Annotated in this window: 58 protein-coding genes, 2 tRNA genes and 1 pseudogene (1 of these 61 only partly in view); 38 read left to right on the top strand and 23 right to left on the bottom strand. The window is 49.4% G+C overall.

Going from position 1 to position 57,671, the window contains the following annotated elements:
* On the top strand, window positions 1–484 hold the 3' portion of the coding sequence (locus tag C3F13_15535) for an ATP-dependent helicase (protein PWB50916.1). 2,099 nt of this gene lie to the left of the window's left edge; only the last 484 of its 2,583 coding nucleotides appear in the window; the start codon falls outside the window, past its left edge; its stop codon occupies window positions 482–484.
* On the opposite strand, the gene C3F13_15530 is transcribed toward C3F13_15535, so the two are convergent.
* The 3 genes from C3F13_15530 to C3F13_15520 are packed head-to-tail and all read right to left on the bottom strand — an operon-like array spanning window position 481 to window position 4,225.
* A complete protein-coding gene (locus C3F13_15530) occupies window positions 481–2,340 on the bottom strand; it encodes a ferredoxin (GenBank protein PWB50915.1) in 1,860 nt (619 codons plus the stop codon). The genes C3F13_15535 and C3F13_15530 overlap by 4 nt on opposite strands.
* A complete protein-coding gene (locus C3F13_15525; GenBank protein ID PWB50914.1) occupies window positions 2,303–3,010 on the bottom strand; it encodes a hypothetical protein in 708 nt (235 codons plus the stop codon). The genes C3F13_15530 and C3F13_15525 overlap by 38 nt, the downstream gene beginning before the upstream one ends.
* Before the next feature lie 54 nt (window positions 3,011–3,064).
* Window positions 3,065–4,225: an aminotransferase gene (locus C3F13_15520; protein ID PWB50913.1), complete on the bottom strand. Its 1,161-nt coding sequence runs from the start codon at window positions 4,223–4,225 to the stop codon at window positions 3,065–3,067.
* Window positions 4,226–4,366: 141 nt separating this feature from the next.
* Between C3F13_15520 and C3F13_15515 the strand changes: the two genes are divergently transcribed.
* Complete coding sequence (locus C3F13_15515) at window positions 4,367–5,290, top strand: TIGR01777 family protein (protein ID PWB50912.1); 924 nt, start codon at window positions 4,367–4,369, stop codon at window positions 5,288–5,290.
* Window positions 5,291–5,347: 57 nt separating this feature from the next.
* A complete protein-coding gene (locus C3F13_15510) occupies window positions 5,348–5,965 on the top strand; it encodes a hypothetical protein (protein PWB50911.1) in 618 nt (205 codons plus the stop codon).
* Window positions 5,966–5,980: 15 nt separating this feature from the next.
* Here the strand turns inward: C3F13_15510 and C3F13_15505 are convergent, their stop codons facing one another.
* Together C3F13_15505 and C3F13_15500 are read right to left on the bottom strand one after the other, a co-directional pair.
* A complete protein-coding gene (locus C3F13_15505) occupies window positions 5,981–7,723 on the bottom strand; it encodes a universal stress protein UspA (protein PWB50910.1) in 1,743 nt (580 codons plus the stop codon).
* Window positions 7,716–7,973 carry a hypothetical protein gene (locus tag C3F13_15500; protein PWB50909.1) on the bottom strand — a complete coding sequence of 86 codons (258 nt, stop codon included), beginning with the start codon at window positions 7,971–7,973 and terminating at the stop codon, window positions 7,716–7,718. The genes C3F13_15505 and C3F13_15500 overlap by 8 nt, the downstream gene beginning before the upstream one ends.
* Before the next feature lie 276 nt (window positions 7,974–8,249).
* Between C3F13_15500 and C3F13_15495 the strand changes: the two genes are divergently transcribed.
* Window positions 8,250–8,768 (top strand): hypothetical protein, encoded by a 519-nt coding sequence (locus tag C3F13_15495; protein ID PWB50908.1) that lies wholly within the window; start codon window positions 8,250–8,252, stop codon window positions 8,766–8,768.
* 12 nt (window positions 8,769–8,780) lie between these two features.
* Window positions 8,781–9,416: a hypothetical protein gene (locus C3F13_15490; GenBank protein ID PWB50907.1), complete on the top strand. Its 636-nt coding sequence runs from the start codon at window positions 8,781–8,783 to the stop codon at window positions 9,414–9,416.
* An 85-nt stretch (window positions 9,417–9,501) separates the two neighbouring features.
* Here the strand turns inward: C3F13_15490 and C3F13_15485 are convergent, their stop codons facing one another.
* Complete coding sequence (locus tag C3F13_15485) at window positions 9,502–10,002, bottom strand: hypothetical protein (GenBank protein ID PWB50906.1); 501 nt, start codon at window positions 10,000–10,002, stop codon at window positions 9,502–9,504.
* Between the two features lie 2 nt (window positions 10,003–10,004).
* Entirely contained in the window at window positions 10,005–11,426 is a 1,422-nt protein-coding gene (locus C3F13_15480; protein ID PWB50905.1) for an aldolase, read from the bottom strand.
* A gap of 72 nt (window positions 11,427–11,498) precedes the next feature.
* On the opposite strand from C3F13_15480, the gene C3F13_15475 reads away from it, so the two are divergent.
* The 4 genes from C3F13_15475 to C3F13_15460 all read left to right on the top strand — a co-directional run bounded on the left by C3F13_15475 (window position 11,499) and on the right by C3F13_15460 (window position 14,877).
* Entirely contained in the window at window positions 11,499–12,974 is a 1,476-nt protein-coding gene (locus C3F13_15475; protein PWB50904.1) for a phosphomannomutase, read from the top strand.
* Entirely contained in the window at window positions 12,947–13,795 is an 849-nt protein-coding gene (locus tag C3F13_15470; GenBank protein ID PWB50903.1) for a hydrolase TatD, read from the top strand. The genes C3F13_15475 and C3F13_15470 overlap by 28 nt, the downstream gene beginning before the upstream one ends.
* Window positions 13,777–14,757, top strand: a complete 981-nt coding sequence (locus C3F13_15465; GenBank protein ID PWB50902.1) for a hypothetical protein — start codon at window positions 13,777–13,779, stop codon at window positions 14,755–14,757. Before C3F13_15470 ends, C3F13_15465 begins: the two co-directional genes overlap by 19 nt.
* A gap of 47 nt (window positions 14,758–14,804) precedes the next feature.
* Window positions 14,805–14,877 (top strand) — tRNA-Met (locus C3F13_15460).
* Between the two features lie 440 nt (window positions 14,878–15,317).
* Here the strand turns inward: C3F13_15460 and C3F13_15455 are convergent.
* Both C3F13_15455 and C3F13_15450 read right to left on the bottom strand, forming a co-directional pair.
* Window positions 15,318–15,668 (bottom strand): hypothetical protein, encoded by a 351-nt coding sequence (locus C3F13_15455; protein PWB50901.1) that lies wholly within the window; start codon window positions 15,666–15,668, stop codon window positions 15,318–15,320.
* Entirely contained in the window at window positions 15,668–16,294 is a 627-nt protein-coding gene (locus C3F13_15450; GenBank protein ID PWB50900.1) for a hypothetical protein, read from the bottom strand. Before C3F13_15450 ends, C3F13_15455 begins: the two co-directional genes overlap by 1 nt.
* Before the next feature lie 169 nt (window positions 16,295–16,463).
* On the opposite strand from C3F13_15450, the gene sufC reads away from it, so the two are divergent.
* The 7 genes from sufC to C3F13_15415 are packed head-to-tail and all read left to right on the top strand — an operon-like array spanning window position 16,464 to window position 22,337.
* A complete protein-coding gene (gene sufC, locus C3F13_15445) occupies window positions 16,464–17,237 on the top strand; it encodes a Fe-S cluster assembly ATPase SufC (protein ID PWB50899.1) in 774 nt (257 codons plus the stop codon).
* A 23-nt stretch (window positions 17,238–17,260) separates the two neighbouring features.
* Window positions 17,261–18,667: a Fe-S cluster assembly protein SufB gene (gene sufB, locus C3F13_15440; GenBank protein ID PWB50988.1), complete on the top strand. Its 1,407-nt coding sequence runs from the start codon at window positions 17,261–17,263 to the stop codon at window positions 18,665–18,667.
* A complete protein-coding gene (gene sufD / locus C3F13_15435) occupies window positions 18,664–20,022 on the top strand; it encodes a Fe-S cluster assembly protein SufD (GenBank protein ID PWB50898.1) in 1,359 nt (452 codons plus the stop codon). The genes sufB and sufD overlap by 4 nt, the downstream gene beginning before the upstream one ends.
* Before the next feature lie 20 nt (window positions 20,023–20,042).
* Window positions 20,043–20,327, top strand: coding sequence for a hypothetical protein (locus tag C3F13_15430; GenBank protein PWB50897.1), 285 nt, complete (start codon window positions 20,043–20,045; stop codon window positions 20,325–20,327).
* A gap of 8 nt (window positions 20,328–20,335) precedes the next feature.
* Window positions 20,336–21,583 carry a cysteine desulfurase gene (locus tag C3F13_15425; GenBank protein ID PWB50896.1) on the top strand — a complete coding sequence of 416 codons (1,248 nt, stop codon included), beginning with the start codon at window positions 20,336–20,338 and terminating at the stop codon, window positions 21,581–21,583.
* 2 nt (window positions 21,584–21,585) lie between these two features.
* Entirely contained in the window at window positions 21,586–21,984 is a 399-nt protein-coding gene (locus C3F13_15420) for an SUF system NifU family Fe-S cluster assembly protein (GenBank protein PWB50895.1), read from the top strand.
* Between the two features lie 2 nt (window positions 21,985–21,986).
* Complete coding sequence (locus tag C3F13_15415; GenBank protein PWB50894.1) at window positions 21,987–22,337, top strand: biphenyl 2,3-dioxygenase; 351 nt, start codon at window positions 21,987–21,989, stop codon at window positions 22,335–22,337.
* A gap of 4 nt (window positions 22,338–22,341) precedes the next feature.
* On the opposite strand, the gene C3F13_15410 is transcribed toward C3F13_15415, so the two are convergent.
* Window positions 22,342–23,100, bottom strand: a complete 759-nt coding sequence (locus C3F13_15410) for a hypothetical protein (protein PWB50893.1) — start codon at window positions 23,098–23,100, stop codon at window positions 22,342–22,344.
* A 71-nt stretch (window positions 23,101–23,171) separates the two neighbouring features.
* On the opposite strand from C3F13_15410, the gene C3F13_15405 reads away from it, so the two are divergent.
* Entirely contained in the window at window positions 23,172–23,846 is a 675-nt protein-coding gene (locus C3F13_15405) for an rRNA methyltransferase (GenBank protein ID PWB50892.1), read from the top strand.
* Here C3F13_15405 and C3F13_15400 read toward each other — a convergent pair.
* The 7 genes and pseudogenes from C3F13_15400 to C3F13_15370 form a co-directional block, all read right to left on the bottom strand.
* Entirely contained in the window at window positions 23,795–24,943 is a 1,149-nt protein-coding gene (locus C3F13_15400; protein ID PWB50891.1) for a hypothetical protein, read from the bottom strand. The genes C3F13_15405 and C3F13_15400 overlap by 52 nt on opposite strands.
* On the bottom strand, window positions 24,927–26,312 hold the full coding sequence (locus C3F13_15395) for a radical SAM protein (GenBank protein ID PWB50890.1): 1,386 nt from the start codon (window positions 26,310–26,312) through the stop codon (window positions 24,927–24,929). Before C3F13_15395 ends, C3F13_15400 begins: the two co-directional genes overlap by 17 nt.
* A 20-nt stretch (window positions 26,313–26,332) precedes the next feature.
* Window positions 26,333–26,413 (bottom strand): annotated as a pseudogene (locus tag C3F13_15390) (streptolysin S family bacteriocin).
* A gap of 1,645 nt (window positions 26,414–28,058) precedes the next feature.
* Window positions 28,059–28,463 (bottom strand): hypothetical protein, encoded by a 405-nt coding sequence (locus tag C3F13_15385; GenBank protein ID PWB50889.1) that lies wholly within the window; start codon window positions 28,461–28,463, stop codon window positions 28,059–28,061.
* A gap of 63 nt (window positions 28,464–28,526) precedes the next feature.
* Window positions 28,527–29,681 (bottom strand): alcohol dehydrogenase, encoded by a 1,155-nt coding sequence (locus C3F13_15380; protein PWB50888.1) that lies wholly within the window; start codon window positions 29,679–29,681, stop codon window positions 28,527–28,529.
* Window positions 29,682–29,987, bottom strand: a complete 306-nt coding sequence (locus tag C3F13_15375; GenBank protein PWB50887.1) for an antibiotic biosynthesis monooxygenase — start codon at window positions 29,985–29,987, stop codon at window positions 29,682–29,684.
* 67 nt (window positions 29,988–30,054) lie between these two features.
* Window positions 30,055–30,843 carry a hypothetical protein gene (locus C3F13_15370; protein ID PWB50886.1) on the bottom strand — a complete coding sequence of 263 codons (789 nt, stop codon included), beginning with the start codon at window positions 30,841–30,843 and terminating at the stop codon, window positions 30,055–30,057.
* A gap of 58 nt (window positions 30,844–30,901) precedes the next feature.
* Between C3F13_15370 and C3F13_15365 the strand changes: the two genes are divergently transcribed.
* The gene (locus C3F13_15365; GenBank protein ID PWB50885.1) at window positions 30,902–31,159 is read left to right on the top strand and encodes an NrdH-redoxin; all 258 of its coding nucleotides are present in this window, start codon (window positions 30,902–30,904) and stop codon (window positions 31,157–31,159) included.
* Window positions 31,160–31,206: 47 nt separating this feature from the next.
* Here the strand turns inward: C3F13_15365 and pstB (C3F13_15360) are convergent, their stop codons facing one another.
* Window positions 31,207–31,974: a phosphate ABC transporter ATP-binding protein gene (gene pstB / locus C3F13_15360; protein ID PWB50884.1), complete on the bottom strand. Its 768-nt coding sequence runs from the start codon at window positions 31,972–31,974 to the stop codon at window positions 31,207–31,209.
* 77 nt (window positions 31,975–32,051) lie between these two features.
* Between pstB (C3F13_15360) and C3F13_15355 the strand changes: the two genes are divergently transcribed.
* From C3F13_15355 to ppk1, 5 genes are all read left to right on the top strand, one after another.
* Window positions 32,052–32,930, top strand: coding sequence for a phosphate-binding protein (locus tag C3F13_15355; protein ID PWB50883.1), 879 nt, complete (start codon window positions 32,052–32,054; stop codon window positions 32,928–32,930).
* Window positions 32,931–32,953: 23 nt separating this feature from the next.
* Window positions 32,954–33,850, top strand: a complete 897-nt coding sequence (gene pstC, locus C3F13_15350; protein PWB50882.1) for a phosphate ABC transporter permease subunit PstC — start codon at window positions 32,954–32,956, stop codon at window positions 33,848–33,850.
* Between the two features lie 81 nt (window positions 33,851–33,931).
* Entirely contained in the window at window positions 33,932–34,753 is an 822-nt protein-coding gene (gene pstA / locus C3F13_15345) for a phosphate ABC transporter, permease protein PstA (GenBank protein ID PWB50987.1), read from the top strand.
* A gap of 9 nt (window positions 34,754–34,762) precedes the next feature.
* Complete coding sequence (gene pstB, locus C3F13_15340; protein PWB50881.1) at window positions 34,763–35,518, top strand: phosphate ABC transporter ATP-binding protein; 756 nt, start codon at window positions 34,763–34,765, stop codon at window positions 35,516–35,518.
* A 24-nt stretch (window positions 35,519–35,542) separates the two neighbouring features.
* Window positions 35,543–37,663, top strand: coding sequence for a polyphosphate kinase 1 (ppk1, locus tag C3F13_15335; GenBank protein ID PWB50880.1), 2,121 nt, complete (start codon window positions 35,543–35,545; stop codon window positions 37,661–37,663).
* Here the strand turns inward: ppk1 and C3F13_15330 are convergent.
* Window positions 37,647–38,498 carry a hypothetical protein gene (locus C3F13_15330; protein ID PWB50879.1) on the bottom strand — a complete coding sequence of 284 codons (852 nt, stop codon included), beginning with the start codon at window positions 38,496–38,498 and terminating at the stop codon, window positions 37,647–37,649. The two genes, ppk1 and C3F13_15330, sit on opposite strands and share 17 nt — an antisense overlap.
* Before the next feature lie 206 nt (window positions 38,499–38,704).
* On the opposite strand from C3F13_15330, the gene C3F13_15325 reads away from it, so the two are divergent.
* Genes C3F13_15325 through C3F13_15300 form a run of 6 tightly spaced genes read left to right on the top strand, consistent with a single transcriptional unit; the run spans window position 38,705 to window position 45,284 of the window.
* On the top strand, window positions 38,705–39,775 hold the full coding sequence (locus C3F13_15325; protein ID PWB50878.1) for a peptidase M28: 1,071 nt from the start codon (window positions 38,705–38,707) through the stop codon (window positions 39,773–39,775).
* Window positions 39,776–39,795: 20 nt separating this feature from the next.
* Window positions 39,796–41,457, top strand: coding sequence for a F0F1 ATP synthase subunit alpha (locus C3F13_15320; GenBank protein PWB50877.1), 1,662 nt, complete (start codon window positions 39,796–39,798; stop codon window positions 41,455–41,457).
* A gap of 19 nt (window positions 41,458–41,476) precedes the next feature.
* Window positions 41,477–42,367, top strand: coding sequence for an ATP synthase F1 subunit gamma (gene atpG, locus C3F13_15315; protein PWB50876.1), 891 nt, complete (start codon window positions 41,477–41,479; stop codon window positions 42,365–42,367).
* A 27-nt stretch (window positions 42,368–42,394) separates the two neighbouring features.
* Complete coding sequence (gene atpD / locus C3F13_15310; protein PWB50875.1) at window positions 42,395–43,798, top strand: F0F1 ATP synthase subunit beta; 1,404 nt, start codon at window positions 42,395–42,397, stop codon at window positions 43,796–43,798.
* Between the two features lie 23 nt (window positions 43,799–43,821).
* Entirely contained in the window at window positions 43,822–44,274 is a 453-nt protein-coding gene (atpC, locus tag C3F13_15305) for a F0F1 ATP synthase subunit epsilon (protein PWB50874.1), read from the top strand.
* 2 nt (window positions 44,275–44,276) lie between these two features.
* Window positions 44,277–45,284: a rod shape-determining protein gene (locus C3F13_15300; GenBank protein ID PWB50873.1), complete on the top strand. Its 1,008-nt coding sequence runs from the start codon at window positions 44,277–44,279 to the stop codon at window positions 45,282–45,284.
* Between the two features lie 61 nt (window positions 45,285–45,345).
* On the opposite strand, the gene C3F13_15295 is transcribed toward C3F13_15300, so the two are convergent.
* Window positions 45,346–45,966, bottom strand: a complete 621-nt coding sequence (locus C3F13_15295; GenBank protein PWB50872.1) for a redox-sensing transcriptional repressor Rex — start codon at window positions 45,964–45,966, stop codon at window positions 45,346–45,348.
* 180 nt (window positions 45,967–46,146) lie between these two features.
* Between C3F13_15295 and C3F13_15290 the strand changes: the two genes are divergently transcribed.
* Entirely contained in the window at window positions 46,147–47,406 is a 1,260-nt protein-coding gene (locus C3F13_15290; GenBank protein PWB50871.1) for a GTPase ObgE, read from the top strand.
* A 3-nt stretch (window positions 47,407–47,409) separates the two neighbouring features.
* Entirely contained in the window at window positions 47,410–48,027 is a 618-nt protein-coding gene (nadD, locus tag C3F13_15285; protein ID PWB50870.1) for a nicotinate (nicotinamide) nucleotide adenylyltransferase, read from the top strand.
* Here the strand turns inward: nadD and C3F13_15280 are convergent.
* Together C3F13_15280 and C3F13_15275 are read right to left on the bottom strand one after the other, a co-directional pair.
* Window positions 48,006–48,800, bottom strand: coding sequence for an alpha/beta hydrolase (locus tag C3F13_15280; protein ID PWB50869.1), 795 nt, complete (start codon window positions 48,798–48,800; stop codon window positions 48,006–48,008). The genes nadD and C3F13_15280 overlap by 22 nt on opposite strands.
* A 76-nt stretch (window positions 48,801–48,876) precedes the next feature.
* A tRNA-Pro gene (locus C3F13_15275) sits at window positions 48,877–48,951 on the bottom strand.
* Between the two features lie 150 nt (window positions 48,952–49,101).
* Between C3F13_15275 and C3F13_15270 the strand changes: the two genes are divergently transcribed.
* The 7 genes from C3F13_15270 to C3F13_15240 all read left to right on the top strand — a co-directional run bounded on the left by C3F13_15270 (window position 49,102) and on the right by C3F13_15240 (window position 57,189).
* Window positions 49,102–49,665 (top strand): TetR family transcriptional regulator, encoded by a 564-nt coding sequence (locus C3F13_15270; protein ID PWB50868.1) that lies wholly within the window; start codon window positions 49,102–49,104, stop codon window positions 49,663–49,665.
* Window positions 49,666–50,688: an MBL fold metallo-hydrolase gene (locus C3F13_15265; GenBank protein ID PWB50867.1), complete on the top strand. Its 1,023-nt coding sequence runs from the start codon at window positions 49,666–49,668 to the stop codon at window positions 50,686–50,688.
* 27 nt (window positions 50,689–50,715) lie between these two features.
* Entirely contained in the window at window positions 50,716–51,810 is a 1,095-nt protein-coding gene (locus tag C3F13_15260) for an acyl-CoA dehydrogenase (protein ID PWB50866.1), read from the top strand.
* A gap of 42 nt (window positions 51,811–51,852) precedes the next feature.
* Window positions 51,853–53,100 (top strand): acyl-CoA dehydrogenase, encoded by a 1,248-nt coding sequence (locus tag C3F13_15255; protein PWB50865.1) that lies wholly within the window; start codon window positions 51,853–51,855, stop codon window positions 53,098–53,100.
* An 87-nt stretch (window positions 53,101–53,187) separates the two neighbouring features.
* A complete protein-coding gene (locus C3F13_15250; GenBank protein ID PWB50864.1) occupies window positions 53,188–55,599 on the top strand; it encodes a 3-hydroxyacyl-CoA dehydrogenase in 2,412 nt (803 codons plus the stop codon).
* A 16-nt stretch (window positions 55,600–55,615) separates the two neighbouring features.
* Window positions 55,616–56,815 (top strand): acetyl-CoA C-acyltransferase, encoded by a 1,200-nt coding sequence (locus tag C3F13_15245; GenBank protein ID PWB50986.1) that lies wholly within the window; start codon window positions 55,616–55,618, stop codon window positions 56,813–56,815.
* Window positions 56,816–56,859: 44 nt separating this feature from the next.
* Window positions 56,860–57,189: an SCP-2 family sterol carrier protein gene (locus C3F13_15240; GenBank protein ID PWB50863.1), complete on the top strand. Its 330-nt coding sequence runs from the start codon at window positions 56,860–56,862 to the stop codon at window positions 57,187–57,189.
* A 168-nt stretch (window positions 57,190–57,357) separates the two neighbouring features.
* Here the strand turns inward: C3F13_15240 and C3F13_15235 are convergent, their stop codons facing one another.
* Window positions 57,358–57,546, bottom strand: a complete 189-nt coding sequence (locus tag C3F13_15235; protein ID PWB50862.1) for a twin-arginine translocase TatA/TatE family subunit — start codon at window positions 57,544–57,546, stop codon at window positions 57,358–57,360.
* Window positions 57,547–57,671: the final 125 nt, after the last annotated feature.

Genomic DNA, 57,671 nt, shown 5'->3' with positions numbered 1-57,671 from the left:
TTTACCAGAAGGTGACAAGGCGCATCATATCCATCACAAGGTTCCATTCCGCATGTTCGACACTGCTGAACAAGCCAACCAACTGGCTAACCTGATCACGGTTTGTAATTCCTGCCACCGGAAAATTGAGACTGCCGTGCGAGTGCGTAGTGGCCTGGCTGGCCTGGCCTTCACCCTGGGTAACCTGGCACCTCTCTTCCTGATGTGCGACATTGGCGACCTGGGGATCCACTCTGACCCGCAATCATCACTCGCGGAAGGTAAGCCTGCTGTCATCCTCTATGACAAGATCCCAGGTGGGATTGGCTTATCCGAAAGATTGTACGAAATCCATGCTGAGCTGATGCTGCGGGGATGCGAGTTGGTGGAAGCCTGTGCCTGTGAAGATGGCTGCCCATCCTGCGTAGGGCCTGGGGGTGAGGTGGGGTACGGCGGCAAGCGGGAAGCGCTGGCTTTGTTAAAAGTACTGGCCGACCGAGGTTAGAAGAACAACGATCTTGAGAAAATGTTCGTGAAACCAGGGTAATTGGATAGCTCAACGTACTTCACCCGCCTGGCAACCTCCTGGGCGGTTTTGCGCTGAGAAGTTGAAAGCAGCATTTGGCGCGCTCCTTCACCCGCAGCATTCCCTACTTGGTTAAAACGCTCAAGCGGCAGGGAGGGGAACATCCCAATCTGGATCGCGCTGGGTACGTTGATATAGGTACCGAAGGCACCTGCAATGATGAATTCCTCCAGTGCCTCCGCGGGGATACCTGCCACTTCCAGCAAGACCTCAACGCCCGCCCGGATAGCACCCTTTGCCAGTTGAATCTCATTGACATCCTTACGGGAGATGGTCAGGTCTTGGCCGGTGCCGGTCTGTGATTTATCAACCAGCAGGAATTCAGGTGTGTTCCCTGTTTGGCGAACCAGTGGGTGGCTGCGTGTAAACGACCCACGCTGGTCCATGGCACCAATTTGAAGCATGCAGGCCAGGGCATCCAGGATGCCTGAGCCGCAGATGCCCACTGCTGGAAGACCATCGATGGTCTGAGTTCGTACATCACCCTGGATCACCTGGACGCGTTCGACCGCACCAGGTGCAGCACGCATCCCTGATCCGATATGCGCTCCTTCAAATGCTGGACCGGATGCACACGAACAAGCCAGGATCTGGTTGTTATGAACAAGTGAAATCTCTGTGTTCGTGCCAATATCCAGGGCGATGGCAGTCTTTGTGGATGACCAGACCCCCGTCGCCAGTAACATTGACACATGATCTGCACCAACATACCCGGCAATATTGGGAGGCAGGTAGATCTTTGCCCCTGGGGCGATAGCTAGACCGATCCTGACAGCCTCGATTTCGAGGGCCTCACTAACGGCAGGCACGTATGGGGCAATACCGAGCTGGTGTACGGGCAGCCCAGCAAACAGGTGGTGCATAGCGGTATTGCCGACCACCACAGCTTCAATGATCTGAGTGGGGAAAATTGGAGCTTTGAAAGTGCCTGCTTTTAAGCATAGGTCCTGAATGAGCTGGTTAAGGGTCTCTACCAGCCTGTGCTGCAGCAGGCTACGGCCATTGGGATTGTTATGGGAATAACTGATGCGGCTGATGACATCTTCACCGAAGGCCGTCTGCGGGTTCATGGCACCTGCCTTGGCAATCACAGCGCCAGTGGTGAGGTCACACAGATAGGCAGCTAATTTTGTGGTACCGACGTCAACAGCAAGACCGAGTAGAGGTAGTGATGGAGGTAGGATGGCAATAATCTGGTCGTTGCGCATAACCACATTCGTGTGCCATTGCTGGTTGCGAAGCAGAGGTGATAGCTCGTCCAGGACAGGCGCAGCAAAGTGAAAAGGTGGAATTTCACCTGCGCTACAAAGTACATCGGTTAATCTCGTTGCATCCGACCTTAAATCAGAAATTGATGGTTCGGGGATGGACACTGTTATTGACCGTACCACTGGTTCAATTAATACAGACTGGCCTTGACCTTCAATCTGTAATCTTTGAGGTGCAGTGAGCGATTCTGGCGGTATTTCAATGGTCAGGTCATTTTCAGCATACGCTTGGCAAGCCAGGCGAAACCCGGAGGACAGCTCCTCGTCGGTAAAGATCGCTTCCTCTTCAAACGTTAGCGCACTCAGTAAGCCACTAACCAGGCGTACTTTGCAGCTATTACAGATACCAACGCCTCCGCAAATCGAGGCGATATCGATCCCTGCACCCTGAGCAGCTGCCAATAGCGTGGTCTCAGGATCAACCTGTACACGTTTTCCGATAGGCTGAAAATTAACCGTGAATAGCGTTTTAGCTGGCATAATGATTTTGATATCTACATACGCCATTCAGGCTGCAATAATCACAGGAAGATCCGATCGGCGACACATCCCGGCCTATTCCGAGCACCATGGATAGCGATTTATTGGGTGACATCATGCATGAATCGGTCAGATCGACCTGGATAAGCTGACTGTCGAGAAGCGAGAATATCTCCGGTTGGCCTTGATCAACCGGCCAGCCAACCATGCCCGGGTTTAATGGGATTGTGGTGTTCAATCCGTCTTTATGTGCAGATGCCTCAAAATGATTCGCAGCCTGGATAGCCAGTTTCTCGACTGCCGCTGACCCCACTCCATCCAGGGCGACTGCAATGACTGGATCGACCTTGAACAAGCTTGAAACCATATCGTCCAGCTGGTTACCGATGGTTGCGACCATGACGACAACTTCCTCAGCGCGAGCGAGATGGCGAACTACCAGCTCACCAGAGAGATAAGCCTTGCCTGGTGTGTGATTTTCCACAAGCAACTCCAACCGCTCGTGCACCAGGTGTTTAACCTGAAATTTTTCAAATAATATGCGTGGCTCGAGTAAGATATTACTTCGTTCAATGGCATGCTCTGTGGCTGTCACCAAGGCTGGCCGGCGCGCCCGTATCACCTGAGGGTCAGCGCCCTGGGCTTGGAGGACATCATCGATAGTCAGAGGGATTTCCCATTGGTCTAGGATGGGCATAAGGATATCAAATCACCTTCATCTTCCATGTATTTATGGTTAACCCGATAAATATTATGCCAACATAACCGGCAGCAAAGCGGCTAAAGCGTTTATCAGGGCGTCCATATCGGATGTCGAATTATACCCCTGAACAGAAAGGCGAAGGAAATGGGCGTTGTTCCAATCTATCGTCGGAATCTCGATGTGGTGCTCATGGAGCAACCCCTGCTTGAGCTCGTTCAGATCGCGCACTTTTGGGATGGGTATGGTACCCATCTGATAAAAAAGATCAGATGCGAGAGGATAAAGAGGCGGGTAGCCCGTCAGGCTGGATATCCGTTGCATGGTATCTTTCAGCAGCTCATGGCAGCACAGCTGGACCTGCTCCCACTGATGTTCGTGCATAAAGGCAATTGCAACCGGGACGGAAAGGGCGGCAGCTGGATCGCGCGTTCCCGTCCATTGGAAGAGATCGATGAAAGCAGATTCTCGAGGTAAGGACGATTTGGATTGGTAACCCCAACTCACGACTAGTGGTTCGAGCATATTCTGAACATCGGGTCGGGCATACAGAAAACCGGCACCCTTGGGAGCCAGCATCCATTTATGGCAGTTGCCGGTATAGAAATCTGCCTGAAGTGAAGACAGGTTGAGCTGTACCTGGCCGGGAGCATGGGCACCATCGATTAACGTGAGGATGCCTGCCTCACGGGCACGTCGGCAAATTTCTCCAACCGGAAAGCTCAGGGCAGTCGGTGAGCAAATATGGCTGGTGTAGATAACTTTAGTCCGGTCTGTCACTCCTTGCCAAAACTGGTCGATAATTTCATCAGGATTGGTGATGGGGGTTCGGATGGGCTGCTGCTTGTAGATTGCCCCAGTTTTCTGGCAAACAAAATCCCAGGCGAAATTACATGCCCCATATTCCTGGTCGGAGGTGAGCACTTCATCACCCGGAGATAAGTTTAGCGACCGCGAGACAATGTTTACTCCGTGTGTGGCGTTGGGTATGAAAACAAGATCGCTTACCGGTGCTCCCACGTACTTACCCAATACCTGGCGGGCGTGATGCAGCCTGTCATCCAGCTCTACACCCAGGAATTGTACAGGTTGTTCTTCAAGTTTTTTCTGCCAGGCTTGATAAGCTTCGAACACCAAGCGCGGGCAGGCACCAAATGATCCATGGTTGAGGAAAATTACCGCCGGGTCCAACAGGAATTGTTCTTTAAGCATCGTATAATATCAAATACCGGTTCATTACAGGAGTTTATTTTATCATCATGGGACAAAAATCCAATGAAGTTATCATTCCCTGATAATATATCATAATACGATATATTATCAGGCGGTGATCATACTGGAGGAGATAATATCATGCGCATCATGATGGCAGGTGGAAGTGGATTGATTGGAAGGGAGCTAGCCTCTCTGCTTGTCGCCTCAGGTGACGAAGTGCTGATCTTGAGCCGTAACCCAACGAAAGTACCCGCGATGGTTGGGATTGGTGCCATCCCTTGGGATGGTAAAACTGTGCAGGAGTGGGCCCGAGAAGTTGACAATTGTGAGGTGATTATCAACTTAACTGGCGAGAACCTGTCTGGGAAGGGGTTCCCTCCAACAAGATGGACGGAAAAACGCAAGCAGCTATTGGTACAAAGTCGGGTTGAATCGGGCAAGGTGCTCACCAAGGCCATTGAATTAGCCAGGCGAAAACCCAGTGTGTTTGTGCAAGCTTCAGGGATAGATTATTATGCCTCTGAATCGCCAAAAGTCATCACAGAGGAGGATCCAGCAGGCAATGATTTCTTGGCTAGATTGAGTGTTGAGTGGGAAGCCTCCTCGAAGCCGGTGGAGGCGATGGGCGTACGCAGGATTGTGACCCGCAATGGCATTGTCCTCTCGAAACGAGGTGGAGCACTACCGCTGCTTATGCTGCCATACAAATTATGGGTGGGAGGCCGGATGGGTAGCGGAAAGCAGGTGTATTCATGGATACACATCAAGGATGAGATCGAAGCAATTCGGTATTTAATTATGCATAATGATGCTCAAGGTGTCTATAACCTGACCTCTCCTTCCCCCTTGAGCAACGATGAGTTCGGTAGGACGTTAGGTAAAGTATTGAAGCGGCCACATTATTTCCCTGTGCCGGCTACAGCCATGAAGCTTGCCTTGGGAGAAGTCGCATCCATGGTATTGGAAGGTGACAGGGTGGTTCCGAAGAGGTTGTTGGAGCTTGGTTACCAATTTAAATTCCCATTCCTTGCCGATGCACTGGCAGATTTATTGGGAAATTAGACAGGTCGAGTAATAAACAGGTGTGTTAGCCTATGTTGGTGAGTATCTGATAACACGATGAAAATCCTGGTGGTCAGTGATGTGGTGATCGATTGGCTATATAGCCCACAAATCCGCGTTGTCTTTGCAGATGTTGATCTGATCATCAGTTGTGGCGATCTTCCTGCATACTACCTTGAATACCTGGTCAGCACATTGGATAAACCACTACTTCACGTGCGCGGAAATCATTCCTTCCCTGAAGAAGTAGAAGCTCAAGGGGACCATCATACCATTGGCGCACAGGACATCCATTGTAAAGTACTCCTGTATAGAGGTTGCTCATTTGCAGGTGTGGAGGGCAGCTTATGTTATAACAATGGTGCCTACCAATACTCGCAATCGGAAATGTGGTTAAATTGTTTTCGGATTATCCCGTCTCTATTGATGAACAGAGCCAAATATGGGAAATACTTGAATGTATTTGTTTCCCATACACCCCCGCGTGGAATACACGATGGACAAGATTTAACCCATCAAGGGATTCACGCTTTTCGCTGGCTGGTTAATACCTTCCAGCCCGATTACCATCTTCATGGCCATATCCATGTTTATCGCCCGGACGCAGTTACCGAAACAAATCTTGGGAAAACCCGGGTGATCAACGCATTCGGGTATCGCGTGATTGAGCTTTGACTGCGATAGGTAGCTTTAACGGCAGATGATGACCGGTAGATGCGTCTGCCGTAAAAGTTGATCGACGTCTCCACCTTGCAACACTTCAAGAACAGGGTTCCGGCTATAACCCCCTATGATTAAAAAATCAGCCTTCAAGTCGGTGGATTGTTGCAAAATGACCTCGGATGGATTTTGACCATCAGCCAGGAAATAGCTGGCGGTAATATTATGGACCTCCAGATATTTTTCAGCATCGCCCAGGATCTCGCTGGCGTCACTTTTCGGCCCGATGGTAATTACGGACAGTGGGATCTCCCACTTGGCAGCCAGATAGGCAGCGATGAATAATGCTTCTTGGGCTTTGAGGCTACCATCATAGGCTAACAGGGCATGGTTCAATGGAGTTACAAGCTGTGGAGTAAACATAATCGGCCGAGGGCATCTTTGCACTAGGTTGCGGATACCTGAGCTCAGCCTGCCGAGCAACGAAGCTTCCGGAGGAAAGCTTAGGTTGATGATTACCAGGTCACTCCAGCGTGCACGCTCGCAGATATTCGAGGTGATATCGCCGGTTTTTGCTTGAAAATCAGACTGGATGCCAGCTGCCTGGCAGCGGTTAAAAAATTCGCTTTCTACCACTTCGGCAGGAATGGTTTCCTGCTCATCGTCACTGTTCAGGATATAAAAACCATGCAGCCGGGAAGGCTCGCGCCTGGCGATGGTTATGGCTTGCTCGAGCGCCCACCAGCCATCTTCGCGACCATTAATTGGTACAAGGATTTCTCCAAACAATCGCTCCGATTTATTGGCGTTTTGGACTGCTTGCCGCCATTCTCCGATTGCTGGCCCAGATTCAAGGGAGGAGGGAACCAATGTTTTGACGATTTTATTACCCAGCCGAGCGATGACCCGGTATGGCCGTTGGCTAAACTGGTCGGACAAATCATCCAAGGCGGAGATGACCTCCACCTGGGTGTTCAGATCTTCTTCTAAAAGAGCACGATGTTCGGCAATCCAAAGGTATAGGTCCAGCTCGGTGCGTTCAGGAAAGTCGGTGAGCAAGCCACGTTCCTGGATGAGGGTGATGATTGGGAGGTAGACCCCATCGTACCAGTCAGCAGCTGCTTCTGCAATGGGGATTTCACGCTGCTGTTCAATCCCCATGAAATAACGGTGAACCACAATATGCTCTTCAACTACAGGGTACTGGCCTGGGAACGAAACTGATAAATCAGCAGTTGGGCGTGACTTGTCCAGGTTAGTATGCTCGAGAAAGTCTGCATATTCCGATTTTAAAATCAAGTCTGTTGGCAGGGAATCTGGTGTGAAAGAGACACGCGTGCTGACCTGGGTGACATATGCCTGGATGTGAGAAGCGCCGAGCTGTTTCGCTACCGATACGCGATGGTTACCATCGATCACAAAATACGCCTGGTCAATTTGATAGACCTCAATGGGTGGTAGACCTTTAAATCCATAATTTGCCAGATCGATATTTGCCCAACGCTCTTCATCGATATTTTTGCCCGGTAAAAAATCGCGGTAAAAATCCTGATAGCGATTTACGCTGCCAATAATCGAATCAAGCGGGATTTCTTTAAGCTCTTTTTTGGCACTGATCTGGGCTTTGAGTTTCTGCCTTACCTCTCCGAAAGACATCAGTTCAATAGAATCACCTGTGAAACGGGCAATAATTTCCCGCAAGGCAGCTTTTTGGCGAGCCGAGTGGAAATCCTGGATAGCATGGTAGATACCGATAGACGGTGTTTCAGGCATACGTTTTCATTTCAAAAGAATTATTGATAAGCGTTGTGTCCATGACATCTGCTTGTTCGATTGCGTATTCATTTTCTTCAATCTGTTTGTTATGAATGGCGTGTTGACCGTCAAGGGTGAGGTTGCTCCTGCCAATCGTAATGCCTCTGTGCATGAGGTAGGTACCTGAGGCGAACGCTAGATATTCTGAAACAACCATTCCTTCAGCTGGTTTGTTCATGCTGTGTAAATCTTCAACGGAATACGTCATTGCCCACAATTTTCAGATTCTATTACAAAATTTGTCGATTTATCCGACAATATTATCGCTCTTCGGCTTCTTGGCGTGATTCCACATATAATTTTGGCAGCGTGATTACCATAATTCTTATAAATTGATGTTTGGGGCGTTCGGGCATTTCCTCACTTCCGGCGTGTTTATTGAATAATACGACTTCTTAACAAGTTTTACGTATTACTATTAAGGTTAGATTAAATTTAGATGTATACTTTAACAGCTCAGAATAGCGCATCGATAGGAGGAAATATGTCTAAGGAGAGAAGATCGGATCTGGTATTCGGGATCATCCTGTTGCTCATCGGAGCATGGTTCCTGGCTGCTCAGTTCAACCTGGTGCCAGGCTTGAATGAGATCATGGATCTCCAATACCAGTGGCCATTAATTGTCATTGGGGTGGGTTTACTCTTATTCCTGCTGGGATTGCTGACTCGCGCACCTGGATTAAGCGTTCCAGCTTGTATCGTAGGGGGGATTGGTGGTCTCTTATTTTGGACAAACTCGTCTGGCCAGTGGGGTGCCTGGTCATATCTATGGACACTCATCCCTGGTTTTGTCGGTGTTGGGATCATCATTGCTACTTTGCTGGGCGGAAATGATAAAAGTGGTTACAAGGATGGATTGCGGTTGCTCTTGATCAGTGGCATCTTATTCGTGGTGTTTTTCATGCTGCTTTCCGGACAGGGATATTTCATCAAATATTGGCCTGTGCTTGTGATCCTGGCTGGAATTTGGATCATTGTCCAGACAGTTATACGGAAGAAATAAGCAGGAGGAACCATGAAAAAAATTCTTACATCGCCGATATTTTGGGGTGTGTTACTGATCCTGGGAGGGGTGCTATTCCTGTTGGATACATTTAACATTATTAGTATTGATGATCTATTATGGTTGATCATCACCGCTGTAGCAGGTGTGTTGTTCGTCGCCGTATATTTATTCAATCATGACCATTGGTGGGCACTCATCCCAGGCATCATCTTGCTTGCCTTAGCCACATTGATCGGCCTGACAACCTATCTACCCGGATTTTCAGATTCAAATCTGGAGCCTTTGGTCATATTTGGTGGGATCGCACTCAGCTTCCTGCTGGTATACCTGGCAGACCGTATGAATTGGTGGGCGATCATCCCGATGGGCATAATGGCGACACTTGGCAGTGTTGCCGTGCTGAGCAACCAGACCAGGATACCAACCAGCGGGATCTTTTTCCTGGGGCTTGGGCTCACATTCGTTTTGGTAGCAATCTTACCCAACAAGGTGGGCAGTATGAAGTGGGCCTGGATACCAGGTGGCATTCTGGGAGTCTTTGGGCTGGTACTCCTGGTCGCCCAGGAAGATTTACTCAATTACATCTGGCCCCTGGCTCTTATCATCTGTGGATTGCAATTGATCATTCGTTCATTTAGGCGTTAGCTGAGAATTTACGAATAAATCAAGGAGCAGCGCTTAGCCATATGGAATGGTGTACGCTGCTCCCTGTCGTTAATGTAGCCTTTCCTTATCCGATTGAGACTTGCATTTGCCCGTCACGGTTATAGCTGGTATGGGCTAAAAAAGGTGGATCTCCGTGCCGCATGCTAAGCACCTTGGGAAGCAGCTGTTGAAGATCAGCGACCAGGGGTAGACCAGCTAGAGCGGATTGTTTTACCCATTCCAAGGTGCCTTCTGCTGAAGAAATAATCTCACCACCAGGAAATTCGCCTTTAAACAGGAAAATACAAACACCTGGGTTGGTTTGGGTGTCAACGGTGGTGATGCCGCATAACCACAAATTATTGGAGACCAGGCCGGTCTCTTCAAAAAGCTCACGCCTGGCTGCTAAAACGATATCCTCACCTTGTTCAACATGGCCACCAATACCATTGTATAGCCCGGCCCACAGGCGTTTTCCTTTAGTGCCTTTCAGCAACAAGACTTCATCCCCGCGGGTGATAAAAACCAGGGTACGTGGGACGAGCATATAGTGGTTGAGGTTAACACCCTGGTCACTGGCAGGCATGATCAATCAGCCAGATCGGATACTTCCTCTTCCACTGCTGTTTCACCTAGATAGAACTTCAAATCGGGTATGACTTTGACCGGATGTATAAAGATATCGGTATATTTGCGCGTGCCTTGCATCCCGAGATACACGAACAGCTTGCGGAACTGCTCCTCCAGCGCTCGGGAGATGGCATTTTTTACTTCCGCAGGCAGATTCCACGTCTTTGATTTGAAAGGCCCAATGGCATTTTTCCGAGTCTTGTAGTAGAACTGCTCGTCGGTCATATCCGGTTTACGTTCAGAGGCCGAGTTCTTGTCTAAGTAGGCATACATTTCTGAGCGGAGAGTTTCGGGTATATGCTCAAAGATGATATTCTGAAAATTGGTTGCCAGGTGAACCTCAACAGCTTCAGACTCGACGAATTTGCCAAAGGCATTATCAGGCAGGGTTGATGCACCATGCTGGACTGTACCGCCCATGCCATAAACCGAGCGAGCTAAACGGCTGAGCTTAAGCAGGATGCCAAAATCAAGGTTGACTTTAGCGATTGTGCCATCCGGCAGGACCACGCCACCGTGAGATGTACCGGTCTGGATGCTGATCTTGCTTAATCCCTGTGCCTTAGGACCAAGCTTGGTCAGCTCGCTGTGATAGCCGTCCATATAGGCGCGCAGCTCTTCTTCAGTGGAATTGTGACCACCTACTTCACCAATCTCACCGCCAATGGATATCTGCACGCCTTCGGGTTGAAGTGAGCGAATATTGGCTGAGTACATGGCAGACAGGTGGTTATTCAAAGTTTGCTGCTCGGGAATGGTGGATTTGGTGATATCGACCAGGGTTGAGGTATCGATATCGATGTTATAAAAGCCAGCCGCAATGGCTTCTTTTGTCAAATCTTTAACTGCCTGGGTTTCTGTTTCTGGTGAAGATGTATAACGTTTGGCAGATACCTGAAAATGGTCACCCTGGATGAATACTGGACCGGTGTAGCCTTCTGCTATTGCGGCTGCCAGTATGTTCGAAGCATACTCGGCGGGTCGCTGATCCGTGTATCCCATCTCTGAACGAGCGATTTCAAAAATGAACGCACCTGCATTCATCTCGTTGGCAATCCTGAATACAGCACGCGCCGAATCGAAGGCCAGCATGCGCAGGTTCATCGCAGGTACTGTGAATGTAGTAGGGATTTCGCCCCGCCCGCGTGCCAGGTATAAATCATTGATAGAGCTGGGGATAACACCAAAAGCTAGAGCTGCCTGGCGGATCAGGTATTGGGCAGCTCCTTTGGAAGACGGATCTCCCAAAGCCGAAATTTCAACGAGCTTGTAAATGTTGTCCTGCAGCCGTTGTCTGTCGACAATCTCAGCCCCATGTTCGGTTAACTTCAGGCTGCCATGGAGCAATGCAAGTTGATCTTGAAAAAGTGATGTGGTCATTGATATCCTCCTAATCTTAAAAATTCACAAGTGAGGATTATATCATTTCTGGCATGCCTATTCCGCTCTCGTATGTCCCTTGATATAATAAACTCCGGTTTAAACTCAAGAAGTGGAGGATTAGAGGTGGAAAAAATCCATTTTGGGACTGATGGCTGGCGAGGGAGAATCGCTGAAGACTACACATTTGCGAATATTCGTCGTTGCACACAAGGATTCGCTGACTACCTGATCAATAAAGGTGCCAGAGATGAGTGGGTTATCGTCGGATATGACCAGCGCTTTCATTCAGAAAATTTCGCTGCAGCAGTCGCTGAAGTACTGGCTGCAAACAATTTGAGGGTATATTTAACCGATAAGGCTACACCAACGCCGACCATCGCATTTTCAGTGGTCAACAAAAAAGCTGTTGGTGCAGTCAATATAACTGCCTCACACAACCCCCCGACCGATAATGGCTTCAAGGTGCGTGATGAACACGGTGGTGCAATCGATCCGGCAGGATTGCTGGAAATCGAAGCACGCATCCCGGATACTGCTGATAAAGCCCGGCGCATCTCGCTTGAAGAAGGGATTTCGCAGCATACCATACAGGTATTTGATCCTAACACGGCATACATTGAGCAGCTGAACAAGCTGATCGATTTTCAAAAAATCAAGGATTCCGGCTTACAAGTGCTGGTTGAGCCAATGTGGGGGAACGGTATCGGGTGGTTCCCACGTCTGCTATCAGGCGGCAGGACAAGGGTGGAGGAAATCCATAACCAACGTAACCCGATTTTCCCAGAAATGAAACGCCCGGAGCCAATCCCACCTAATGTGGACGTGGGATTGCGCGAAACCGTGCAGCGCAAAGCAGATGTGTTGATCATCACTGACGGGGATGCTGATCGCCTGGGCGTGGGTGATGAAGACGGTAGATTCATAGACCAGCTGCGCGTGTACGCCTTGCTAGGGTATTATTTCCTTGAGGTAAGGAAGGAACGCGGCCCGATCGTAAAAACCCTGTCCACCACCAATATGCTGACCAAGCTGGGCAAGCTCTATGACGTCCCGGTATACGAGACCGGGGTTGGCTTTAAGTATGTGGCACCCAAGATGCTGGAAACGAATGCCATGCTGGGTGGTGAAGAATCCGGCGGATATGCATTCAGGAATCACGTCCCCGAGCGGGATGGCATTTTGGCAGGCCTTTACATCCTCGATATGATGGTGCGGTTGGGCAAGAAACCTTCTGAATTGATCGGTGAGCTGTTCAAGAAGGTTGGCCCGCATTATTATGATCGCATCGACACCCCGTTTTCGGGAGATCGCGCCTCTCGTGAACAGAGCATCCTGGACAGCAAGCCGGAAACAATCGGCGGTATGAGGGTGGTCAACCTGGATACGACCGATGGGTTCAAATTTAACCTGGAAGACGGCGGCTGGTTGCTGATCCGATTTTCTGGCACCGAGCCGATTATGCGCGTTTATTGTGAGACCACTCATCAGGAAAGCGTAAAAGAGATCCTGGCGGATGGATTGCGGGTGGCAGGCTTGAAATCGTGACCGGTGAGCCCACCCAGAGTCTTGTCGATAGTCACTGCCACCTGAATCTTGATGAGTTTGGTCAGGACCGCGACCGCGTTATTCAACGTGCACTCGAGGCAGGGATTTCGTGGTTTGTCATCCCTGGGATTGATCTTGACACCAGCAAATCGGCTGTTGAATTAGCACGACAATATCCCCAGGTATTTGCAGCTGTAGGTGTGCATCCAAACAGTGGTCTGAGCTGGAATGATGGAACCCTTGCAGAGCTCAGGGAGTTCGCACGGGAGAAGAAAGTCGTTGCGTTGGGTGAGATTGGCCTGGATTATTATCGGGATCATTGCCCGAAGGAAATCCAAAAACAGATATTTACTGCACAGCTCAAGCTGGCTGCTGAATTGGGTTTGCCAGTGATCGTGCACATGCGTGATTCGGAGAATGATATCCTGGCTATACTGGTGTCATGGCAGGAAGAGCTCAAAGCTCGAAAGTCCTTGGTCGCCAGTCATCCCGGAGTTGTCCATTCATTCTCGGGTGATGTGTCGGTGGCGAATACATTATTAACACATCAATATAAGCTGGGGATTGCTGGCTCGGTGACTTACCCGAATTCAGAAAACCTGTACGAAGTAATCGAATCCCTTCCGTTGGAGTCTTTTCTGATAGAAACCGATGCTCCGTATCAGACGCCACTTCCATTTCGAGGTAAGCGAAATGAACCAACCAATGTTAGAATAGTGGCAGAGAAAATCGCTGAAATTAAAGAAATTAAGGTAGAGCAAGTGGCGCAGGCTACTACGGGCGAAGCCAACAAGATGTTCAGATTGAGAGGATTTCATTGATAGACGCCAAATATACCACTCCCATCGAAGACCGGATCGGACTGGTCGAAGATAAGATACGTTCTCAAGCTGACGGTCATCATACTCCAGTAGGAGCTGCGTTGCACCATCTGTTGAGCTCGGGTGGAAAGCGTATCCGCGTAATTGTGACCTTACTTACCGGCAAAATGCTGGGAGCTGACGCTGATAAACTGGTCACCCTGGCAGCTTCGATCGAGAGCCTGCATACTGCCACCTTGGTACATGATGACTTGATCGATGGTGCGTTGATCCGTAGAGGCATCCCCACATTAAATGCGCAATGGTCGCCTGCGGCAACGGTACTCACGGGTGATTTTATCTTCGCCAAGGCTGCCAAGCTGGCTTCGGAGACTGGCTCGGTGAATGTGATGCACGTCTTCGCTGAGACACTGGCAACGATCGTGAACGGCGAGATCAACCAGCTATTCAGCAGCAAGTGGATCGTTAATCGTGAAAACTACTACCACCGCATTTATGCCAAGACTGCATCGTTGTTCGAAGCGTCTACGACCACTGCTGCGCTGCTGAGTAACTCAGAGCCGTCAGTGTTATCCACGGTGAAGCAATTTGGCTATGATATCGGCATGGCGTTCCAGATCATTGATGATATTCTGGATTTCACCAGCGAGCAGGCAACCATGGGTAAACCCGTGGCAAGTGACCTTCGCCAGGGATTGATCACATTACCTGTACTCTATTACCTCGAAGATAATCCCAGCGATGCTGACATGCGCAACATCCTGGAATCCAACTTCTGCGATGAGAACTGCCTGAACCGGCTGATTGCTTCGATACGTGAAAGTGGAGCAATCCAACAATCACATGACGAGGCACGCCAGTACGTGCAAAAAGGACTGGATGGATTGATGAAGCTTCCCGAAAGCCGTGAGCGTAAGGCGCTTGAGGAACTGGCAGTATATATCGTTGACCGGGAAATATAGTTGACAAAAGACTGAGGTCATAGTAATATTCTGCCGCTCTCATGCATGGCGAGGTAGCTCAGTTGGCAGAGCAGGGGCATCATAATCCTCAGGTCGTGGGTTCAAGTCCCACCCTCGCCACAGATATGAAATATAGATTTTTTTCAACTGCTGACTTATTGATGATTAGTCAGCTTTTTTGTTATTTACTTGATTACGTTGAAAAATTTGTGATCGAGAATATTATATTTTCAAGACAGATTTGTCAATCGCCAAATCTAAAAATCCATGTTCCACAGATAACGCAAGGTGTCGCCATCAGAATAAGAGCAATGAAGACTAAGATGATTTCCCGGGTGAGAAATCTCAAACAGCCTTTGTTGGTATCTTCTGCGGATTCGATCATGAGGCAAACCTTTTAAAGAAACTCCCTTTAATGCTCGTCAATTGGCAGGTATTAATGGATAAGGACGATATTTTTATTTATAACACTAAGCGCTGTGTTTAATAATTAAAAAGCTGGCTTATTCATAAGCCAGCTGAAGATTTTTAGTATCAAATATTTCTGTGTGAAATTATTATTAAAATCCCCAGTCAAAGCGGGCATTTTCGTCCATCATAGACGGGTCCCACGGCTCATAGCTAAGTGTGACGGAGGTAGGCAGCTTGAGGCCGATCTCGGCTTGCTGGCGGGCGGTTTCCAGCAGCGCTGGGGCATAGGGGCAAAATGGGGTGGTCATGATCATCATGATCTTGGCTTCGCCTTCAATCACGGCTACATTACGGACCAATCCGAGCTCAAGCACATTCAAGCCGATTTCAGGATCCATCACTTTTTTTAGCTCTTCGGTGAGGGGTTCTACAAGCTCAGGGTTGGTGCTTTCTATGTCCCACACAGGTCGGTTCTGATATTCTTCTGTCATATTGATCATCAATTCCCTGAAGCGTTGGCAACCAGGTAGGTGCAGCTGCTGTCACCGTTCAGAATGCATTTAACCTTCTCGGCGGGGACGGAGAGGACTTTAGAGATCAGGATCTGATCTACCGTGCATATTTCCGGGTGATTCTGGCCAATATAGTAGTAGGGACAGCTGGTCTCGTTAATTTGGAATCCGTCCTCCAGCTGTTCCCATTCAATATTAAAACCTTCACGGCCGAGTAAGGATTTAACCAGATTGAGGCGTTCCTGCATGCTCAGGTCTTTCAACTCGGTACCTTCTGAAAGGTCGCGGGCAAGGTCTTCCGCCATCTGTGAGAATAGCTTATTGATCATGGCTTCAGGCATGGTCTCTTTGAGATGCTCAAGCAGGCGGATCGTCAGACGGACGTAACGGGTGGGAAACTGCTCGATGCCGGTTTCGGTGAGGTAAAATACCTGGCGTGGCCTGCCCACACCATGACGCTCATCATCGCTGGTAATCAAACCTTCAGCTTCCAAGCTGGCGATGTGGTGGCGCACAGAAATGGGTGAGATCCCAACCTTATCAGAGATCTCATTGATCGTACAACGCGGTTGCGCTAATAATGTTCGAAGGACTTGGTCTCGTGTACCTGACATATGTTTATGGCAGTATACCAACAACCGAGTTTATTGTCAATATTTATTATAATTATCATAAATATTGACAATAATAAGCCAACATGCTATAATGCGCAAATCGAGTCGGAATCCTTGATCGATCTATCGTCAAGGATTGTTCGTTTATATCCTTCCCAAGGAGTAATTCATGTCTGAGATCAACATTCGGGACTTGCATGTTAATGTCGCGGGGCGCGAAATCCTAAAAGGTGTCAACCTGACCGTCAATCAAGGTGAAGTACATGCCCTGATGGGTCCCAATGGAACAGGAAAATCGACATTAGCTTATACACTGATGGGGCATCCCGGTTATTTGGTGACTCAAGGCGAAGTGCTTTTTAAGGATACCAATATCCTTGAGCTGAAACCTGATGAGAGATCGAGGTTGGGCATTTTCCTGGCTTTCCAGTACCCGGTATCGATTGCCGGTGTATCGGTGGCAAATTTCCTGCGCACGGCAATTAACGCTCGCAGGAAGGCCTTAAACCCGGAAGATAAGGGCATCTCGGTGCCGGAATTTCGCAAGATGCTCAAGGATCGCATGGATTTGCTCAAGATGGATTACTCCTTTGCAAGTCGCTATCTAAATGAAGGCTTTTCTGGGGGTGAGAAAAAGCGGGCAGAGATCCTGCAGATGGCTGTGTTAAAGCCAGAGATCGCCATCCTGGATGAAACTGATTCGGGCCTGGATATCGATGCCTTACGGATCGTATCGGAAGGGGTTAACACCCTGCGCGGTCCCGAGATGGGTGTACTGGTGATTACCCATTACCAACGCATTCTAAACTACATTAAACCGGAATTCGTACATATCATGCTGGATGGGCGCATCGTCGAGTCAGGCGGCTCAGACCTGGCGTTGAACCTTGAGGAGCACGGCTACGAGTGGGTGCGCGAGAAATACGAGACGGTGCCAGCCTGAGCCAGGTGATTTTAGAGGTTGATATGAGCTCGAACTCAAATACTTTGGATAATATTGGTGATTACAAGTACGGTTTCAGTGATCCGGAAACCTACGTTTTTAAATCACGCAAGGGCTTATCGAAAAGGGTAGTTGAGCAGATATCCGATATGAAGGGCGAGCCCCAATGGATGTTGGATTTCCGCTTGAAAGCCCTGGAGCACTTTGAAAAACGACCCATCCCAACATGGGGCGGTGACCTTTCAGGCCTTAATCTACATGAGATATTCTATTATGTCAAGCCAACTCAGCAGGAAAGCAAGAACTGGGATGAGGTGCCAAACACCATCAAGGATACTTTTAACAAGCTCGGCATCCCTGAAGCAGAGCAAAAATTCCTGGCTGGTGTAGGTGCCCAATACGAAAGCGAGATGGTTTACCACAACATCCAGGAGCACCTCGAAAAACAGGGTGTAATTTTCCTGAGCATTGAAGACGGGTTACGGAAGCACCCTGATATCTTTAAGCAGTATTTCGGTAAAGTCATTCCGATCGAAGATAATAAATTCGCCGCATTGAACAGCGCGGTGTGGTCTGGTGGCTCGTTTGTTTACGTGCCCAAAGGCGTCAAAGTTGACCTGCCCCTGCAAGCTTACTTCCGCTTAAATGTTGCTAATATCGGGCAGTTCGAGCGCTCATTGATCATCGCCGATGAAGGCGCGCAGGTGCATTACGTTGAAGGCTGCACAGCGCCTACATATACGACAGATTCGCTGCACAGTGGTGTGATCGAGATCATCGTCAACAAAGGTGCCCGGGTTCGCTACACCACCATCCAGAACTGGTCTACCAACGTGTATAACCTGGTAACCCAGCGGGCTCTGGTGCATGAAGGCGGGACGATGGAGTGGGTGGATTCGAACCTGGGTTCGAAGCTAACAATGAAATACCCATCCTGCTACCTGCTTGAACCTGGTGCGAAGGGTGAAATCCTGTCTATGGCATTTGCCGGACCTGGGCAGACGCAAGACGCAGGTGGCAAAGCGATCCATTTTGCCCCGCACACCTCAAGCAAGATCACCTCAAAATCGATCAGCAAGGGTGGTGGACGAACCTCTTTCAGGGGTTTATTGAAGGTCTATAAGGGAGCCGTCGATAGTAAATCCAACACGGTGTGCGATGCATTGCTGCTCGACCCGTTGTCGCGATCAGATACTTACCCATCGATTGAGATCGATGAACAGGATGTGACCATCGGACATGAAGCAACCGTATCGAAGGTAGGTGAAGAGCAGCTGTTCTACCTGATGAGCCGGGGTTTATCGGAGGAAGAATCGACAACCATGGTAGTTTCAGGCTTCATTGAGCCATTGGTGAAAGAATTGCCGATGGAATACGCCATAGAGATGAACCGACTAATCCAACTTCAGATGGCAGGATCGGTGGGATGATGAGCACACACCGGATAATCACGCGTAATAAACCCACCGTAAGCGCTGAGCCCGGTGATTTTCAATTTACACGCGACTCGATTAAAACGCTTTCCAGCAATTGGGCAGGCCCGGACTTTGTTAGGGATTACCGGGAGAAAGCCTGGGCGCTCTACCAATCCCTGCACATGCCGACGATTAAGGACGAACCATGGCGCAGGACAGATATACGCGGCCTGGATGTTGCTAAATTTACCGTACCCAATGGAAGCCAACACCCGACACTGCCTCCCGCACCGAGCTGGTTGCTTAAACCTCTGGTCACCAAGAAGCATGGTGGGCAGGTGATCATCGAACCGAAGCATACGAAGGTTAAAGTTGATGAGGCATTGACCCGCCAGGGCGTGATTTTCACCGACCTGCATACAGCTGAGCGAGAATATCCTGAATTATTGGCGAATATTATTGGCCAGGTGGTCAAGCCTGAAGAAGGCAGGTTTGCAGCACTTACGGCTGCCATGGAGCAGTATGGCGTGTTTGCCTACATCCCCGCGGGGGTACAGGTTGAGGTGCCCCTTCACTCAGTGATTTGGGGACCGGGGGAAGGATTAGCATATTTTTCACATATCATGGTGTGGTTGGAGCCTGGCTCTTCGTTGACGTATGTGCATGAAGCTGCCTCTCCCAATGGAATCCCTGGTCAAACGATGCATTCGGGCATTGTGGAGATACATATAAGCGATAATGCCAGTCTGCGGTTCGTGGAGCTACAATCCTGGGGAGACAATGTATGGAATTTCAGCCATGAGCGTGCCCAAGTGGGAAGGGAGGCTACCCTGGAATGGATTTTCGGAGCCTTAGGGAGCAACCTGACCAAGAATTTTTCTGAGATCGACTTGATTGGTGATGGTGCGACAGGGAAAATGTCGGGTTTTTACTTTACTGATGGAAAGCAACACCTGGACCATGATACCCAACAGAACCACCTTGCTCCGCACACCACTAGCGACTTGTTATTCAAAGGCGCATTGAAAGACAGCAGCCGATCGGTATGGCAGGGAATGATTTATGTGGCACCGGGTGCACAAAAGACGGATGGTTACCAGGCGAATCGGAACCTGGTGCTGAGCTCCAAGGCTCGCGCTGATTCCATCCCAGGGTTGGAGATCCTGGCGGATGATGTGCGCTGTACACACGGGGCAACCGTCGGGAAGATAGATCAGGATTCGTTATTTTACTTATTAAGCCGGGGGATCCCGTATGCAGAAGCGGAGCATCTGATCGTGGAGGGCTTTTTCGATCCGATCATGCAACGTATCCCTTTTGAAGGCGTTCGTAAGCGATTTCAAGATGCTATTGTTGTAAAGATGAAGTAAGCAGGATCTAAGGAGGAAAGTTGGCTGAGATGTATTTCACACACGCACCTGACCTTGAGGAACAGTACCATGTTGGAGACAGGGTTGAAGTATATTGCGATCACGATAAGTCAAATGAGCGAATCCGCGATTGGCTGGAGGGTACTGTGGTGCAAGTTGATCCAAAAATGATCGCCGTTCAATTCAAGGATAGCGTCTATCTTACGGATGGCTGGATGGTACCGGATCATGTCCTATGGTGCCCGAAGAATTCTACCCAAATCCGCCCATCGCGCCGGCGAACAAAACCACGGACAATTGCCTAACCACGCCTATGATTAGCCCATCGACAAAAACTGCACTTAATATTACTGCCATTCGATCGGATTTTCCAATCTTAAGCCGCGAGGTTCAGCCTGGAGTGCCACTGGTATACCTTGATTCCACCGCAACCACCCAAAAACCAAACCAGGTTATCAGGGCGATGGATGATTACTACCAGCTGAATAATGCCAATGTTCACCGGGGGGTCCACACCCTGGCAGAAGAAGCTACTGCAGCGTATGAAGGTGCAAGGCAACGTGTGGCCGATTTTATCCATGCAGGGTCCAACAAGGAGGTCATCTTTACCCGCAACACGACTGAATCGATTAATCTGGTCGCTTATAGTTGGGGAAGGACCTTCTTAAAAGAAGACGACCTGGTGATCCTGACTGAAATGGAGCATCACTCCAACCTGGTTCCCTGGCACATCCTGGCAGCTGAGAAAGGCATCCGCCTGGAATTTATCACCATCACGCCCGATGGCTTGCTAGAGCTAGATGTATATCGAAAGTTGCTGGAACAAAAGCCAAGGCTGGTGGCTTTTACCCACATGTCCAACGTACTGGGGACGATCAATCCGGCGAAGGAAATTGTGGAGCTAGCTCACCGAGCGGGGGCAGTCGCCTTAATTGACGGTGCTCAATCGGTGCCACATTTCCCGGTGGATGTGCAGGATTTGGATGCGGATTTTTTGGCTTTTTCGTCGCACAAGGTTTGTGGGCCGACCGGTATCGGCGTGTTGTATGGCAAGGCAGAACTGCTAAACAAAATGCCCCCCTTCCTCGGTGGTGGAGAGATGATCAAACGGGTCTTTTTGCGCTCTTTCAGCCCCAATGAGCTACCGCACAAGTTTGAAGCTGGCACACCCGCGATTGCTGAAGCCATCGGACTGCATGCCGCACTCGACTATGTTAAGGCTATTGGGATGGAAAAGATCGCTACGCATGAGAAGGAATTGATTGCTTATGCACTACGGCGGTTGGCTGAGATCCCAGAAGTACGCGTATTTGGACCGGATGCCAACTATAAGGGTGGGGTAGCCTCCTTTACCTTTGAGGGCGTTCATCCTCACGATGTAGCCCAGGTGCTGGACCGTTCAGGGATTGCTGTACGCGCAGGCCATCACTGTGCCATGCCGCTGCATGAAAAGTTCAACATCGCTGCCACGACCCGGGCAAGTTTTTACCTATATAATACCCTTGGCGAAGTCGACCAGTTGATCGACGGCTTACATGAAGTCAAGCGTTTCTTTGGATAACTATGGATGACCTTTATCGCGAATTGATCATAGACCGGTATAAAAATCCGCATTTCAGGGGTGCTCTGGAACCGCACGATATTACGTTTGAGGATGATAACCCGTTATGCGGAGACCATATTCGCATTGACTTACGTGTCAATGGTGATAACAAGGTCAGCGAAGTTGCCTTTGATGGACATGGATGTGCTATCTCGCAAGCCTCAGCTGATTTGTTGGCAGAGAGCGTAATTGGCAAAACGCTTGACGAGGTCAAACAGATCAACAAGCAGGATATCTTGGACATGCTGGGTATCGAGCTCGGACCGGTGCGTTTAAAATGTGCGCTGCTGTCCTTAAAAGTACTCAAGGCAGGGGTTTACGGCCTGGGTGAAGCCAGTGACGACCTGGTTGACAACTAAGCATGTATAACTATAAGACGCTCGAGCAGGATAAGCTTGAGTTCATTCCAGTTGCGACTATCGAAGAATTAGGACAGGGACAGCGGTTATTCATCGAAATCGATGGCACACCTATCGTGATTTTCAATTTGGCGGGAAATTATTATGCCATTGCTGATGTGTGTTCACATGACGATGGCCCGGTCGGTGAAGGCACGCTGGAAGGTTATGAGATCACCTGCCCCAGGCACGGGGCTCGATTCGATATTCGGACGGGAAAAGTATTGGCACTTCCCGCATTTGTGGATATCCCGGCATACCCGGTGCGGATAAACGGTGACCAAATTGAGCTCGGTTTGCCAGCAGAGGAATAGATTATCAGCTTACCTGTCCAATCGCATAGAAGGTTGGAATAAATAATATCCTTTGACCAGCATCGCGAGAATGCTGGTCAATTTGTTTTAATTGGTCTGCCTGCTGGATAAAGGTTGAGTTATTGGATAGGTCTGAGCAGACTACGTCCCATTCAAGCCCAAATTCACTTTTCGGCTCAGTCTTCGCCCATTGGCCGCCCATTACGCCAGTTTCGATATTGATCAAGCCAGCTTCATGGAATAGTGCCCGTAGCTCCCGGCCGATAAAGGGATTGGCGCCTTGCTGCTGTAAGGCTTGCGTCTGCCAGGTGCCAAGCTGCACTAATTCGTTGGGGTAATCGATCCGGCCGCCGTAATCAGGCTCGGAAAGAGCGATAACGAATCCCATAGAACGGGTAACGCGAGACATTTCACACAATGCCTGACGAACATCCTTGAGCCATAAAAGCAAAAAATGGCATTGGGTGATATCAAAACTCTGGGAGGCAAACGGAATGGAACAGGCATCTCCCGCCACAAATCGGCTTGCTCGGGAGTATGATTGGGCAAAATCCAAGGCGCTTATGGCAATATCAAGGCCAACCGAGGGGGCCCTGAATCGGTTATCCAGCTCCTTCTCCAAAACTCCTGTGCCACAACCCACATCTAAAACCTTGGTGGAAGGTCGCATCCCTACCCGGGAATATAAGTAGGCGCGAAGGCTGGCACTCCATTGAGCCTGTTGCATGTACCTTTGGTGCCATTGTGCGATTGAGAAAACCATAGCCGAGATTTCTCCGTGTGAGAAAATACACCAAGGGATATTATAATGAATGAATCTGGTAAGTCATAGAAATGTCAGCGATAGAATTTTATGAATGCTTGAATCCCACCTGTAGATTACGCTTCCCTGTGGTTCAAGGGCAGTTAAAGAATAAGCGTTGCCCTTTGTGCCGGTCAAGCATGCAACTGGCGATATCTCTAGATAACCCGATCGCAGGAAACCCAAGGGTATCTTCGCTTGATGGTTGGTGGGTCGAAGCATTATTAGATAACGTGCGCAGCGCGTGGAATGTTGGTTCAATATTGCGGACCGCGGACGGTACCGGGATTAAAAAGCTGCACCTGTGCGGGATTACACCAACCCCAGAAAATCCCAGGGTCAGCAAGACTGCCTTGGGGGCGGAATTAAACCTCCCATGGGCGCAGGCGAATAACAGCCTGTTATTGGTAGATAGGTTGAAAGCAGAGGGATATCGGATTTGGGCATTGGAAGATACTCCCGAGGCTGTCCCTCTATATGAAATGGAATTATCGGTCCAACTGCAACCGCTTGTTCTAATCGTTGGCAATGAAGTATGCGGAGTAGACCCTGGTTTACTGTCTCTTTGCGACCAGGTGCTAGCTATTCCCATGCTGGGGAAAAAGCAATCATATAACGTGGCTGTGGCTTTTGGGATGGCGGCAAGTTTTTTGTTTTACCGCCACAGTTTATCCCACGGATCACGCAGGATATTTCCGTGCACCTGATTGACCCCCTGGGCTGGTAAAACATCCCCATCGGGTTCGATATATAACCATGCTTGTCCTGCGGCAGTTGGTACCTCATCTTCCTGCACCTCCAGGGCAATCGGGTTGAAGGCAGAATACGGTACTGGTAAATCCCAGATAAGTGTCATGCCCAATGAAGCTGCTTGATTACGGGAAGTCTCCAACAGGGCGTGTAAGGTTGAGTCGGCTGCGGTAAGCGAAATGGCTTTTACGCCTGCTTTCGCAATTTTCTCTAGAATCTGCTGAGTTGAATCCGCATTCTGAAGAGTCATCGTATGGTGGACAGCCACAAACAGGTCAGCGGATAGTGCGTTATTGAGTGCTTGCCACGATCTCTCATCATCGGGATTAAGAGATAACATCAAATGATCTAGCCCGGTCTGTAGGAGTTCTTGGAGGTAAGCATTATTCGACAGTATTAACCCATCACTCAATAACCCTACCACCTGGCCATTTGCTTCAGTGTGGGCGATTAATGCGGGTAAATCTTCTCGTAAGGTCGGCTCACCACCCGTAAGGATAATATGTGGGATCCCTACGGTCCATGCCTTATCGAAAATGCTGCACCACTCCTGGGTGGTCAGCTCCTGGTTAATGTGCCTGGGAGGGCGAAAAGAAGCTGTCATTGCACCTTCAGGTAATCGATACGTTAATGCACAATCCAGGCGGAAGGGTGCGGAGGTTTTTTGAGTATGTGGGGTAGTGCGTTCGAAATCAAGGAACATTTCTGGGTCGAGATCAGGAGTGTTGATCAGGGTATGGATACGTTCGTTAAGAGATTGATAATCCTGGAGAGCTTGCTGGCGATTTACCCGGTAGCGAGCGACGACTTCATCCGCAACCTGGTTTTCAGGGGTCTGAATAATCATGTGATAGGCAAGTTCCGCCGCAGTCTGATTAAGGTGCAGGATAGTCGATGCATTGACAATCAGCAGACCAGTCCCATCCGGCTCCAGGCGTAGGTGCAAGCGGTATGGGGTAGGGGCATCAGGCGGAGCCTGATAATGGTAAATCCCAGGAGGAAGAGGGGTTTCCTTGGTGAAGAGTCTCTTGATTGAATCAATTATGCTGGTCATTTTCTCCTCCTAAAACCGAATTTGCCTCGCCAGAAATGATTGCCAGGGGGCAGCCACCCCCACACTCTGATAACAATGAACAGGGTACACATTTCTCAGGGATGTCTTGACGTTCACGGAGCCGTATGGATAGTTTGTGGTTCCAAATATCCTTCCACTCGTTGGATAGGATATTACCCAGGGATTGATAATAGGACTGGCAGGGTATAACTGAACCATCGGGCTCGACACACATGTTATAAAGGGCCGCAGTGCAACCTTTTACGCCCAATTCAAACTGCATAGGATCAAAATGGCAATATTGGGTAGGCGTATACCAGATCAGGCGCTGTTGATGAATGTTGGTGCTCTCCCTGGCCAATTCAAGCAGGCTGTGGAGCTTGTTTTCAGCCAGGCCACTATCAACGGTTCGACCCCGACCAGAGTAGATCAAGGCATTCAAGCCAACCGTAGGAACTCCCAACTCTGCCAGGAATTCCAGCGTTTGGGATAATGTGGGGCTGTTCGTGGTGAGCATCGTGGTGTTGGTCATCACATAAAGAGGTGATTCCAGCACATTGCGGATCCCAGCCACAGTCTGTTTCCAGGCACCAGGCGAGTGGACCATGGAGTCATGGACCTCTGCAGAATGTGATTCGAGCGTGATCTGCACATGATCCAGGCCTGCTTCCACCAGCCGGTCAACATAATTTCGATCGGATAATCGCCTTCCATTCGTATTGATCCCTGTGATCTGGCCATTTTGTTCTGCATGAGCGATCAGCTCAGGTAGATCCTTACGCAGGGTAGGCTCTCCGCCGGTAAATACCACGTGGGGGATGCCAATCGCCCATAGCTTGTCGAGAACCTGGTGCCAGGTTCGAGTTGAAAGCTCTGGATAATCGCGGGGGCGAGCATTGTAGCAATGAGAGCAATCATTATTACAACGGTAGGTGATAGCCAGGTCCATGCGGTATGGAGCAGAAGGGCGGGTGGAGAAAGGTGCCGTGACCTCAAGGTCGAGCTCATGAATGGGGCAGGCACCATCCGGCCTGATCAGCTCATGCAATTTCTCGGCAGTTTGCGCATAGTCATTAACAATTGTTTCTTTACGGGCGTGATACAAATGAGCAAGAGAACGTGTGGCTGCTTGTTGAGGCGTGTCTTCCAGGATCAGGTAAGCCATTGAGGCTGCGGTGGGGTTGAGATGCATAATCCGGCTGGCATTCACGATCAATAAACCAGTACCATCCGGGTCAACACGTAAATGGATGCGGGATCTCTCACCATTATCCTGGCGATCATAATGGTATAGACCGGGTTGAGGAAGCCTATCGTTATACCCAACCCGGACCTGGATCTTCTTGATCAGGGAATTAAAGGCATTCACAAAAGATTACCTGAGAAATCCTAACGACCGCCACCAGCACAAGCACACGCACAACCAGCGCAAGCGCAAGCACAGGCGCAAGCACAACTGTGCCCACCACCTCCGCTGCTTCGGTAGGTACTTGTTGAAGGTTTTGGAGGCGGATTTGTGACCTGAGTAATGCTGGAGGTGAAATCAGTGATGCTGCCAACGGCTTTGGACGAGAAGGTTTGGACTCCGGCGGCCATCGAAGCAGCAAAATCCGCACCTGGGACACTATGGGATCCACCAGTTGAGATTGGTGCGCCGGCTGAAGTCCCAACCTTACCAAACGTAGGATCGTAATGGCCCCACCAGGTTGGGATGAAGACGGGTGTATGCCGAAATACATCTTCTGTTCGGTCATTGTAGTTCTTGTCCAGCATCGTCCATTCCATAACTTCTTCGTACTTCGCGCTTTTAACTTCAGGGGTCGCTGCAGCTTCCACCTGTTCCCAGGCACGCTTGGTTATGTCCTTGTAGTATGCTACTGTCTCCTGTCGGCTGAACCCCTTCATTTTTTCCGATACATTCCTGACCAGGCTTACCACCATATCACGCATCGCTTTTCGACGAACAACTGGGTCTTTGGTTTTGAAGGCTTCGAGAAAATCCTTTTCATAGGATTGGACACCTTCTGGCAATGGGTCGGAGACTTTAACTTCTAGCGGGTCGCGCGTGACCACCTCTGCTGCTTCCTTTTTGATTGTGCTAAACAGGATCATGGTCATGATCTTGTCCAGGGGTTCTTCCAATAAAATTGCTGCTTCTACTGCAGTCAATCCGCGCTTGATCCCATGACCCTCAATGGATATCTTGGGCGGCAGATATGATAACTTTCGATTCCGGCTGGATGATATACCGCTGACAACAATGGCGATGAAGCCGCCTATGCACAAGATAGGCAATAAGGCACTGCTTATAAAATTACTCAGCCCACTTGAACCCGACGGAGTTGTTGGTTCTATCTTTACGATGGCATCTGCAGGTACGTAACTCTTGGGGAAGGATGCACCGAACAAATAAAATGTGTGACCATTAGCATTTTGATTTTCCCATTCATATATAATTCGGCCTTCGCTATCCGTCGCTGTAACCGGCGTCTCGGGGAAACCTGACGGAGCGGGATGCCACTTGGGCTCTTCAGGTTTAACCCCGGGGGGCAGATGAAACGTAACGATCACATCGGTATTGCCATGGATCTTTCCACCGAAGTAATTCGGAGCAAAAACCGCACTGGCATAGCTGCTATCCTCGGTATCGGTATCAAGGACACCGGTAATATTGCTGACATGTGCTTGAAAAGTGCCAGATGAGCCAGGTGGAACCGAATACTGACCAAGGCCGATCGCCACACCGCAACAGCCTTCCCCTTGGAAACCTGACGTTGAAATATCATACACAGGGTTGCCGTTTATGGATGCGCTGATATCGTTAATTGAAAAATTGTTGTTCGGTAAACCAAGATCCACATACTCTATTGTTGGTCCGGAAGGATCGTTGGTAAAGATATAGGTATAGTCCAGTGAAAGTGTGCCGTCAGAATTCCAATAAACATCCACCGTTTCCTTAGGTAATGTGTAGGAATACGTCTGAGCAAGAGCCGGGGAGGATATCCACACTAACAGGCATAATAATAACGAGAAAGAAATAAAAAGTTTACGCATATAGCCTCCGGAAAACCTATTCCTATGTGAACCGGTCATGACACCTCAATAACAATTAATTTCACCATTTAGGTTCTTCTGTTAATTGATAGGTGCTGTGACAATACGGGCAGTTTACCACTGGTGCACCAGCAACCATGGTGATATTGTCCATGGTTAAAGACCCACCGCAAGATTTGCATTTCAAGGTATCCATTGATACATTGGCTGGTAGATCAACTTTATACGTGACGTTCTGTGTCGGGGCTCCCATTTTACCTCGGCCGGCAAGTGATATTAAATAGGCCCCTCCACCGATCAAGACGATACCAATGGCGGCCGAGACCAGGCCGATGGCCACCCAACCTGGTTGAGCATTAGCACTCGCACTACCCCAGATGAAGATGATACCGATGAACAGCGACACCACACCGATGAGGATTAGGAGCACTGCAGCAACATATGAAAGCGTTCTTCCTGTACTCATGTTCACCTCCAGACGTTAGTTTACATCTGTTCATGTATGCGGACAAGTGAATACGACCATTGATTACATGGATGTCTCTAATATACTACGTAATTCGTTAACTGTAAGTAGCACTGGATTGCCCTTCATACTGCTCGATTTTTGTGCTTTTTCAATGATTAGAGGAAATAGCTCCAGAGATAAGCCAAGTTTTGATAATGGTTGCACGCCAGCGTAGTCACAAAAATCACGCACCCAGGCGATACCATCATCGGCAAATGCAGCTGGATTGCCGGTGAGCAACCTGGCAATCCGGGTGTAGCGCTCAAGCACGGGGTTCTGTGAGTCGCGCTCGAGCAACGCCTGCATATTAGCTGACATAACCTCAGCTAATAAACTGGCACACACCGCACCGTGTGGAGCAGCGATTTCACCACCGATCGGCCCGGCGAAACCGTGCACAGCTCCCAGTCTGGAATTTGCCAGGGCAATTCCACTCATTAAAGTTGCTAATGACATATCCTGGCGTGCTTCAAGATCCTCACCATGCTCAAAAGCACGTTTAATTGCATGCGCGATTCTGCGAATCCCTTCGACGCAGACTGCATCCGTCAGCGGGTTAGGGCTATTGCTGGTATATGGCTCGATCAGTTGGGTGAGGGCATCCAATCCGGTGCTGGCGGTGATGAATGGTGGTAGAGATAGGGTGAGCTCTGGGTCAATGAGGGCAATACGTGGCAAAAGGTATTGGCTCCGCAGGCTTACTTTGACTCTATGGGTTGATGAACCTATGACGGCATTGCGGGTGACTTCGGTACCCGTGCCGGCTGTGGTAGGAATCGCTACCAATGGAATGGAAGGTAATTTAAGTGGAAGATTAAGGCCAATAACTTCTAAATAGTCACTAACATCACCTGGATTGGTCAATAAAGCTGAAACAGCCTTAGCGGTATCCAACGTGCTTCCACCTCCGATGGCAATCAGACCGTCGGGGAAAAATTGGCGTGCCATTTCTACAAGCTCTTGAATGGATGCAACCGTCGGTTCACCTTTGACAGCAAGGATCATGGTTTCCATCTGTTGGTCAGCCAGGAGCTTAACCAGGCGGTTCGATATATCCGGTGGTGCCCCATTAAAAACTAGGATGCGCGTCCCGAATTCTTCGATTAGGGCAGGAATGGTACTGATCCTGCCTGGGCCGAAGATGATGCGAGAAGCAGTGGTAAATTCGAACTGCATTTACCACTCAGCTTCAGGGGGGTACACGATATGGTAAGTATTACGAGCGCGGGGCTCCACCATCATGTCTGCCACACTATCGCGCCAACGCACATAATGGGCAGTGTCGCGATGTTTAGCGATATCGACTTCCGTCTTGTATATTTCAACGAGCACAAATCGGAATGAATCATCGGTTTGTTGATAAAAATCAAACCTGATCACTCCGGGCTCTTTCATGCTATTTCTGGCGTTATCGATCGTAGCTGCTTTAAATAGCTCCACAGACTCTGGTTTGACATGGATATTGATTATTGCAACGATCATTATTAACTCTCCATTGAAATACGATATCGATAGTATGAAAATAATTTCCGATGTTTTATTCTATCTGTTAAAACAGTCTTTCCTGATAGGGAAGATCCTGGCTCGGATCTATCAGGCCAGCCAGGAGCATAAACCTTTGGCAAGTTCCAGCTGCATATCCAGCATAATCGTTATTAAAAAAACCATAGACGACAGGAATTTGGGGGTAAAACTCCTGCATTGCCTGAAGCCACCAGTGTAATTGACCAGTTGTGTCTATTCGTTCATAAGAATGACCCTGATACATACCATTCACGCCAATCCAGCGGAGAAACATGAAATCGGTAGTGGGAATAATTTTCCGGGGAATCTTGGGAAAGTCTACCGCTACCCAACCAACTTGATGTCGCCTGAGCAGCTCGGTGGTTTTATCGTTATACCACGATGCATGACGAAATTCGACTGCATACCGGTAGGTGTGAGGCAGGGCCTCAAGAAAATTTTGCAGGATGGGATAGTTTTCCTGCCGAAAGCTAGGTGGAAGTTGGATCAGGATTGGCCCGAGTTTTTGCTTAATTGGCGAGAGGGCGTCTAAAAATTCAGCCATTATCCCCTCCGCGCCTTTTAATCGCAGCTCGTGGGTGACTGAACGAGGTGTCTTTGGGCAGAATTTAAAATCTAACGGGACAGTGTTGTTCCACCCTTCGACCGAGGCTCTGGGAGGAATTGAGTGAAAGGTTGTATCGAGCTCCAAAGCGTTGAATATTTTGCTGTAGTAAGGAAGATAATCGCGTGCGGTCGTGCCCGCTGGATAAAATGGGCCAACCCATTCCTTATAGCTGAATCCTATCGTTCCGAGATACCAGTGTTTCATCATGGAATGATTTGGTAAAATTGCTTAAGTTATCCTCGAAATCCAAACGAACACAAAGGTGATGATAGTGGAAACAGAAATCACAATATATGCTACCTGGTGGTGCGGTGATTGTTCACGAGTGCGTCGGTATTTTGACCGGAATGCTATTAGATACATCTGGATAGATGTCGATAAGGACCCGGCTGCTGAGCAATTTGTTATGGCCGCCAACCATGGGATGCGGAGTGTACCTACCATTGTATTTCCCGACGGTTCAATATTGGTTGAGCCAACTGAAAAAGAGCTTGACACTTGGTTCGAAAAGTCTTCCAGATAAAACAATTAACAGCAGTAATTAATACCAGTAGTTGATGAAAGCAAGGTTCACCCAAGCTTACCGGTGATATAGTCTTCGGAGAGCTGTTTTTCAGGGCGCGTGAACATAATATTAGTTGGTGAGAATTCAATTAATTCACCGAGCCAAAACAGCCCCGTGAAATCAGAAACTCGGGCGGCTTGTTGCATGTTGTGGGTAACGATCACAATCGTGTAGTCCTTCTTTAGCTCAGTAATCAATTCTTCAATATGCGTGGTTGCAATTGGATCTAGGGCTGATGCAGGTTCATCCATCAAGATAACCTCAGGCTGAACTGCCAGTAAACGGGCGATGCACAAGCGTTGCTGCTCGCCTAGAGAAAAACCCATTGCATTTTCATTGATGTGGTCTTTGACTTCGTCCCATAGAGCGGCCTGGCGTAAACTTCGCTCAACAATATTGTCAAGTTCTTTTTTATCCTTGGTGAGACCCACGACGCGAGGTCCGAAGGCCACGTTGTCATATACGGACTGTGGAAAAGGATTGGGTTTTTGGAAAACCATGCCCACTCGCTGGCGGAGATTGGCTAAATCCACATCTTGCGCATAGATATCTTTCCCATTGAGTAAAATTCGGCCTTCAACATGGGTGCCAGGGATGGTATCGTTCATCCGGTTGAGACAGCGCAAGAACGTCGATTTGCCACAGCCCGACGGACCAATCAAGGCTGTGATGAGGTTCGGCTGTACTTCCATATTAATCTGCTGTAGCGCTTTAACAGCCCCGTAGAAGAAGTCAAGATCGATGATGCTAAACACAGGTTCAGGATTACTCATACTTTAAAATTTTACTCGATAACTGGATTATTCGTCATCTCCTTGTTTGCACGAATTTATAAGCTATAATTTTCAAGATGAAAACAGGTACTTTATTATTGCTTTTTTTGCTCTTGTTTTCTGCTTGTAGCACGGGCGGTAAAGCCAATCCAGGTGGTCTAAGTAATGCTCAGGCATCCACGATCGTAAATAAAGGATCAGATACCCTGGTAAACCTGGCTTTGGCTTGGGCAGAAAAATACCATGAGCTGTACCCTGAGATTGAGATTTCCGTTACAGGTGGGGGTTCTGGGACGGGCATAGCTGCATTAATTAATGGGACAGTTGACCTTGCCAATGCCAGCCGGCAGATCAAAGCAGAAGAGGTCCAACAAGCGCAGGCAAATGGAGTAACACCCAAAGAATTCGTTGTTGCCAGGGATGCGATTGCGATCGTAGTGAACCCAACCAACCCGGTAAACGAACTAACCATCCAGCAGTTGTCGGATATTTATAGCGGAAAAATAAATAACTGGAAAGAGCTGGGAGGAGAAGACCGGGTGATCGTGCGCTTATCAAGGGAAACCAATTCAGGAACCCATGTGTTCTTTCTTGAGAACGTAGTCCGAATGGGCGATCCAAACAATAAAACCTTTTTTTCGCCTGATACGCTGCTACTGCCTTCTTCCGAAGGGATCACCGCTGAAACCAGGGATAACCCGAATGCAATTGGCTATGATGGGCTCGGATATGTTACCCCTGAAGTGAAAGTCGTTGCAGTTGGAAAAGATGCCTCAGGGCCTTTTGTAATGCCGTCTGCGGAGACGGTGAACAGCGGAAAGTATCCCATCGCTCGTGACCTATATATGTATACCAATGGAGAACCTACCGGCAAGGTGTTGGACTACATAAATTGGATCATGACTCCTGAAGCGCAGGCAATTGTTAAACAGTTGGGATTTGTCCCGATTAAATAACCTCATCGATTCATATGGAAAGAATGAACAAGACACAAAAACCAACGGAATTTATCCTGACTTTATTAATTAAGGTATCGGGTTATTCGGCAATCATCTTTGTCTTGATGATATTTTTCTTTTTATTGCGTGAAGGCTTACCGACTCTTCAAGAGGTTTCGATATCTAACCTGTTATCCACACGATGGTATCCGATCGAAGATTATTTTGGTTTACTACCCTTACTGGGCGGTTCGATCATAGTAACCATCGGAGCCGCGGTGATTGCCATACCGGTTGGCTTGTTTACCGCAGTATACATCGCTGAAGTTGCCCCGCGTAAGACGCGCGATTTCCTGAAGCCGATCGTTGAAGTATTAGGGGGCATCCCATCGGTGGTACTTGGTTTTCTGGGTATCATCATACTGGCCCCAAACCTCCGCCGTTTGCTGGACTTGCCAACCGGTCTCTCAGCATTGGCTGGATTTATATTACTCAGTGCAGTGGCTATACCCACGATCGTCTCTGTGGCTGAAGATGCTCTTGATTCGGTACCCAGGTCGTATCGGGATGCGGCACTTGCCCTGGGGGCTACCCAATGGCAGACCATCTGGCGGGTAACCTTACCAGCCGCGCGTAGCGGGGTGATCACCGGTGTCATGCTGGGAGTTGGGCGGGTTATCGGTGAGACGATGGCAGTGATGATGGTCACCGGGAATGCGCCAATTATGCCAATCCATCTGAACTCATTTATTAGTCCGGTAAGAACAATGACTGCCACCATTGCTGCTGAGATGGGTGAGGTAGCTACCGGAAGCACGCATTACCATGTGCTGTTCTTCATCGGGCTGGTTTTATTCGTGATATCGCTTGGCATCAATATAGCGGCGTCTTCGGCGATGTTCAAACAGCGCAAGCGTTCTGAACGGATATTATCCTAGGGAGATTTTAGTGTGATTGGGCGGATAGCCAAACTTTATAAAAATCCTGGATCTTCTGGAACGCGCCTATTCAAACAGAAGATTGGATTTGGCTTTTTATTACTCACCACGGTGCTCACGGTTATCCCGATTTGTGCCATTGTCATCTACATATTAATTAAAGGATTACCAGCCATCTCTTGGGAATTCTTAACCACATTTCCGTCTGATGGCGTCAAGCAAGGTGGGATCATGCCAGCGATTGTGGGCACAATTTTGCTCACGATTGGCACGGCGGTATTTTCGGTTCCACTGGGAATTGGGTCAGCAATTTACCTATCAGAGTATGCCCCCGATAACCGCTGGACGAGGATGATACGCATCTCGATCATCAATCTGGCAGGAATTCCTTCAGTGGTCTATGGACTCTTCGGATTGGGAATGTTCGTGATTTTCTTGAAATTCGGAACCAGCATTCTGGCAGGTTCGCTGACCTTATCCATCATGACCATACCGGTGATCATCAGCACGGCCGAAGAAGCTTTGAGAGCGGTGCCGCAATCCTTCAGAGTGGTAAGCATTTCGGTCGGTGCCACCAAATGGCAAACTATCCGCAGGATTGTCCTTCCTCAATCGCTGCCTGGGATTATGACGGGCGTGATCCTTGGTTTGGAACGCGCAGCTGGTGAAACTGCACCGATCCTGTTTACTGCGGCGGCTTTCTTCCTACCGAAATTACCTCAATCCGTATTTGATCCAACCATGGCGTTGCCATACCACTTATATGTGATATCCACGCAAGTACCAGGCATGCCTGTTCAAATTCAATATGGGACGGCTTTAGTGTTGATCGCTTTTGTGCTTGGGATGAACCTGATTGCAACGCTCATACGTTCCAGGGCACGTGCGCATAGGCAATGGTAGGTTGCAATGATGATCAAGATAAAGATTGAGCACTTGAATCTGATGTATTCTGATGGGAAGGAATCGCTGCGGGATATCAGTATCGATATCCCGGCAAACCAGATTACAGTGTTTTTCGGTCCAGCTGGTGGTGGAAAATCCTCGATCCTGCGCGTGTTCAACCGTTTGAATGACCTGGCGGACGTGAAGCTGTTAACGGGAAAAGTGCTGCTGGACAACGAGGATATCCTGGGGCCTAGGGTAGATGTGATCTCGTTACGCAGGCGGGTCGGTATGGTTTTCGCCCGTCCGGTTGTACTACCGATGAGTATCCGGGGTAATCTCACCTATGGCCTGGAAGTCGCTGGTGAAAAAAGCAGCAAAACGATGAATGAAGCTGTCGAAAGCAGCCTGAGACAGGCTGCCTTGTGGGATGAAGTCAAGGATCGCTTGGATGATCCAGCAATCGCCTTGTCGGGTGGCCAACAACAACGGCTGTGTCTTGCCCGCAGCCTGGTCTTGAAACCTGAAGTGATCCTGCTGGACGAACCGACATCTGGCCTGGATCCTATCTCAACCGGTAAAGTAGAAGCTTCATTGCAGGAACTTAAAAAAACGTATACAATCATCCTGGTTCCACACTCCATCCAGCAGGCAGCACGCGTGGCTGACCTCGCGATATTTTTTTTGCAAGGCGAAGTGATTGAACAAGGAATGGGGCAGGAATTGTTTGTCACCCCTAAAGACAAACGTACCGAAGATTACATCATGGGTAGATTTGGCTAATAACTCTGGTCATCAAGGTGTGCATTGGACACAACAACTGAAAAAACTGTTAGCCCAGAAACAATAATCGACCTGGACTCTCCGCGATTATTCATTAACCGCGAGCTCAGCGCACTTCAATTTCAGCACCGTGTTTTCGAAGAAGCTGTCGATGAAAATAACCCTCTTCTAGAACGGGTGAAGTTTCTCGCAATTGTTGGCTCAAACCTGGACGAGTTCTTCATGGTGAGAGTCGCTGGTTTAAAGAAACAAGTGGATGCGGGTGTGCTTGATCTACCTGCTGATGGATTGACCCCGGCGGAACAGCTGGCAGAAATCCGTAAGGTAGCAAGTTCTGCAATGAAGGAAGCATCATCATATTTCCGGACCAAGCTCATACCTGCTTTGAAGGATGCTGGCATCTTCATCCTGGATTATAAAGAGCTGAATAAACAGCAAAAAGAAAACATCGAAAACTACTACCGTGATGTGATATTCCCTGTGTTAACCCCGTTGGCTTTCGATCCAGGGCATCCTTTCCCGCATATATCAAACCTTTCATTAAATATGGCAGTGTTGCTTAAGGATAAAAAAGGAAATCAGCATTTCGCCAGGATTAAGGTTCCAAACACCTTACCTCGCCTGGTACCCATAAAACGCTCATCCGGAGGAGTGCGGAAGGATGGGACAGTTCCTTATCACCATTATTTTGTTTGGCTGGAGCAAGTTATCGCTACGAACCTGTCTTCGTTATTTCCGGGAATGGAGGTCGTTCAAGCTTACCCGTTCCGGGTAGTCCGAGATGCTGATATGGCAATCCAGGAATTGGAAGCGGCAGATTTGTTGGAGACCATGGAACAAACGGTTAGGCAACGACGCTTTGGAACTGTGATCATGATCACCATCAACGAGACAATGTCTGCACGTATCCAGGAGATTTTGATAGAAAACCTCGAGATCACCCGAAATGAGGTTTACACGATTGAAGGGCCGATGGGATACAGTGACCTATGGGCGCTGCATGCCATTGACCGCTACGATATCAAGGATCCGCCATTCAAGCCGGCTGTGCCAAGGCCGCTTAAGCACATTGATGGTGAAAACATATTTGCTGCAATTCGTGAGCATGACATCCTGCTGCACCATCCATATGACTCGTTCTCACCGGTGATTAAATTCTTGAAAACTGCAGCCAATGATCCGGATGTACTGGCGATCAAAATGACTCTCTACCGGGTTGGAAGCAAACCGCCCGTTGTGGATGCCTTACTCGAAGCAGCCGAGAATGGGAAGCAAGTGGCCGTATTGGTTGAACTTAAAGCTCGTTTTGATGAAGAGAGCAATATCGTCTGGGCCAGGATGCTTGAAAAAGAAGGAGTGCATGTGGTCTATGGCTTGCTGGGATTGAAAACCCACTCTAAAGTCGCGATGGTGATTCGCAAGGAAGGAGAAGGCATTACCAGGTACCTCCATCTGGCAACTGGGAATTACAATGCTATCACGGCCCAGATCTACGAAGATATCGGCATGTTCACCTGCGACCCACAAATGGGGGCCGATGCTACAGATCTATTTAATTACCTTACTGGATACTCCTCCAAAAAAGAATACTTAAAACTGTTGGTGGCTCCGATTAACTTGCGCAGCCAGATGACCGCCCTAATAAATCGAGAAATCGAGATTCAAAGAAACGGCGGACAGGGACACCTCATTTTCAAGATCAACTCACTTGTCGATAAGAAGATGATCCAGTTGCTTTATGTAGCTTCACAAGCCGGGGTAAAGGTTGATCTATTCGTACGAGGTATCTGCTGCTTGCGGCCAGGCTTGCCAGGGGTCAGTGATAATATTCAAGTCACTAGCATTGTGGGTAGGTTCCTTGAGCACAGCCGTATCTACTACTTTAAAAATGGCGGCAATGAGGAGATATATCTCGGCAGCGCTGATCTAATGCCGCGCAATATTGACCGCCGGGTTGAAGCGTTATTCCCGGTGCAGGACAAGGACATGATCCTGCATATCCGCGATAATATCTTGAAGATCTATTACCAGGACAATATCAAAGCCAGGAGGATGCTTGCAGATGGCTCTTATGTAAGGGTAAAGCCACAAGAAAATGACGAGCCTTTAAGCATCCAAAACTGGTTTATTACAAGCCGTCGGTAAAGAAAGCCGCGGCCAAAATACCAGGGCCTCCATGAGTGACGATTGCTGGGGGCACATCGAGAATTGGGATATTGGTGATATTCATTATCCCGCATAACGCATCGCGAAAATTAACCGCCAGTTCTGGTACAGCAGCATGCATCACGGATACAAACGCTTGCCCATTTCCGGCAGCCTGGGTTTTCACCAGCTCAATCATGCGGTTGAAGGCATGTTTCTGAGTCCGTTCTTTTTCGAATTGGTCAACGCGCCCATCCTTCAAAACAAGGATAGGTTTTATTTTGAGGACACTTCCCAAGAGCGCCGCAGCGCCACCAATCCTGCCACCTTTGGCCAAATACTCAAGAGTGTCCACCATGAAATAGACGCGGTTGCGAGGGATCATTTGCTCAATATTTCGCTCGATCATGTCTGCACCCACACCGGCTTCGTTCCACTCAGCAGCTAGCTCGATGAGTGTTGCAAGAGGGCTACCGATCGTGCGGGTATCAATGACGCGGATATCCGCTGTGGGGAATTCCAGAGCTGCTGTTTGGGCTGACCTGACGGTGCCACTTACCTCAGCAGATGGATGAATGCAAAAAATCGGTTCGTTTAATTGAACAAGTTGCTCAAATTCCTTTACAAAAAGTTCGGGAGGAGGGGCGGCGGTTTTCGGAAGAATTTTTGCTTCTTTAAGCATACGCATGAATTGTGCGTTGTTAATATCCACTCCCTCGTAAAATGACTTGTTTTCAAAGTTAATGATCTGAGGAATCACTGGAATATGATATTTTTCAGCATATTCCCTGGGAAGACCGGAAGTTGTATCGGTTATTATGTGAATCATTTGCATTTCTCCTCGATCTCAAGAATAACCTTCTTCAATATTTTATAGGAAAGCTTCACTTCGTGAATAACCTAGTCAAATCAAAAGATAATGTTACCGAACGATTATCATTCAGTAATATTTTATTTGAAAGAGCGCGATAACTAGACAAGATTGATTCTTTCAGGTATCATTTGACCGCTTTTATTCCTGAAATTTGAGGTATCCCTCCAATGGATTTTACATTAAATTTACTGAAAGAACTAACTGAAACTCCAGGAGTATCAGGCTACGAAACACCGATCCGTGCTATTGTACGGAAATATCTGGATGGCTATGGAGAGCTTAGCCAGGACAAGATTGGGAGCGTGATCTGCCGAAAACTCGGGGATGCTGAAAGACCTAGGATCATGCTGGCCGGTCATATGGACGAAATCGGTTTCATGGTCAAGCAAATTACACCTGAAGGATTCTTAAAATTCTTAACGCTCGGTGGTTGGTTTGACCAGGTCCTTTTAGGCCAGCGGGTTGTCGTTCAAACAAAGAAAGGTGATGTTGTTGGTGTAATCGGTGCGAAACCCCCTCATTTATTACCCGCCGATGAGCGGGAAAAAGTAGTCAAGCGTAAAGATATGTATATCGATATCGGGGCCACCAGTAAGGAAGATGTTGAGGCTGCGGGTGTACAGTTAGGTGATCCGGTCTCCCCCAGGGCTGATTTTGTCGAGCTAACCGGCGGGAAAACCTACCTGTCAAAAGCCTTCGATGACCGGGTTGGAACTGCCATGCTCATATCGGCTTTAAAAGAACTGCAGAATAAGCATCACCCCAACACGGTGTATGGCGTGGCAACCGTGATGGAGGAGGTTGGGATTCGCGGCGCAACCACCAGCGTACGAGCAGTTGACCCGGATGTAGCGATCGTCCTAGAGTCGGATATCGCTGGTGATATCCCAGGTATCAAACCAGATGAATCATCGCTCAAGCTTGGGCAAGGTCCAAGCATGGTGTTATATGACGTAAGGATGATCCCCAATATCCGCCTGAGGGACCTGGTAATTGAGGTTGCCAAACAGGTTGGGGTTCCTTTACAACTGTCAGCAATTGAAGGTGGTGCGACCGATGGCGCGGCCATACACCTGCATGGCATCGGGGTGCCAACCATCGTTCTCGGGGTGACCGCTCGCCATATTCATTCCCATAGCTCGATCATCCATCGCGATGACTACGATAATACGGTGAAGTTGTTATTGGCGCTCATTGACCGGTTGGATGCCAGCACGGTAGCATCCTTAACTGAGTAGCAATGCAGCCGGAGGGAGTAATGACAGACCTAATCAAGCAAATCACTGATGATCTTCAAAAGCAAATCGATTCCTACAAGCCTGAATTAGGCTTAAGTGACGTTGGGAATGTCGTCGAAGCGGGTGATGGTATTGCCCGCGTCCGCGGGCTGGTGGATGTCAAATCACAGGAACTGGTACAGTTTGCTAATGGGGTGATGGGAATCGCCTTCAACCTTGAGAAAGACAACGTAGGCGTCATCATCATGGGCGAATACTCTGAAATCGCGGAAGGGATGTTAGTACGCGCTACGGGTAGAATCGCATCTGTTCCGGTTGGGGATGGCATGGTAGGCCGGGTAGTGAATGCCCTGGGTATCCCTGTCGATGGAAAGGGGCCGATCAAATCGAACAGCTTCCGACCAATCGAACGTATTGCACCAGGCGTGGTACAGCGTAAAGACGTGGATTCACCCGTACAAACTGGGCTTAAAGCGATTGACTCGATGATCCCCTTGGGGCGAGGCCAGCGTGAATTGATCATTGGCGACCGCCAGACAGGAAAAACTGCCCTGGCACTTGACACGATCATTAACCAGAAAGGCAAGGAGCTTTTCTGCATCTATGTCGCCATCGGGCAGAAAAAAGCAGCCATTGCTCGCACCGTAGCCACCCTGGAGCGCTATGGTGCCATGGAATACACAACCGTGGTTGTTGCTGCTGCTGATGAGCCTGCCGCCCTTCAATACATCGCCCCGTATGCAGGTTGTGCCATTGGGGAAGAGTTCATGGAAACCGGGCGTGACGCGCTCTGCATCTACGATGACCTTTCGAAGCATGCCTGGGCATACCGCCAGGTATCACTGCTGCTGCGTAGACCGCCTGGGCGTGAAGCTTACCCTGGCGATGTGTTTTACTTGCACTCTCGCTTGTTAGAACGGGCGGCACGGCTTGCTGACCAGTATGTAATTGTGAAGCAAGACTATGTTGGGAATGTCGCCGAAAAGAACGATGGTCTGGATGGTGAGGTGTTTGGTGGACCGTTAGCCAGGCAGTACGTAGCTGAAGCTATTAAAAAGCTGGATAATCCGGATGGTTATAAAGCTGTAAGGCTCAGCGGTACCGGTGGTTCACTCACTGCCCTACCGATTATTGAGACTCTGCTCGGCGATGTGTCTGCATACATTCCAACCAACGTGATCTCGATCACCGATGGGCAGATCTACCTGGAAGGCAACCTGTTCTATGCTGGTATCCGGCCAGCTGTGAACGTAGGTCTTTCAGTATCACGCGTGGGAGGCGATGCCCAAACACGTGCGTTCCGCCAGGTGGCTGGTCGATTGCGACTGGATATGGCTGCTTTCCGCGAGCTGGCCGCTTTTGCTCAGTTCGGCTCCGATTTGGACAAAGCTACCCAGGCTCAGCTCAATCGTGGTCAGCACCTCCAGGAGATTTTGAAGCAACCGCAATACCAACCTTTATCATTGGAAGATCAGATCATCGAAATTTTCGCTGGCACACGCGGTTTTGCTGATAACGTACCCTTAGATCAAATGCGCAGGTGGGAGACCTCTCTGCTGCGCTATATGGCGACTTCACATCCGGAGATCGGCAAGTCGATCACCGAAGAAAAGAAGATCACACCTGAAACTGAAGCTAAGCTCACTGAAGCTTTAACGACATTTACATCAACCTGGCAATAGCTTTATTGGATGAGGATAAATGGCAAACGCTAGGGAAGTCAGACTTCGCATACGCAGCGTCAAGAATATTGCCCAGGTAACTCGGGCTCTACAAGCAGTGAGTGCCAGCAATGTGCGCAAGGCGATGGCGGCTATGCTACGCACCAGGCCGTACGCCACCAAAGCCTGGCAGGTTTTGACCCATATTGCCGGTCAGCCTGGCCGAGCTACTTTGCATCCCTTGCTTACGCCAAGAGCTGAAGACCGAACCGAACTGGTTGTTTTAATAGCCGGAGATCGTGGTCTGGCAGGCGCATACAACTCAAATATTGTCCGCTTTGTATTGAGTAAATTTAATTCCAAGGAAACACCTGTAAATTACATTTGCGTTGGCCGTAAAGGCCGGGATATGATGATGCGCAGGCGGAAGCGCGTGATTGCTGAATTCAGCCATTTGCCAGCCGCACCGTCGTTCTCAGATGTTTCAGCGATTGGACGACTGGCCGTGGATGAGTTTCTGAGTGGAAAGGCTGACCGGGTATATCTGGTATATACCGACTTTATCAATATGGTCTTGCAGGTTCCAACGATCAAGCAGCTGCTCCCACTGGAGATTGGCGGTGGAGAAGGCCGGGTCGTTGCTTTCGAGCAAACCAAAAAAGCTGCTGCGGCTTACATTTATGAACCCAATGAGGAAGAAATTCTCGATGAAATCGTGCCACGATTCACCGCACTGCAGGTCTACCAGGCGATCATGGAATCCCTGGCAAGCGAGCATGCCGCCAGAATGGTGGCAATGAAGAATGCGACTGACAGTGCCACCGAGCTGGCTAGTGCTCTTCAGCTCGAATACAACAAAGCCCGACAGCAAGGTATCACAGGTGAAATCCTTGATATTGTCGGTGGTGTAGAGGCTTTGGCAATAAAATGATGTTATTATGTTTATCAGGAGGTACGCATGGCTCGATTGACCGGCCAGGTTGTGCAGGTAATGGGTGGTGTAGTAGATGTTGAATTTCCGATTGGGCAACTACCGGATGTGTATGATGCCCTGGAAGTGACACGCGAAGGACAGCTACCGCTGATCCTCGAAGTTGAAAAACACCTGGGGAATAACTGGGTGCGCTGTGTCGCGATGGACTCGACGGATGGCTTGCAGAGAAATTTACCTGTGAATGCTTTGGGTGCACCGATCAAAGTGCCGGTGGGACCAGCTACCCTCGGCCGGGTCTTTAATGTATTAGGACGCCCTGTGGACGGAGGTTCGGAGGTTACCGCTGAGCTATATTACCCAATCCATCGGCCTGCTCCAAAATTTGAAGATCAGTCCACGCGGGTGGAAGTGTTCGAAACAGGTATTAAAGTCATTGATTTAATTGCCCCGTTCACCCGGGGTGGTAAAACGGGCATCTTTGGTGGTGCGGGTGTGGGCAAGACGGTAATCATCACAGAGCTGATCCGCTCAATCGCCACGGTCCACCAGGGAAACTCAGTCTTTGCTGGGGTAGGTGAACGAACGCGTGAGGGGACTCAACTCTACCGTGAAATGATCGAATCGGGCGTGATGAAGGATACCGTCATGGTTTATGGTCAGATGAATGAACCTCCAGGTGTGAGGTTACGCGTGGCCCTTGCAGCCCTATCGATGGCTGAATACTTCCGTGATGAAGGACGTGATGTATTGCTCTTCATTGATAACATCTTCCGGTTCAGCATGTCAGGCTCAGAAGTATCGGCGCTGCTGGGTCGCATGCCGTCTGCAGTAGGTTACCAACCAACTTTGGCCACCGAAATGGGTGAGCTGCAGGAGCGCATCACATCAACACGTCACGGGTCGATCACTTCCATGCAGGCTGTATACGTACCTGCCGATGATTACTCCGATCCGGCACCCGTGGCGACCTTCACCCACCTGGACGCCACGATTGCCCTGGAGCGTTCGATCGTTGAAAAGGGTATTTACCCGGCGGTCGATCCTCTGACCTCTACCTCGCGCATCCTCGACCCACTCATCGTGGGTGAGGAGCATTACAATACGGCTCGTGAAGTCCAGCGCGTGCTACAGCGTTATAAGGACTTGCAAGACATCATTGCCATTCTTGGTGTCGATGAATTGAGTGAAGATGACAAGCTGATCGTGTCAAGGGCGCGAAAGATAGAACGCTTCTTCTCGCAGCCATTTTACGTTGCCACCGTATTCACCGGGCGAGAAGGCCGATACGTCCCATTGCGCGAGACGGTGCGCGGGTTCAGGGAGATCCTTGAAGGGAAGCATGATGATCTTCCGGAACAGGCATTCATGATGGTTGGAGGAATCGATGAAGTTGTCGAGCAGGCCAACCAGCTAGCGAAAACTGCCTAAAGGCTGGCAGTAGAAGGCTAACCATGTCCATTCGGTGTGAAATCGTATCACAAGACCGCCAGGTGTTTGCTGGTGAGGCTGATATGGTGATCGTCCCTGGCATCCAGGGAGAGATGGGTATCCTACCCAACCATGCACCGCTGTTATCGACATTAAAATTCGGCATTTTACGTGTCCGCTATCAAGGCCAGGAGCAAATCTTCACGGTTGCAGGTGGGGTCATCGAAGTTCAACCTGACCTGATCACAGTGATGGCAGACGCGGCTGAGAATGTGCAGGAGATTGACATCAACCGGGCTGAAGCGGCAAAGAGGCGCGCTGAGGAATACCTCAAGCAAGGCTTACCTGCGGATAGTGACGCCTACCTGAAGATCGAATCTGCTCTAAGGCGGTCCAACCTACGCTTGCAGGCGGTGAAGCGCTATCGTGGACAGCGTACCAGGTTTCCTGGTACCAGCGAAGAACCACCTAAATAAAAATGCCGATATTTTCGAAAGACCTCGGAATTGATCTCGGTACAAATAACACGCGGGCTGCCGAAGGTGGGCAAATGCTGCTTGACGAGCCGACTGTCGCAGCGATCATCATTTCTGAACAGAAAATGGTCTCATGGGGCAAAGAAGCCCAGGATATGCTTGGGCGGGTACCCGATACGATTGAAGTTAACCGGCCCTTGCGAAACGGAGTAATTGCCGATTACGAAGTAGCCGAGTATATCTTGCGAGATATCCTACGTAAACTGGGTGGGCCATTGCAATTCTTCCGGCCGCAGGTGATGATCACCGTTCCGAATGGTATCACGAGCGTCGAACGCCGAGCTGTTCATGAAGCAGCACTACAGGCAGGCAGCCGTGATGTAGCCTTGATCCAGCAACCCCTTGCTGCTGCAATTGGGATTGATCTACCCATCGGGACACCTTCAGGAAACCTGATCTTGTGTCTGGGGGGAGGCACAACCCAGGTGGCAGTAATTGCCATGTATGGGATCGTCACCGGTGAGACATTACGGGCCGGTGGGACATCACTGGATGAAGCCATTGTGAGTTATGTTCGCAAGAAATACGGCCTGATTATTGGACAGATCACTGCCGAACAGGTGAAGATCAAAATCGGGGCTGCTGTACCTCAGGATGAAGAACAAAGTGTGGAAATCCAGGGGCAGGATCAGGTAAGCGGCTTACCCAGGCCGATTACATTGACAACCGGAGAGATCATTGACGCAGTTGAAGAGCCACTGCATGCTATCGTTGAAACTGCCAGGCATGTGTTGGAAAAAACACCCCCAGAGCTGGTTTCAGATATTATCGACCGGGGCATTGCCTTGTGCGGTGGTGCGGCATTATTGCGTGGGATCGATAAGCTGTTCACCAAGGAGTTGGGTGTGCCGGCTTATCTGGTAGATAACCCAACCACGTGCATCGTACTTGGAGCTGCACGAGCAATTAAAATGCACGATATGCTCAGGCGAAACTTGATCACTGTTTAATATATTAAAAATATCCAGGTGAGCTAATCTGATTAGGTATTGAGCAGCTCACCTTTTTTATTTAATCCAGATAATAGGTCATGCGTTGCAGGTGCAATACAGGATCAATGTATTGAACATGCACTTCAGGTGGCACTGAGATATTAATCGGCGCATAATTAAGGATGGCTTTCACCCCAGCCTCGACCAATTGGTTGGTTACCTGTTGAGCATAGTCTACCGGGACGGATAACATGGCAACTTGCACCCCTGATAGCTTGATCCTGGAAACCATATCGGAAATATCCTCGATGACAAAGCCTCCGACCTCTGTCCCGATCTTTTGAGGATCATTGTCGAATAAAAGTGCAACTCGGAAACCTCGATTGGAAAAGCCCTGGTACCGCGCCAGGGCATGGCCCACATCACCAATGCCCACCACAGCTACATCCCATACTTTATTGACGCACAGGATCTTGCGCAGCTGGTCAGTGAGGTAATCGATGTTGTATCCGGTGCCTTGTTTGCCAAACTCACCGAACTGAGATAGATCTTTGCGGATTTGGGCTGCAGAAATGCCCAGCTTTTCTCCAAGCTCCTGCGATGAAGTTACCCGGCGGCCTTCCTGGCTCATCAGCTGTAAGGTTCTAAGATAGAGTGGTAACCGGCCAACAACGATATTCGGAACAAATTTGTCTGCCATCGCTCCTCCTGTTTGGGCGGAATAGGTATTACTCTACCACAGTTTTAACTATAGTGCAATTCCCCACAATGAAGATACAACCATTAAACTAGTATTGGACAAAAATAGCACAATCAAAAGGAGCGATATTTGAGAATGGTATAATCCTACGCGAAGCACATAGAAGCAGGCAATCCAATCATGTTTATTGATGAAGCAGAAATTTACGTAAAATCGGGTAAGGGTGGGGATGGCTCGGTCCATTTCCGCCGTGAAAAGTATATTCCTCGCGGCGGTCCTGATGGTGGCGATGGAGGCAGAGGTGGTGATGTAATTTTCAAGGTATCGCCAATCTTGAATACCCTGCAGGAATTCCAGCACCAGCATCGCTTTATTGCTCCGGATGGTAAACCAGGTGCGAAGAGCAACCGGACTGGGCATTCAGCCGAACACCTGGTTATTACAGTTCCACCAGGGACGATCATCTACAATGTCGATGATGGAAAGTTGATTGCAGACCTTGTGGATGCTGATCAGGAAGTCGTGCTATGCAAAGGGGGCAGAGGTGGGCGAGGCAATGCCCGTTTTGCCAACTCGCGCGACCAGGCTCCACGAATGGCTGAAAAAGGTGCACCGGGGGAGGAACGTAACCTGCGCTTGGAGCTGCGCTTGATCGCTGATGTGGGGATCATTGGTGTGCCGAATGCAGGTAAATCCACACTGCTAGCAGCTATTACCAACGCTAAACCGAAGATCGCTGATTACCCTTTCACGACGATCGAGCCCAATTTAGGTGTGGCTGTGCTTGACGGTGAACGAACGTTGATCCTAGCGGATATCCCTGGCCTGATCGAGGGGGCACACATGGGGACTGGGCTGGGCTTTGAGTTTTTACGGCACATACAACGGACACGTGTCTTGATTCACCTGCTGGATGGTCTGGCGGAAGACCCACTTCTTGACTATGCCCAAATAAACTCAGAGCTTGCTCTGTTTGACCCCGACCTGGCGAAAAAACCACAGGTGGTGGCGTTGAATAAGTCGGACTTGCCGGATGTCCAGGCTCGCTGGGAGAGCTTCCAACGGAAATTAAAGAAAAAAGATATCTCAGTGATGGCAGTCTCTGCTGCGACAGGAACCAATGTAAAACAAATGCTATCCAAAGCATATGACCTGCTGCGTGAGGCCCCGGTTATTATCCCGGAAGAGAGCCTACCGGTTTACTCGCCTGTAGCGGATCCGAGAAGATATGAAATTAAACGCATCTCGGATGGATGGCGTATCAGTGGACCTGCGATCGAGAGAGCTGCTGCTATGACATATTGGGACAATGATGCTTCAATCAGGCGATTCCAGCGTATTTTGCAAGCCTTGGGGATCGATAAAGACTTGCGAAAAGCCGGCGTCAAGGAAGGTGACATGGTTAGCATCAGTGATTATGTGCTGGAGTGGATGGATTAATCGATGAGAGTTGGAGTATTCGGAGGCACCTTTGATCCACCCCATATTGGGCACCAGATCCTGGCAGAGGAAGCTGCAGCCCAGCTTAATTTGGATCAGGTTCTGTGGGTGCTCACTCCATATCCACCCCATAAAACGACGCTGAGGATTACGCATACGGATGACCGCATGTCAATGGTGCTATTAGCGATCGCCGGAAATGCGAAGTTCAGCTTATCGCGAGTAGATATTGATCGGCCGCCACCGCATTACGCGGCGGATACCGTGCAGTTGTTGCGCGAAAAATCGCCGCGCGATGAATTTATCTATTTAATGGGAGCCGATTCTTTGAACGACCTGCCGACCTGGCATGAGCCAAAGCGCTTCACCTCCCTGTGCCAGGGGCTTGGAGTAATGGGTAGACCAGGTGAAGGGAGTGATCTCTCCACCGTCGTCATCGAAATTCCCGGGATAAGAGAGAAAATAACTTTCCTAGATACGCCCCTGATCGAGATTTCAGGTACTGACATCCGCAACCGGGTGGCACTGGGTAAACCCGTGCGCTACTTCCTCCCAGAGAATATCTTCCATTACATCCTAAATCACAAGCTTTACTACCCTCAAGATAAGCCATCCAAATAGTCGCGCACAGCCTGGTTAAAAAATTGGGGCTGTTCCATGTTGGGCAGGTGACCTGAATCGGGAATAACCACTAGCTGGGCATACGGAATAAGCCTGCTCATCAGTTCCGCCTCTGCCACGGGAATCAACTGATCGTCGGCTCCGTGGACGATCAACACGGGGCAGGTGATTTTAGCGAGCAGAGGTGTGGAATCGGGGCGATCGCGCATGCCATGCAAGGCACCGATCACACCATTTACAGACGTCTCGAGCATGATCTGCTGGATGGTACTGACCAGGGCGGTGTTCGATGTGCTTGTTTTTGTGGATACTACCTTGGGAAGCATTCCATTGACGATAACTGGCACGCCCTGCTCCCTGACATTTTTTATTCCAGCTTCTCGATTCACCTTGCCTTCCGGAGAATCGGGGGCAGCACGGGTGGAAGTCAGGATCATGCCTTTAAATATTTCTGGGTGATTACGATAAAGGGCAAAGGTAATATATCCGCCCATGGATAAGCCACAAACCACGAGCGGTAGATCGACTTTTTGTTCGATGACTAATCGATAACAATCCTTGGCCAGCAGGTCCATCCAGTATGGACCATCGAATGGATAAGAGGCACCATGACCGCGCAGGTCAACAGCGAGCATGGCAGCGATATCCACCAGGCCAGAGAGCTGGGCTTGCCAGATCTTGCGTGAGAGGGGGTAGCCGTGGATGAACAGAAGTGGAATACCGCTACCTGAGCGTTGGTATTCAAGGTAACCAGAATCAAGCGGAAATCTCATATTTTTCTCCTAGCATTCTCCCCGGACAAATAAAACCAACTCCCCATATTATACGAGGAGTTGGAGCTTGTTGCTGTCGGGGCGCCGGGAGTTGAACCCGGGACCTCTTGCACCCCATGCAAGCGCGCTAGCCGGACTGCGCTACGCCCCGCTACGAACAGCGGGCAGATTATAGCGTATTCATGCAGTTCTGGCAACCCTTTACCAAAAGCTCACCAATAAATTAAGAGTAAAAACGCTTGACATCAGTCTGTAAGTTTGATATGCTATCCCTACCGAATGTTCGGTAGGGAGGCGAAACTTGACCCGAGAGGGTATCCTCGAGGCAGCGGCCAGGATCTTCAGTGAGAAGGGTTTCCATGCCACGTCCATGCAGGATATTGCTGAAGCGGTTAACCTCCAAAAAGCCAGCCTGTACCATCATTTTGCAAGTAAACAGGAAATCCTGGCAGATATCCTCGATGAAGCCCTGGATTTAATCAATAAAAACCTGGAAGCTGTGTCTTCTCAGGCCCTTACCCCGGATGAAAAACTCCGCCAGGCCATGCTATCTTATTTTCAAACGATCGCCGAAAATAAGAACTTGTCAGCCGTGTTGCTCCTAGAGCTGCGTGCACTTGACCCTGAGCAAAAGACCCGCCTGGCGGAGCGCAGGGAGAAATTCGAAAGATTGTGGAGAGATTTGATCATTGCCGGGCAGCGAGAAGGGGTATTCGGTGATGTTGACCCATCTCTCACCGGAAGAGCTATCCTGGGAGTGATGAATTGGTCAGTTACCTGGTACCGCAGTGATGGTCCACGCTCAGCGGACGAGATTGCCAACCTGTTTGCGGACCTGTTATTAAAGGGTTTGGTTATCCAGTAGATGAACACCTACCAGACTTCAAGTAAGGCAGAAATTTATCAGATCCAATTGCATGAATTCCCTCAATTAATTGGGAATGTGTACCTGGTGATATTTGGAAAGTATCGCGTGCTCATCGATAGCGGTTCAGGCTTCGGTGAAGCGAACGAGGAGCTGGAGACGGGATTTGAAGAAGTCGGTAATTTACGGGGAGAACCGATCACGTTCAGCCAGTTAAGCCATATCTTCATCACTCACGGGCATATTGACCATTTTGGTGGACTGCCATATATTCGCGAACGCAGCCAGGCCAAAATCTGTATCCATGAGCTCGACCGGCGTATTGTTTCCAATCACGAAGAGCGCTTGTCCATAGCAGCCCATCGATTAGAAGAGTTCCTCACCGAAGCGGGCGTTTCCGCTGAACAACGTGAAAACGAGCTTGCCATGTATAAAATCACCAAGAGCCTGTACCGTTCGGTGAATGTTGACCTCACCTACGAGGCCGTTGGAATGAGATTAGGTCCATTCAGCTTCACCCACGTCCCTGGCCATTGTGCTGGGCATGTAATCATCCAATTACACGATGTCCTATTTAGCGGAGACCATATACTTGAGAAGACCAGCCCGCACCAGGCTCCGGAGCAGATTACGTTATCAACTGGGTTAGAAACCTACCTGTCTTCTTTGGAAATCGCCCGTAAATTATCGAAAAAAGTCAGGCTCACCCTGTGTGGGCACGAAAACCCGGTGTATGACCTGAATGGAAGGATCGAAGAGATAAGGAAGGTGCACCGGGAAAGATTACAGACTATCATTAAGCTGTTAACCAACCCACACACGATTGCTGAGCTGTCAAAATACCTGTTCGGCAAAGTTGAAGGATACACTATTTTGTTAGCGCTAGAAGAGGCAGGTGCACACGTCGAATATCTCTACCAGAGAGGTTACTTGAAGATCGCCAACCTAACAGAAATTGAGGAAAACCCAAACCTTGTTCCTATTCAGTACCAGAGTGTTGATTGCGAGATCGATAATTTCTAGCCAAACCAAACGATGAAGGAGGAACCCATGTATTCATTTGAACCAACGGAAGAACAACAAATGCTGATCGATACCGTGGCCAGATATGCCACCAGCAACCTTCGACCAGCCGCCCACGATGCAGATGAGGAAGCCCAGTTCCCGCTGAGCCTAATTAAAAAAGGCTGGGAACTGGGAGTGCTGCAGGCTTCCACGCCCGAAGCCTATGGCGGATTCGGAGAGCATTCAGCAGTGACCGGGGTGCTAGCAGCAGAGGAAATGGCGTATGGTGACTTGCCCGCGACACTGTCCGTGATGGCACCGGGGTTATTTGCCGTTCCGATCCTGCTGGGAGGCAGCGAGGAGCAGAAAAGCCAATACCTGCCTCCGATTGTTGAAGGCGATTGGGCAGCATATACCGCAGCCCTCATTGAGCCACATTATGACTATGACCCGAATGACCTGAAGACAACGGCCACCATCGAGGGAGATGAGATCATCATCACGGGTGAGAAGACCTATGTCCCATTTGCCAGGGATGCCAAGATGATGATCGTGTATGCTTCACTGGATGGAAAGACCCAGGGTTTCATTGTGCCTGCTGGAAAAGAAGGTGTGAGCATCGGAGAGCGGCAGAAGCTGCTTGGGCTTCACGCCTTATTTTTGCACCCAGTAAAGTTCAATGAGGTAAAAATTCCCACTACCAACCGGCTAGGCGGCGTAGGTGGGCATGATTTTGCTCCCATTCTGGCATCAGCCTGGCTGGCGAATGCTGCATTGGCATTGGGTGTTTCAAAGGCTGCATTGGATTACGCCATAAATTATTCCAAAGAGCGTGAGGTGTTCGGAATGAAGGTGGCTCAGAAGCAATCGATCGCCTTTATGATGGCCGAGATGGCGACCGAGATCGAGGCTATCCGTGTGCTCACCTGGGAAGCCGCCTGGATGCTCGATACCGGGAAAGAAGATGCGTACAAGGAAGCATATCTGGCCTACACAGGTGCAGTTGATATGGCCATGATGGTGACCGACCGTGCAGTACAAATTCTAGGTGGTCACGGCTATATCCGGGAGCATCCCGTCGAAAAATGGATGCGTGAAGGTCGTGGTTTTGCTACCTTCACCGGGTTGGCGATCGTATAAGCCTGGGTAAGGTGAGAGAAAATAGAAATAGGAGATGAGAAAATGATCGAATTTGAAGCACCTAAACCAATTGCCAAGCAGAATGAGATGCTGAAAATTGCTGCCGATTACCGGATGCGGCCTGTTTCGCGTTATTTTGATGATCATGAGCACGAGATCCCTTGGGAATTCATTAACTTTATGCATTCGGTTCAACAAATGGCAGGTGGAGGGGGTGGTCTAGCGCCATCTGAACCGAAAAAAGATGCAGAAGGGAAAGAACGGCCACGTATCGGTTATCAGATGTTAGCTTCGATGTTGGAAATACTCTCTTATGGTGACGTTGGGCTGTTCCTGTGCATGCCTGGAGGTGGCCTTGGCTCGGCAGCTATCGAAGCAGCAGGAAACGCGGAGCAAAAGAAAAAATTCCTGGCTAGATTTAACTCAGAAAAACCTGCTTTTGGAGCCATGGCGATGACCGAGGCTGGAGCTGGATCGGACAACTCAGCCATTCGGGCTACGGCAGTCTTGGATAAAGAGAAAAATGAATGGATCTTGAATGGTGAAAAAATCTTTGTTACCTGCGGGCAAAAAGCGCTCGAGGAAGGCGATGGGCTGGTCGTAGTATGGGCGACCATCGATCCATCTGCGGGAAGGGCGGGAATACGCTCGTTTGTTGTCGAAGCAGGGACACCCGGTGCAAAGGTGACCAAGCTCGAGGATAAGATGGGCATCAGGGCCAGTGACACTGCCTCGATCGTGCTGGAGGATTGCCGAGTGCCATTCGATCATATCCTGGGCAGTCCAGAGGTGGAGCAAAAGTCTACCGAAGGGTTTAAGGGTGCCATGGCTACTTTTGATGCTACCCGGCCTCTCATTGGTGCAACAGCAGTGGGTGTGGCCAGGGCGACGCTTGAGTTGCTCAAAGATTTGCTTGCCCAGCAGGGGATCACTATCCGGTACGGTCTCCCCCGGCAGAAACTGACCAGCATAGAGCGCGATGTGATAGATATGGAAGTCCAGCTGCGCTCTGCCTGGTTGCTGGTGCTCAAGGCAGTCTGGATGGCGGATAACCGGAAGCACAACGTTCGCGAAGCATCGATGTCGAAGGTGCGCGGTGGCGATGTGGTCACCAAGATCACACAGAAGGCGGTGGAGATCATGGGTCCGCTGGGCTACAGCTGCGAATTTTTGCTGGAGAAATGGTTTAGGGACGCCAAAATCAGTGATATTTATGAAGGAACCGGGCAGATCAACCGATTGATCGTAGCACGCAATATCCTGGGCTACACTGGCAGGGACCTGCGTTAAACGAAAGGTCTCATCCAATAAAAGAAAATTTGAAATAGATGGTCCTATCTTTGGAACATACACAACAATTGTAATGGAGGAGGAACCATGAAATACAAATTTCACAAGGCTGTGGTCATCGGGTCGGGGACGATGGGTGCCGCAGTGGCAGCTCATCTGGCCAACGCAGGTGTGCCGGTGACCTTGCTCGACATCGTTCCAAATAAGCTGCTTCCTGAAGAAGAACAAAAAGGATTGACCCTGCAAGACAAGGTGGTGCGTAATCGCATCGTCCAACAGGGGCTTGACCGGGCGATCAAATCTCGACCCGCGTCGTTCTTCACTTCCGAAATGCCTGCTTTGGTGTCCATCGGGAACCTGGAAGACGATCTGGAGGTGATCAAGTCAGCAGATTGGGTGATCGAAGCAATCGTGGAGAACCTGAAAATTAAGCAAGATTTGATGAAGCGCATCGATGCCATCCGACCTGAGAATACCATCATCAGCACTAACACCTCAGGAATACCGGTCACATCGATCGCCGAAGGTCTGTCGGATGGTTTTAAGCAACATTTCCTGGGCACACACTTCTTCAACCCGCCACGTTACTTAAAACTGCTGGAAGTAATCCCGACCAAAGATACCTTACCAGCGGTTGTTGAGGCAATCAGTGAGTTTGGCGAATATCGGTTAGGAAAAGGGATTGTGCTATGCAAGGATACACCTAATTTTATCGCCAACAGGTTGGGATTTGGTGGAGGTGCCTTTGCCCTGGATTACATCCTGGAGAACGGCTACACTGTGGATGAAGTGGATGCTATAACTGGCCCAGCTATGGGCAGGCCAAAGACAGCCACCTTCAGATTGATCGACCTGGTGGGTATCGATGTATGGGAACATGTGGGAAATAATCTCGCCCCAGCTATACCCAATGATACACATGCCTTGAAATACCTGAATTCTGTACCAGTCAATACCATGATTCATACGATGGTTGAAAAAGGCTGGCTCGGCAACAAGGTGAAGCAGGGATTCTATAAAGAGGTGCGCACACCGGAAGGAAACCGCGAATTCTGGTCGATGAATTTAAAAACGATGGACTATGAAGCACCAAAAAAAGTACGCTTTGAGTCGATCGGTAAGGTGAAAGATAGTGAAGATCTGGGTGAAAAATTAAAGATCTTGATCTCTGCTGAAGATCGCGCCGGCCAGCTTGTGCGGGCTCTGACATACCAGGGATTATCCTATGCTTCCGAGCTTGTTCCGGAGATTGCTGATACACCCAAGCCATTGGACGATGCCATGCGCTGGGGGTTCGGGCATGATGCTGGTCCGTTTGAAGTGTGGGATATGCTGGGCGTGGTAGAGACCCTACCAGCCATGAAGCAAGCTGGTTTCCCTGCAGCTGATTGGGTTGGTAAAATGACCTCCAGTGGATTCAATACATTCTATAAATATGAAGGAGGCATCAAGGTCGGTGTCTATAATCCAGTGCTGGGGAAATATGAGATCATCAAACGTCCAGCTTCTTTGGTTCTACTAAAAGAGCAGAAAGTGATCGACAAGAACCCAGGAGCTACCTTGTTCGACCTGGGCGACGGTGTGGCTTGCGTGGAATTCCACACCAAGATGAACGCCCTGGACGAAGATATTGCTAACATGATCGTCGCCGGCCAGGAACGTTTGGAGCGCGATTTTGTCGGTATGGTGATTGGCAATGAAGCCGATAATTTCAGCGCCGGTGCAAATATCATGCTGGTGGTGATGGCTGCTCAAATGGGTGAGTGGGAAAAATTAAATAGCATTGTCAAGGGTTTACAAGACTTGAATATGAAAGCCCGCTACTCCCCCAAGCCAGTAATTGTTGCTCCGGCTGGTCTGGCTCTGGGTGGTGGCGCTGAGGTGACGACCCACGGAAGCCGGGTGGTAGCTGCAGCTGAGCTGTACACCGGTTTCGTGGAATTCGGTGTGGGGGTGATACCAGCAGGTGGTGGGACCAAGGAAATGTTACGCCGCATCGTCAACCCGGCGATGAAAACCGATGGAGCGGAAGTACTGCCTTTCTTGCAGCGTGTATTCCAACAGATCGGCTTGGCGAAGGTGGCTACCAGTGCCGAGGAAGCCCGACAGATGGGCATACTCGGTCCGAATGACCGGGTAGTGATGAACAAGGAGCTGCTACTGGCTGAGGCGAAGAAAGAAGTGCTGCACATGGTGGCAACAGGCTACCATCCACCGCTTCCGGAGAAGATCTATGCGGCAGGGCGGGATGCTTTAGGGGCTTTGCGTGTAGCCATCCACATGATGAAGGAAGGCAAGTACATCACTGAATATGAAGCCCATATGGCCGGTAAGCTTGCCATTGTCATGACAGGCGGTGACATCAGCAAGCCAACCTGGGTTGATGAGCAATATATCCTGGATTTGGAACGTGAGGCATTTATGTCGCTGTGTGGTGAAGAGAAGACCAGGCAGCGCATGATCAACATGTTGCAAACCGGCAAGCCGTTACGGAATTAATAATGGAGAGTGAATGATGACAACTATTGATGCTTCCCGTGATCCTGTAATTGTGGCTGCTGCCCGGACTGCGGTTGGAAAGGCAAAACGCGGTAGCCTGGCTACCGTCAGGCCGGACGAGATGGCAGTGGCAGTGATTAGAGAACTGCTCAAACGCGCCGAAGGATTGAAACCTGAAGATGTAAACGATGTCATCCTGGGCTGTGCATTTCCGGAGGGTGAGCAAGGTTTGAATATGTCCCGCCTGGTCGCTTTACGCGCAGGCCTGCCAGTTACGGTGCCAGCCGAGACGATCAACCGCTTCTGTTCTTCAGGCATGCAGAGTATTGCCCATGCTGCTTTTGGCATCATGGCAGGACAAATGGACTGTGTTATCGCTGGCGGTGCTGAATCGATGACCATGGTACCCATGACCGGGCTGAAATTTTCCCCTAATCCGTACCTGGCAGCCGAGTGGCCGGGAGCTTATCTTGGGATGGGGTTGACCGCTGAAAATGTGTCGGAAAAGTACGGGATCAGCCGGGCAGACCAGGACACATTTGCCTATGAAAGCCATATAAAAGCTAACCGGGCTGTGGTATCAGGCATATTCGATCCTGAAATCGTACCCATGGAAGTCGAGCTGGTGGAATATGAAAAATCAGGGACATTAAAACGAAATACATATGTATTTACAAGGGATGAAGGACCCAGGGCAGATACGACAGTAGAAGCACTGGCGAAATTAAAACCCGCTTTCAAGGAAGGCGGTACCGTGACTGCGGGGAACTCCTCGCAAATGTCCGATGGTGCTGGAGCGGTGATCATCATGTCACGCGCTAAGGCTGAAAGCCTTGGATTGAAGCCGCTAGTACGCTTCGTCGCTTTTGCAGTGGGGGGTGTAGAGCCCGAATATATGGGTATTGGGCCAATCGTTGCAATACCCAAGGCGCTAAAGTTGGCCGGCTTGAGCCTGAGTGACATCAGCCTGATTGAGCTCAACGAGGCATTTGCTGCACAGAGCCTGGCTGTTATCCGTGAAGTGGGTATAAATCCTGAAATCACCAATGTTAACGGTGGGGCGATTGCCCTGGGCCATCCACTGGGATGCACCGGCGCCAAGCTAACCACGCAATTGATCAACGAGATGAAGCGCCGAAACGTGCAATTTGGCATGGTATCCATGTGCATCGGTGGTGGCATGGGTGCAGCGGGAATATTTGAGAATATAAATTAAGCCTGCCCAGACATAACGAGAGTGATTATACAAGGAGAGCGAAAATGACAGAATACACTGTTCAGCAATTGATCCAAAACCACGAGAAAGCATTCATGCCAGAGAAAGCTGCAGGGGTGGATGCGGTGATCCAATACCATTTAACTGGAGATGAAGGTGGAGATTGGATCATCACCATCAAGGATGGCGCTTGCAAAGTGGTCGAAGGCATTACTGAAAATCCGAAAGTGACTCTGACCGCGGATGGCAGAGAGTTTGGCGACATCCTGCTGGGCAAGATGGATGGCATGGCAGCTTTCATGCAGGGTAAGCTTCAGCTAAAAGGTGACTTGAACCTGGCGATGAAGCTGACTTCGTTTTTCAAAATGAAGTAACTGCAGCAAGTAGAAGTGCCTGCAAAGCAAGTGAATGCAGGCACTTCTTTTTTTATATTCGCATCAATCAAAACCCATCATTTAAAGGAAAACCGCTGACAATCGTCAACGGCTATGAATATTCTATAATTAGAAAAGAAGAAAACAACAATTAATGAGTAGTCGGAGCTAACCCTGCCCTTCCTTCTTTTCTTCTTCAGTAGGCTTAGGTTCTTCGTCACCTTTCAGCCCTTTTCGAAAGGCGCTGATCCCCTTACCAAGCTCACCACCAATATTGGCGATCCGACCGACGCCAAATATCAGGATTACGATAACCAAGACAATTAATAATTCAGGTCCACCAAGCCAGCTAGGCATGTAATTCTCTCCTTGCGCTTTGAAAATTTATGCATAATTATTATACTCGCTTTGGAATAATATTCTTCAAACCGGTTATTAATATATTAATAGTATGCAAAACCGGTAAATCGTCATAACCACCA

It is taken from the genome of Anaerolineales bacterium (genome assembly GCA_003105035.1).
Taxonomy (GTDB): Bacteria; Chloroflexota; Anaerolineae; order Anaerolineales; family UBA4823; genus FEB-25.
The sequence above is the reverse complement of the archived record's forward strand: the minus strand, read 5'-3'. Positions and strand labels throughout refer to the sequence as shown.

Coding starts and splice junctions, on each gene's coding strand:
- C3F13_15530 (PWB50915.1), bottom strand. CDS start 2,340: ATGGCGTATGTAGATATCAAAATCATTATGCCAGCTAAAACGCTATTC.
- C3F13_15525 (PWB50914.1), bottom strand. CDS start 3,010: ATGCCCATCCTAGACCAATGGGAAATCCCTCTGACTATCGATGATGTC.
- C3F13_15520 (PWB50913.1), bottom strand. CDS start 4,225: ATGCTTAAAGAACAATTCCTGTTGGACCCGGCGGTAATTTTCCTCAAC.
- C3F13_15515 (PWB50912.1), top strand. CDS start 4,367: ATGCGCATCATGATGGCAGGTGGAAGTGGATTGATTGGAAGGGAGCTA.
- C3F13_15510 (PWB50911.1), top strand. CDS start 5,348: ATGAAAATCCTGGTGGTCAGTGATGTGGTGATCGATTGGCTATATAGC.
- C3F13_15505 (PWB50910.1), bottom strand. CDS start 7,723: ATGCCTGAAACACCGTCTATCGGTATCTACCATGCTATCCAGGATTTC.
- C3F13_15500 (PWB50909.1), bottom strand. CDS start 7,973: ATGACGTATTCCGTTGAAGATTTACACAGCATGAACAAACCAGCTGAA.
- C3F13_15495 (PWB50908.1), top strand. CDS start 8,250: ATGTCTAAGGAGAGAAGATCGGATCTGGTATTCGGGATCATCCTGTTG.
- C3F13_15490 (PWB50907.1), top strand. CDS start 8,781: ATGAAAAAAATTCTTACATCGCCGATATTTTGGGGTGTGTTACTGATC.
- C3F13_15485 (PWB50906.1), bottom strand. CDS start 10,002: ATGCCTGCCAGTGACCAGGGTGTTAACCTCAACCACTATATGCTCGTC.
- C3F13_15480 (PWB50905.1), bottom strand. CDS start 11,426: ATGACCACATCACTTTTTCAAGATCAACTTGCATTGCTCCATGGCAGC.
- C3F13_15475 (PWB50904.1), top strand. CDS start 11,499: ATGTCCCTTGATATAATAAACTCCGGTTTAAACTCAAGAAGTGGAGGA.
- C3F13_15455 (PWB50901.1), bottom strand. CDS start 15,668: ATGATCAATATGACAGAAGAATATCAGAACCGACCTGTGTGGGACATA.
- C3F13_15450 (PWB50900.1), bottom strand. CDS start 16,294: ATGTCAGGTACACGAGACCAAGTCCTTCGAACATTATTAGCGCAACCG.
- sufC (PWB50899.1), top strand. CDS start 16,464: ATGTCTGAGATCAACATTCGGGACTTGCATGTTAATGTCGCGGGGCGC.
- sufB (PWB50988.1), top strand. CDS start 17,261: ATGAGCTCGAACTCAAATACTTTGGATAATATTGGTGATTACAAGTAC.
- sufD (PWB50898.1), top strand. CDS start 18,664: ATGATGAGCACACACCGGATAATCACGCGTAATAAACCCACCGTAAGC.
- C3F13_15425 (PWB50896.1), top strand. CDS start 20,336: ATGATTAGCCCATCGACAAAAACTGCACTTAATATTACTGCCATTCGA.
- C3F13_15420 (PWB50895.1), top strand. CDS start 21,586: ATGGATGACCTTTATCGCGAATTGATCATAGACCGGTATAAAAATCCG.
- C3F13_15415 (PWB50894.1), top strand. CDS start 21,987: ATGTATAACTATAAGACGCTCGAGCAGGATAAGCTTGAGTTCATTCCA.
- C3F13_15410 (PWB50893.1), bottom strand. CDS start 23,100: ATGGTTTTCTCAATCGCACAATGGCACCAAAGGTACATGCAACAGGCT.
- C3F13_15405 (PWB50892.1), top strand. CDS start 23,172: ATGTCAGCGATAGAATTTTATGAATGCTTGAATCCCACCTGTAGATTA.
- C3F13_15400 (PWB50891.1), bottom strand. CDS start 24,943: ATGACCAGCATAATTGATTCAATCAAGAGACTCTTCACCAAGGAAACC.
- C3F13_15385 (PWB50889.1), bottom strand. CDS start 28,463: ATGAGTACAGGAAGAACGCTTTCATATGTTGCTGCAGTGCTCCTAATC.
- C3F13_15380 (PWB50888.1), bottom strand. CDS start 29,681: ATGCAGTTCGAATTTACCACTGCTTCTCGCATCATCTTCGGCCCAGGC.
- C3F13_15375 (PWB50887.1), bottom strand. CDS start 29,987: ATGATCGTTGCAATAATCAATATCCATGTCAAACCAGAGTCTGTGGAG.
- C3F13_15370 (PWB50886.1), bottom strand. CDS start 30,843: ATGATGAAACACTGGTATCTCGGAACGATAGGATTCAGCTATAAGGAA.
- C3F13_15365 (PWB50885.1), top strand. CDS start 30,902: ATGATAGTGGAAACAGAAATCACAATATATGCTACCTGGTGGTGCGGT.
- pstB (PWB50884.1), bottom strand. CDS start 31,974: ATGAGTAATCCTGAACCTGTGTTTAGCATCATCGATCTTGACTTCTTC.
- C3F13_15355 (PWB50883.1), top strand. CDS start 32,052: ATGAAAACAGGTACTTTATTATTGCTTTTTTTGCTCTTGTTTTCTGCT.
- pstC (PWB50882.1), top strand. CDS start 32,954: ATGAACAAGACACAAAAACCAACGGAATTTATCCTGACTTTATTAATT.
- pstB (PWB50881.1), top strand. CDS start 34,763: ATGATCAAGATAAAGATTGAGCACTTGAATCTGATGTATTCTGATGGG.
- C3F13_15330 (PWB50879.1), bottom strand. CDS start 38,498: ATGCAAATGATTCACATAATAACCGATACAACTTCCGGTCTTCCCAGG.
- C3F13_15325 (PWB50878.1), top strand. CDS start 38,705: ATGGATTTTACATTAAATTTACTGAAAGAACTAACTGAAACTCCAGGA.
- C3F13_15320 (PWB50877.1), top strand. CDS start 39,796: ATGACAGACCTAATCAAGCAAATCACTGATGATCTTCAAAAGCAAATC.
- atpG (PWB50876.1), top strand. CDS start 41,477: ATGGCAAACGCTAGGGAAGTCAGACTTCGCATACGCAGCGTCAAGAAT.
- atpD (PWB50875.1), top strand. CDS start 42,395: ATGGCTCGATTGACCGGCCAGGTTGTGCAGGTAATGGGTGGTGTAGTA.
- atpC (PWB50874.1), top strand. CDS start 43,822: ATGTCCATTCGGTGTGAAATCGTATCACAAGACCGCCAGGTGTTTGCT.
- C3F13_15300 (PWB50873.1), top strand. CDS start 44,277: ATGCCGATATTTTCGAAAGACCTCGGAATTGATCTCGGTACAAATAAC.
- C3F13_15295 (PWB50872.1), bottom strand. CDS start 45,966: ATGGCAGACAAATTTGTTCCGAATATCGTTGTTGGCCGGTTACCACTC.
- C3F13_15290 (PWB50871.1), top strand. CDS start 46,147: ATGTTTATTGATGAAGCAGAAATTTACGTAAAATCGGGTAAGGGTGGG.
- nadD (PWB50870.1), top strand. CDS start 47,410: ATGAGAGTTGGAGTATTCGGAGGCACCTTTGATCCACCCCATATTGGG.
- C3F13_15280 (PWB50869.1), bottom strand. CDS start 48,800: ATGAGATTTCCGCTTGATTCTGGTTACCTTGAATACCAACGCTCAGGT.
- C3F13_15265 (PWB50867.1), top strand. CDS start 49,666: ATGAACACCTACCAGACTTCAAGTAAGGCAGAAATTTATCAGATCCAA.
- C3F13_15260 (PWB50866.1), top strand. CDS start 50,716: ATGTATTCATTTGAACCAACGGAAGAACAACAAATGCTGATCGATACC.
- C3F13_15255 (PWB50865.1), top strand. CDS start 51,853: ATGATCGAATTTGAAGCACCTAAACCAATTGCCAAGCAGAATGAGATG.
- C3F13_15250 (PWB50864.1), top strand. CDS start 53,188: ATGAAATACAAATTTCACAAGGCTGTGGTCATCGGGTCGGGGACGATG.
- C3F13_15245 (PWB50986.1), top strand. CDS start 55,616: ATGACAACTATTGATGCTTCCCGTGATCCTGTAATTGTGGCTGCTGCC.
- C3F13_15240 (PWB50863.1), top strand. CDS start 56,860: ATGACAGAATACACTGTTCAGCAATTGATCCAAAACCACGAGAAAGCA.
- C3F13_15235 (PWB50862.1), bottom strand. CDS start 57,546: ATGCCTAGCTGGCTTGGTGGACCTGAATTATTAATTGTCTTGGTTATC.